Here is a 57,671-nt window from a genome sequence, read left to right as displayed (position 1 = left end):
ATCTGCGACTCACGTGTAAGCACATGCCCCACCTGACGCCAGTTCACAAGGTCGCGGCTGTGATACAAAGGCACACCCGGCACATACGTAAAACTCGAGGTAGCTATAAAATAATCCCCTTCACCGTTAGTGCATATTGACGGGTCCGAATTCCACCCCGGAAGTATGGGATTATAAAACGAACACTCATCAGGCAGAGGATTCTCGACATAGAAATCATCCATCCCCCTATAGGAGAAAAACTCAAATATCGCCGCATCCTCCTGAGCCGACACCTCGGCTTGCGTCGGCCGGCATGCCGTCAGCGAAGACATGACACCCAGAGCCATTGCGGACAAATACAGACACTGCTTCATTTCTGATAGATTTATGGTAAGATTCGTGTTGGCGGTGTTAACAAATTCTAACATCGCAAAAGTAACCTTAATTAATCTATCCCGCCCGTTTTATAATCTTAATGACTTATCTCAATGTCACATCGCCCCCCAATCCACGTCTCAACTTCATATCTCATCGTAACCCCACCACTGACCCTCAACCACTTACATCCACCATCATCCATCTCTCATGCATGTCGGCGAAAAAAGATACAGTCTCTGTATCTGCATCTTTTAATAGCAGATATAGAGACTGTATCTTTTATATTATTTATGACAGAAACCTTTGTATGCTTTAAGGCATGGCATCAGTCAAGTTTAAGCACGGCGAGGAAAGCCTTCTGCGGCACTTCTACAGAGCCGATCTGCTTCATGCGCTTCTTGCCTTTCTTCTGCTTCTCGAGAAGTTTACGCTTACGCGAGATATCGCCGCCATAACATTTTGCGGTCACATCCTTGCGCACAGCCTTGATGGTCTCGCGGGCTATGATTTTGGCACCGATAGCTGCCTGGATGGCGATATCAAACTGCTGACGAGGTATCAGCTCCTTGAGTTTCTCACACATGCGGCGGCCGAAAGTCACGGCATTATCCACATGGGTGAGCGTAGAGAGCGCGTCGACACTCTCGCCGTTGAGCAGGATGTCAAGTTTCACGAGCTTGCTCACACGGAAATCATGCAGATGATAGTCAAACGACGCATACCCCTTTGAGATACTCTTGAGCTTATCATAGAAATCTATCACAATCTCGCCCAAAGGCATGTCGAAAATCATCTCCATACGGTTGCCCGAGATATATTCCTGCTTCACGAGTTCGCCGCGCTTGCCCAGACAGAGCGTCATGATAGGACCGATATAATCGGCGGCGGTGATGATGGAGGCGCGGATATAAGGCTCCTCGATATGGTCGATAAGAGTCGGCTCGGGAAGTCCCGAAGGATTGTGCACCTCGGTCATGGTGCCGTGCTTGTCATACACCCGATAGCTTACGTTGGGCACAGTGGTGATGACATCCATGTCAAACTCGCGTCCCAGACGCTCCTGTATGATCTCCATATGGAGCAGACCGAGAAATCCGCAGCGGAATCCAAATCCGAGAGCCATCGACGACTCGGGCTGGAACGTTAGCGACGCATCATTGAGCTGGAGCTTCTCGAGCGACGAACGCAGATTCTCGAAATCCTCCGTCTCGATGGGATACACTCCGGCAAACACCATGGGCTTGACTTCCTCAAATCCGTCAATGGCATTTTCACACGGACGCTGCACATGCGTGATGGTATCGCCCACCTTCACCTCCTTCGAAGTCTTGATGCCCGATATTATATATCCCACATTTCCGGCCGACAGACTGTCACACGGCTGCATGTCGAGCTTGAGCACACCTATCTCGTCGGCGTTATACTCCTTGCCGGTCGCGACAAACTTCACGAAATCATTCTTACGTATGGAGCCGTTTTCAATCTTGAAATACGCGATGATGCCTCTGAACGGATTGAACACCGAGTCAAATATCAGAGCCTGCAGCGGAGCCTCCGGGTCACCCACAGGCGCGGGGACTCGCTCAACGATAGCCTGCAATATCTCGGGCACACCGACACCTGTCTTGCCGCTGGCGCGTATCACCTCCGACGGGTCACATCCGAGCAGGTCCACTATCTGGTCCTCCACCTCATCAGGCTTGGCACTGTCGAGATCCACCTTATTAATAATAGGTATTATCTCGAGGTCATTGTCAATGGCCATATAGAGATTGGAGATTGTCTGGGCCTGGATACCCTGCGAAGCATCGACTATAAGCAGCGCGCCCTCGCATGCAGCGATGGAGCGCGATACCTCATAGGAAAAGTCGACATGCCCCGGAGTGTCGATAAGATTCAGCACATAATCCTCGCCGTTGAGACGATAGTTCATCTGTATGGCGTGACTCTTGATAGTAATGCCGCGCTCTCGCTCCAGATCCATATCGTCAAGCACCTGGGCCTGGAGATCCTTGCCGGCCACGGTGTTGGTAAACTCGAGCAGACGGTCGGCAAGCGTGCTCTTGCCGTGGTCAATGTGCGCTATGATGCAGAAATTGCGGATATTCTTCATACGTATTTATTCTACTGCAAAAGTACAATTTTTTTTTGACTTGAAAAAATTATGCCAAAATGTTTGGTAGTTTCAAAAATCCTTCTTAACTTTGCACCGCAAAACCAAGAGATGGTGAGCATAGCTCAGTTGGTTAGAGCGTCGGATTGTGGTTCCGAAGGTCGTGGGTTCGACCCCCACTGTTCACCCCAAGTTATAAGAAACAATAGTTTGACAAGCTCAGCGACAATTCGCTGAGCTTGTCGTTTTTTATAACAATTTTACTGCCTCTCAATCCGTTATCATATTGATTATAATTATCGGGTCAAGCCGAAATGGCGGTGCATATGTTAAATTTGGCAGTTAGAAGGGCCCAAGCCGATTTCCCAGTGCATATGTTAAATTGAGTAGAACGAAGTGTTAAATATTCAAGCGTACAGTTTGACCAGGCGGAAGATGAAGAAATCGCGGTCTCGGACACCGCGCATTTGCGAGCGGAAGATCTTGACTTTAGAGTTGAAAGCCTCGGCGGAGGCATTGGTCGCACGTCGCCGGAAGTAGTTCAGGATGGTCGGTGCGTGGTTCTTGAATGTCTTGATGACAGAGCGGAAGTTATTGTTGCCCAATGCCATTACCTTTTCATACCACTTGTTCATCCGCCCCATGGCTTTTGTTGGTGAGATTTTAGCATTGAAAATCCTGCGCAGCTCCATCGCAAGAGTATAGGCACTTTTTAGAATCGGATGGTACTTGAACAGGATATTGACGCGATGACGCTGAATGTCTGTCCATTTGTTCTGCGACATCATCAGGGTGTGCTTACTGCGGGCGAGTATCTGCCGCATGGTCTCACCGTTGGAGTATGTTACCGGCGTAGTGGACTTGTCGCGAATATTTTCCTCGGCAATGAGCTGACGGCGTATGTCGATACGGATTTCGTCAACGGCCTCATTATAGACCTGTTGTACATGAAAACGGTCATTGACCACATGGGCGTTATAGAATACTTCACCTGCTATCAGCATCATTGACGGCGACAGATTGCAGGTAACCTCTTTTACTTTGCGCCTGACTGACTTACTCATGGCTGCTATGAGTATGGATATAATCTCGTCGCTCTTCGTGCCGGGGATGGCCGCAGCCAGCGTGCCCTTGCCGCCGTGGCCGTCCTTGTTGGTCAGGACGGTCCATACCTCGCCGTTGCTCAGGCATGTCTCGTCAAGGCTCATGTACGGACCAATATTGGCGGCATTGAAATAGAAGCCACAGCAAAGCTCCCGGTCACACCAGTCGGCATAACCGCTTATCCTGTTGCGGTATAAATCCGCGAAATACTTGCCGTTGACGCAGTACATCTGCGCTATGTGCTTAATCGACAGTGCCGTCGTCTCCACCTTCATCTTTTAAAAAAGACACGAACTCTGCGCTGAGTCGTGTGCCTTCCTCGTTGGGGAGTTCGAGGTTGTATGAGAATATCTCATTGGTCCGCTTGTCCCACCACTTATTCTTGCGCATGTGAAGATATACGGGGCGACCTCGAAGCGGATAGTCCTGTATTGTAACGTATTCCGTATAACCTCGCGCGACTATGTTCGGATTACGGTAGTCCTCGTCAGAGAGTTTCTTTTTCTCATCAAGCCATATGTCATATGCCTGTTCTGTACGTTCGAAGCGCACCATCTCAAACAGTTCGTCCAGCCCCTGGGGCAAGAACATCCAGAATGCTTCCGATGTTTTCATACCGCAAATTTAACAATTTTCTGAAAATTACATGCACCGGAATTTCGGCTTGAGCCCCTATAACCGGAAAGAAAATCATGGGTATTGCTGCCGGTGCTACCGGAGCAGTGCTTCTTATTCTTGGAGGGAGCTCAGGGACCGGAGCAGTATCATCGTCGATATGGGGCGATTTAATAGTTTTGACAGCACAATTGAGCTATGCTCTCTATATAGTGCTTTTCAAGGATTTTGTATCCCGCTATTCAATTTTCACCGTAATGAAGTGGATGTTCACATTTGCATTTATATGTATGGTGCCGTTTTCTTCACAACAGCTTTCGGAGACAAGATGGGACGCTGTCACACCTATGGAGTGGGGAGCATTGTCACTGGTTGTGGCAGGAGCGACTTTTGTGTGTTACATACTGGTTGTGATCGGTCAGCGACGCCTTCGACCGACTGTGGCAGGAATGTATAATTACATCCAGCCTCTTGTGGCTTGCATAGTTGCGATATTATGGGGAATGGATACATTTGGCATAACAAAAGCGTTTGCAATACTATTGATATTTACCGGAGTATTCCTTGTAACCATGAGCAAAAGCCGTAAAGACATGGAGTCGGAAGGGAAAACGCTTACCGAAATTGCAGGCTGAAATTCTTAGAGGGTTTACACAATCCTCGCGCTGTATTTATCTGACTTGAAATTCAACGTATGCCGTGTCGCTCTTATGGATAGGATATGGCGGATAACTGAATGTCTTGACGAGACGGTATGTGGCGGATTTATTGCTCAGATCATAAATCCAGGGCTTCACTGTAATCCGGAATGAACCATCCGGTCTCAGTGAATACCCGATACCGTTGAAGCAGACTTCTATATCCCTTGCCAGAAAGTCCAGATACTTTTTTGAGTAAGGGGCCTTAATCCAATCCCCACCTTCAGACATCATATCTATTCTGTACCATTCTCCGGTAGTCATATTGACATCACGATTGTTTGTAAATTCCACCACAAGAGAATCCACTGGGCTACTGATTGGATCAGGGCTGACAATCCTCATTGTCAGCCCCTCAGCCGTCGCATAACTTTTATGTGTCATTACGTCGGGAATCTCGATTTTTTCACCGAGAAAATGAGGATGTTTGCCAAACCATATGTCGAGCATCATCCTATCACGTGCAAGCCATTCGCGCAGTGCAAGCCGGGTTCTCACCCATCTTCCCGCCCGTAATGGAGCGGAGATTGCAACAGCCTCCATTCCGTTGGCCTCGGCAAGATACAAAGCTCTTGCATTATGATCGGCCTGCGATATGATTGTCAATGAATCGCATCCAAACACCTCCTTTGCCCTGACCACAGAGTCAAGGGTCCTGAATCCGGCAAAGTCAAGTATGATTCTGTTCTCCGGCACACCGTGAGCGATCAGTGAATCACGCATAGCGGTTGGCTCATCATATAGCTTTGTGTGATTGTCACCGCTCGCTATGATAAAATCGACCTTACCGGCATGATATAGCTCGGCTGCCGTATTAATGCGGTTGGTAAAGTATGAATTGGGTCGTCCCCACCTATTAAGCGGATTTGTTCCGAGCAGAAGGGCCACCTTGTTGTGAGGCACAGAATCGACCGTTGCATACAGTCTCTTTTCGGCGGCATTTTCCACCCTGACATTAGCATAGATTGTAAAAGCTACGACCAACAGCAGAAACGCGCTGAGGCTCAGAACTACTCGTTTTATAAGTGTTTTCGTTTTCATATTCTCTTATTAAAAGTATGTAAAGATAGCCATCTAAGTGCAAATACACAAATTATTTACATCATATAGTCAAATACCCTTATACCCCAGGGAGAAGACACCGCGTCGGAAGATGCCGTAATAATCAATTTCAATTATTTACGTTAGAAATTTCACTATTTTTGAGTATTGTCGGCTGATTGACACATGAGTAATTTTGCACTGCAAATAATAGCAGTTTATTAATTTCTCTCTGCGGCAACGGTCTATTGCCGTCGAATGTCACTCATCAATGAATAAATATTTTTGTCGTAAATTCGCGAGTGCGATTATAGCGATACTCTGCACACTTAACCTGTCGGCCGCTCCCCGTATGCTCAGCGGAGTGGTCATTTCATCCGACAATGACGAACCCGTAGCGGCGGCTATTGTCAGGCTAAACACACAGGATTGGGCGGCGACAGATGCCGACGGCCGATTTACGTTTACCAAACTCAATCCGGGCAAATATGAATATGAGGTCTCCTATCTCGGATATGAGACTGCCAGGGGAGAGTTTAGCCTCAACGACTCCATCCGACAGGATATAATCATACGGCTCAATCCATCCAATCTCGCGCTCAAAGAGGTGGTGGTCACCGCCGAAGAGGGCAAGATGGGCTCGTCGTCGCTCATCGGTCAGTCGGCCATACGGCATCTCCAGGCCAAAAGTGTGGAGGATATGCTCCAACTGTTGCCGGGTGCCGTCACCAGGAATCCCGATCTTACCAATGCCGGCCAGGCTTCAATACGTGAGATTGACGCCGGCGAGGATGCCAACAACGCTATCGGCACAGCCATCGTGGTCGACGGCACGCCAATATCCAACGACGCCAACATGCAGGTGTTCTCCACAGCCCGCTCGGGTAGCAGCTCGTCGGTACAGCAGGTGAGCATGAACGACCAGACTACATCGGGGCGCGGTGTGGACCTGCGTCAGATCTCTCCCGACAATATTGAGTCAATCGAGGTGATAAGAGGCATCCCTTCGGTCGAATATGGCAACCTTACATCAGGCGCGGTCATCATCAACACCAAGGCCGGTGTCACACCTTGGACGGCACAGGTAAAGGTCGACCCCAACTCCAAACTACTTTCGGTAGGCAAAGGTCTGAGACTGCGCGGCAATGGCGGCTCACTCAACTTCGGGCTGGACTACACCAAGTCAAACGCCGACCGCCGCAAGACCTATCTGGGCTATGACCGCATCACGGCCAATGCAGCCTACTCCAAGATATTCCTTCAGACATCCACTCCGCTCTCATTCAACGTCAAGGCCACATATTACCGCAATCTCAGCGACACCAAGAGCGACGAAGCCATGCTCAAGGATGAGTATTTCAAAAATCTTGAGCAAAGTTTCCGCCTGGCCGTCAACGGCATGTGGCGGCTCAACCGCAAGGCCATCTCCAATCTCTCTTACTCGGCTTCATTCCAGTATACCCATCAGGAAGACATATACAACCGCTATATAGGCTCGGGAGTGGTGCCCTACTCCCACTCATATGTGCCGGGCGAGATGCAGGTGGGATTTCTGCCGGCCACCTATCTGTGCAACTACAAACTTGACGGCAAACCGCTCAACGTCTTTGCACAGCTCAAGGCCAACCGCACGTTTCTGCTGCCTCGCGGCACAGTCAATGTCAAACTCGGTGTCGACTACAACCTCAACGCCAATCACGGCGGAGGCATGATGTATGACCCCTCGCTTCCCCCGGTGCAAGGTGAAGGCCAGTCGGTGCGTCCCCGCTCCTACAGTGAACTCCCCTCGCTATCCACACTCTCGGTCTTTGCCGAAGGCATGACCGAATATCATCTTGGATCGACCATACTCACACTCCAGCCCGGAGTGCGTGCCAGCCGCATGTTTATCGACAGCCGGCAGGCTCTGCGCGGCGACATCACCACTGTCGACCCGCGCGTCAACGCCACCTACCGGTTTCTCACCCCCGACAACAACCGGCTGTTTCACCACCTGTCGCTCACCGGCGGTTACGGCATAGCCTCCAAGATGCCCACCATGGCGTCGCTCTATCCCACCCCGGCCTACTTTGATTTTGTCAACTACAACAGCTATGCCGGCATCGACGATCCGCGCAACATTGCCGTCATGACCACATGTGTGGTAGACAATACAGCCAATCCGGACCTCAAACCGGCTCGCGCTACAAAATTTGAAATCGGGCTCAACGGACGTATCCGCGACATCACAGGCTCGGTGACATTTTTCAGCGAACATGTCCGCAACGAATTTGGCTTCGTCTCATGCCCGCTGAGCCTTGACTACAACCGTTACGTAATCCCCACGGCCGATCAGGCTTCATCGACAATCCCCCACTACACTGACGGCAAGCTATATTACACCACAGCCGACGGCTCCGTCAAAGAAGCTCCGTCAAGCCGTCTGCGCGAAGTACGCTCCTACTCCATGCCGGCCAATACCATCGACACACGCAAACACGGCATAGAATACACATTCAACTTCGGCAAAATAAAACCCCTGTCGACCAATCTTATAGTCGACGGCGCGTGGTTCTGGATCAAACGCCGCAACACCGCCACCTCGTTCAGCTCGAGCCGTGTCGTCGACAGTGTGGACGACAACGGAGTCACCACCTTCAACACCTATCTCGGCGTGATGCCGGCCGGAGCAGGCACCATACTCTCGCGTGTCAACACCAACTTCCGATTCGTCACCCACATCCCGGCCATCAGGCTCATCTTCTCCACCACAGTCCAGGTGGTGTGGCACGACAGCTATCGCAACATCTATGAGGATGCCGACGGCAAGCCGCTCTACCATCTTGTCACCTCATCGCTTGACCGCCCTATGCTCAGCATCGACCCCATAGGATATTACGACAAAAATCTCACCTATCATCCCTGGGACCCCTCGGCTGTCGAAAGGCCGCAGGAACTGATAACGAGCTATTACAACACCGAGTTTTACAACACTCAGACCTATCCCATGACATGCATGCTCAACTTCAAGGTCACTAAAGAGATAGGCAATTATGTAGAGCTCTCGGTCATAGCCAACAACTTTCTGAAGTTCAACAGAGTCTACACTCAGAATGTAATCGGAGGCTATCGCGAAATGTACTCGCCGATGTATTTCGGAGCCGAAATCAAAGCCAAATTCTGACAATCAGATATAAACCAAAATAATATAATCAAAAAACACAGTCTGAAATGAAAAAATTTATCCACGCTCTCTGCATGCTCGTCATGCTCACAGGACTCGCAGCCTGCTCAAGCGACGATGACAACGTTACAGCCTACTATCCTCTCACCGTAAATATCGAACTGCCCGAAGGCATATCGGCCGCCGATCTCACTACCGCATCGGTCACCGTGACCAATGTGCAGACCGGTCGCGCCTACTCGTCGCAGGAAGCCATGGACACCTATACTTTCCAACTCGATGGCGGCACCTACAATGTCCAGGCCTCAATGCGCATCAATGACGGCGGCACCATCACATCCTACAACGCCTCCCGCGAAGTCTCTGTGTATGACGCCACCACTCTTCAGCTCCAGCTCCAGGAAGCACTCTCGGGCGGACTCATATTCAAGGAAGTGTATTACAGCATGGTCAAGCCCAACGGCAAAATGCCCTATATGCGCGACCAGTTCTTTGAAATCTACAACAATTCCGACGAGGTGCTCTATCTCGACAACTGCGTGCTCGGACTCCTCGAGGGCACCCAGGGCATCCTTCCCACCGCATGGATGGAAAACGGTGAAATCATGGACAAATATGCCATGGGCTACTACACCGTGGCATTCGTAGGCACAGGCAAGCAATATCCCGTAGAGCCGGGCAAGAGCGTGGTTATCGCCAGCCAGGCACTCGACCACATCGCCGAGACCCAGAAGATGTATGACTCATCTGTAGCAGGCGCGAAGCTCTCGCCCGTCAATCTTGTCAACGCCGACTATGAGGTGTGTCTCATCGACTACAAACCCGCTATGGCCATCGACAATCCCGACGTGCCCAACATGACCATAATCCACGCTGCCGGGACCGGCAACTACTTCTCTCTCCCCTTCTCCGGCAACGCTATCATTCTCGCAAAGCTCCCCGAGGGTATCGACCCCATCGCTTATGCCAAGGATGAAAGCAACTTCATGGAACGTCCCGACGGCAACTATGCCGGCACAAAATTTCTGATGATACCGCAGGAATATGTGCTCGACGGCATAAACATCGTCAACAGCGACGCCTCCAAGCGCACCATACGTCTGCGCGCCGAGGTTGACGCCGGCTCGGTAAGCATGACCGAAAACTACTCGGGCCTCAGCATCCGCCGCAAGGTCGAGAGCATCACCGATGACGGCCGCGCTATCCTCAAGGACACCAACAACTCTTCAGCCGACTTCCTCACCGACCAGATACCCACTCCGGGCATCATCCCCTCGACTGTCGACTAAACACCCCTCAACAATAATATATGCACAAGCCTTTATGCATGCTTGCATCATATGCAGTCTTATCCCCGGTCCTCGCCTTTGCCGGCGGGGACGGGGATAACTCTCTTACGGCTCAGATGCAGTATGCCGACTACAACTACATCCACAATGTGGCCGACGGCAGCCTCAATCCCGTGTCTGTCAGCGATATGCCTGTCTCATCACTGGCAACGATAAACGCTGGTTATTACCTGACCCACGGCGACTATCACAACATTGACGCATCGCGTTACAGGGCCGGATTTGACGTCGACGCTTATGGCATAAGCCGTATGGAACGTATCGCCTTCGAAGGCGGTGTCAGATATTTCAACTACACCGACAAGGGCCGATGCTGGAACACCACTTTGTTTCAGAACCCGCTCAACCCCTTCATCCTTGCCGACTCCGAGCCGAGCAATTATGACACTGAGCGGTTTCACGTCTACGGACGTGTATCCTACAAACTCACTCCGGCACTCAGGCTCGGCATCAACGCCGACTATAACGTGGGGGTGATGTCTGACGAAAAAGACCCCCGTGCCGAGACCAAAGGCATGCGTTTCATCATCAATCCCGGCGTGGCATGGGACATCAGCGGGTGTCTGACTCTCGGAGCCACAGCCGGTCTCGACCTATTCAGCGAATCGGCCCGCTACACATGCCTCTCCACAGCCGTCACATATCCATTCTACCTTATGAGCGGCCTCGGCACATATTACCCGCAGAGCGGCACATCCTATTCGCGCGATGCCGACGGCACATCATGGTTTGCCTCGCTCGACGCCACATTGCGTTTCTCGCCCTCGGCCATCGACCGCCTCACCATCTATTACGGCAACGAATCCGAACAAGCCACCGACGGTGGCAGCTCCTATCAGTTCAAGGGGGGCGATTATGCCAACACCATGCTGCGCATCACCGACCGCCTGTCGCTGACCGGCTCGCGCTATGCCCACAACATCGAGCTGACGGCCGAAACCAACGATGTGAAGGGCAAATGGTATGACCAGAAGAGTTTCAGCCAGAACGGCACCACAGGCTACGAAGTGATGAACTCATCGGTTAAACATAAGGATACCTACACCCTCGTGCGTGGCTCATATCGCTTTGACATCCTCGACAGTGCGGGAGTGTCTTCACTCACCGCCGGAGCGGGAGCCTCCTATATATCATCAGACACGCACAACTACCCCGAACGCTATTTCCGCAAATACACACGCCTCGACCTCTCGGCCGAAGTAATGAAACACTTCTCGCTCCGCGACGTTCGCCTCGGCATAGGGGTGGAGGGCGGCTACATCATGTCGCCCACATCGTCGTGCGACTTTGCCGGACTTGAACTCGAGCATGTCTACACGATGCCAATGTATTCCTATCTCACATCATCGGCCCTGTCGGCCGGCGCGCGTATACAGGCCAAAATACCTGTGGGCAAATTTATACTCGGAGCTTACCTCTCTGGTAGCTTCACAAAATGTACCGATGCCAAGACCCGCTATGACGGCACATCATCCTCGTCAGTCAACGCCGGTCTGTCAATGGCTTTCTAACAAATGACACCATAATCATGACAAAACCTTATATTTCACTCCTCGTGGCATGCATGGCACTATGCGGCTCTCTGACTGCCGACGCAGCCCGACACGGATTTGCCATCTTTGTCGACAGCATCAGCCACTCCAGAGTCTCGGCCGAACTTGACGCCTATGCCCGTAGCGTCGACCGTCAGGGACTCGTATCGGAAATCGTAGTGGTGACACCTCAGGTCACCCCCGACTCGCTCCGCTCGGTCATCCGCACCATGGCCTCGCGCAAGCAGTCGCCCATCGAGGGCATGGTCTTTGTGGGCGATATACCCATACCGATGCTGCTCGACACCCAGCATTTCACATCGGCATTCAAAGTGGTGCAGAACATGAAGAGACCCGAACGCTCGGCATGTCCGTCCGACCGATTCTATGACGATCTTTCGCTCAAGTTTGACTTCGTAAGCCGCGATGATAAAAAACCGCTCCTCTACTATTATTCGCTTCGCCCCGACTCTCCCCAGCAGTGCGCGCCTACACTTTACTCGGGGCGCATCAAGAGCATGGACTTCTATGGCAAAGACCGCTATGAAAACCTCCGCGACTATCTCCGTAAGGTGGTGCGCGTCAAGGAGCGTGCCGAACGCCTCGACCGTATGTTTCTGTTCTCCGGCTCGGGCTACAACTCCGAGTCGCCCATAGCCCGTCAGGACGAGAAGATGAGCTTCATGGAACAGTTTCCATGGATGCGCCGCCAGGCATCGTCGCTCGACTATCTCGACCACAAGCACACGACGTTTGCCAAATACACTCTCATGTCCTACATGCAGCAGCCCGACCTATCGCTCGCCCTGCTCCATCATCACGGCTCGCCCGTCAAAGAATATATCAACCGATATCCCGACACACGCAGCACCCGCGACCAGCTCGAGGGAGCAAAATCGTTTTTCCGCTCCAAGATACGCAACGCCGTCGAGTCGGGCACACCTCTCGACTCGGCATGCGCCTACTATGTGCGCGAATATGATGTGCCGCGCCACTGGTTTGACACCGTGATGGACTCGGCGTCCATTGCCGCCGACTCGGTCTACAACGAGCGTCTCGACCTGCATCTTCACGACTTTGACCGTTACAGGCCCAATGCACGGGTGGTGATGCTCGATGCATGCTTCAACGGCTCGTTCAACAACGATGTGTATCTCGCCGGTGCTTATGTGTTTGGCGAAGGCGACTGCGTGAGTGTCATAGCCAACAGTGTCAACTCGCTCCAGGACAAATGGTGTGATAAATCAATCGGCATGCTCGGCCTCGGCATGCGTGTCGGCAATATGGTCAAATATAATCCTTATCTTGAGTCACACATTCTCGGCGACCCGACCTTTGCTTTTGCTCCGGCCGACGACCGTCTCGGCTTTGACATCAACACGGCTCTGGTCGAGGCTCCGGCTTCATTCTGGAAAAAACAGCTCCGCTCTCCCTATCCCGCCATGCAGGCAATGTCCATGGAAAAACTCGCTGACATGCATGCCATCACTCCCGGACAACTGCTTGACATCTTCACCTCCTCGCCCTACGGTGTCACCCGTTTTGCCGCACTGATGAACCTCTCCGAATCGCCGGGCTCGCCCGAATTTGTCGAGTCACTGCGTCTCGGGCTCAATGACAGCTATGAACTCGTCCGCCGTTTCTCGGCCATACTCGCAGGAAAGAACGGCAGCCCGCAACTCATCCCCGCAGTCATAGCCGCCTATGCCAACTCACTCAAAGGCGAACGCGTCAACTTTCAGCTTCAGAACGCCATGCAGCTATTTGACTATCGGTCGCTCATCGACGAGCTGGAGTCGCAGCGTCCCTATCGCCACTCTTACGACGAAGCCGAAATGATGACACAGGCGCGCAACAACATCGCCGACCGCTTCTCTTCAAAGCGTTACGATGCCGACATCGAGCGGCTCGCGTCAGACAACCCCGACATGCGCGAGATAAAATCGTTTGTGCGACAGCTTCGCAACAATCCGCTCCACCCGTCAGCCGACAAATTGCTTGACTATCTGGACAAATGTCCTGACGAAACTCTCAGTGTCTCTCTCGCCGAAGCTCTCGGATGGTTTGACTACTCCTACCGTGCTCCCGAGATAGCCCGGCGTCTGGCCGAAGTGGCGGCCGACCCTGCCCGTCCACAACGTCTGCGCGACGAGGCCGCCAAATCGGTGGCCCGACTGAAGAAGTAAATACGGAGATATCTAAAAAAACGACAGATGTTGTATCCAAACTTTTTGAGGATACAACATCTGTCATTTTATAGATATCTCCGGTCTCCGCCTACTTTTCCTCCGGGTCGGTATACCAGCGGGAATACATGAGATAATTGCGGGCAATCTTGGTGTTGAGTTCACGCGATGTTTCGGGGTCGACCATCTTGATGAATTTGGCCGGCGCGCCACCCCACAGTTCGTTGGGACCTATCTTGGTGCGCGAGAGCACGACCGAACCGGCCGCCACAAGCGCGCCTTCGCCCACTTCGGCGTCATCCATGACCACGGCACCCATGCCGATGAGGGCAAAGTCGTGGATTTTCGCGCCATGAATGGTGACGTTGTGACCTATCGATACATCATCGCCTATTTCTATGGTCGACTTCTGATAGAGAGTATGCAGCACCGAGCCATCCTGTATGTTCACGCGGTTGCCTATACGTATGGAGTTGACATCACCGCGCAACACTGTGTTGAACCACACGCTGCACTCGTCGCCCATCTCCACATCTCCTATGATGGTACAATTTTCGGCCAGGAATGTATCGCGGCCAATCTTGGGGGTAAATCCCCTTACGGGTATAATAAGTGACACCTTTTTAATTCGTATTTATTAATCCTTATTTTTAATTAGCAATTAGTAATTAGTAATTAGTAATTAGCAACTCCGTTTAATTAATATACATACAGGCAATTAATTACTAATTACTAATTGCTAATTAAGAAAGCGGTTTGCAGGCATCGGCCAGCCACTCGCGCTCGTCGGGAGTGAGCGACGGTGCGAGGCGGTCATAGACGGTGCGGTGATAATTGTTGACCCACTCGATCTCAGCCTCCGACATGATGGAAGTGTCGAAGAGTTCACGGTCAAACGGACACATGGTCACAGTCTCAAACGCATAGAACCGGCCAAACTCTGTTGTCTCGTAAGGAATGGTGAGCACAAGATTCTCGCATCGCACACCATAACGGCCTTCGAGATATACACCGGGCTCGTTGGATGTGAGCATACCCGGGAGCAACGGAGTCATAGTGTCGTTGAGACGGATGCTCTGCGGACCTTCATGCACGTTAAGGAAGTGGCCCACACCGTGACCTGTGCCGTGGAGATAGCTCTTGCCCTCCTTCCAGAGCGGCATGCGGGCCATGGCATCGAGCTGATGGCCGCGTGTGCCTTCGGGATATATGGCGGTGGCTATGGCTATGTGGCCCTTCATCACGAGAGTGAAGTCATGACGCATCTCGGCCGAGGGAGTGCCTAAGGCTATGGTGCGGGTGATGTCGGTGGTAGCGTCGAGATAGTTGGCACCCGAGTCGATGAGCAGCAGATTGTTCATGGCCAGAGGGGTGTCGGTCTCAGGTGTGGCCGAGTAGTGCACAATGGCTCCATTGGGACCGAAACCGCAGATGCTGTCAAAGCTGAGGTCGAAGAACAAGGGGTCGGTGCGACGGTTACGCTCGAGTATCTCGGCCACGCCCATCTCGGTGAGCGGACGTCCGGCAGCCACGGTCTCCTTGACCTCGCGTATGGAGCGCACCATATACACGCCGTCACGCACATGAGCCTCGCGTATGCCCTGCATCTGCACCTCGTTTTTGACGGCCTTGGGGAGTGCCAGCGGAGAATTGCCAAGCAGATAATGACCCTCGAGAGCCGAAGCTACAGCTCCGGAAGCCTTAGAGCCGCTGAGCAATACGGTCACCGAAGCAGGCACCGAGCTCAGATAGTCGAGGGCCGAGCCATAAGGAGCAGTCTCCACTCCGGCGTCCTTGAGATAGGCCTCAACCTCGGGGGTGAGTTTCGCACTGTCGATAAAGAGACACGCGCTGTCGGCCGAAACGTAGAGAAACGATGTGGCCACGGGGTTGCAAGGCACGTCGGTCGAACGTATGTTGAGCACCCAGGCAATCTCGTCGAGAGCCGAGGTGAAATATGCGTCAGCTCCACATTCGGCCGTGTCGCGACGCAGCTCGGCGAGCTTGTCGGAGGCCGACTTGCCGGCATACTTGACATCGTGGACAAACACCGGGCCGTCGGGCAGTGCGGGACGGTCGGCCCACACCCGGTCGATGGGGTCGAAGTTAACATCAAGACCTATGCCATGGCGGCCAAGCTGCGAACGGAGCACTGCGGTGTCATCGGCCGACATCAGCATGCCGTTGATGCCTACGGTGTCACCCTTGGCAAGTGTGTCGCAGAGAAAACGGCTCACGGTAGGCACTCCGGGGATACCTTCCTTCATCAGTTCGATACTTGCTCCCCTGGTCTGGGTCTCACCCTGGAGAAAGTAGCGGCTGTCGACCCACAGATAGGCTCCGCAGTCGGTGACAACAAGTGTGCCGGCCGAGCCCGTAAAACCAGTGAGATAGCGCACCGTGTGCCAGTGGTCTGATATATATTCGCTCAGATGAGGGTCGGTGCGGGGCACTATTGCGGCTTTGACTCCGGCCTTGGCCATCTCGTCGCGAAACGCCTGAAGGCGTTTGATACTTGTGTCTGCTGTTGACATAATCGTTATGGGATTAGATATTAGTGTTACCGCAAAAGTAATACATCTTGACGTCAATATCAAATGTGAGACAAAGGAAAAAGCGAAGTAAAAAACACTTTATGCCTTTAACGCGTTATAACGGAGTATAACCTCACCAACATTGCTATTTATGAGACGAAGGAAATTTACAACTCTCCTGCTGGCGATATGCGCGGTCTTCGCGATGTCCGTCTCGCTCCTCTCGTGTGGCACCATCCACAGCCATTGGGGCGTGGAACATGAATATTATTTTCCCGACGGTGACCATCATCATCATCGCCCGAAACCTAAAAAGCATAAAAAACATAAGAAATACAAGCCCAAAAAACACCACAAGCACCATCACCATGATGATGATGATGACGATTGATTGAAAAATATTACTGTCCGCTAAACCATAAAAAGTCTAGCCCAACTTCTATATTTCAAGAAGTTGGACTCGACTTTTTATGGTTTAGCGGACAGTAATAATTGGAAAAAAGCGAAATGGTCGTGGAATCAATGATGCGAAGCTGTTTTATCCATTCTTCCGTGCCATTGCGTCGGCTGTCCGATGAAAGGATTCCTTTATTGACATCATACAGATAGCGGTATACCTCTTCAAAGAAGCTCTCCGGGCGTCTGGCATTTGCGTCAGACAGAGTGCTGCGCCTGGGAACAGTTTTAATTCCGACATGATGCAGTTTACGTACCTCCGCCGTCATGGCGGTCTCTATCTCACGCAATGAGTCGAACCGCTGTATCACGGCATAGAGCATCGTCAACAGGTGAGTGAAGCCGTCAAAACTCTTTATATACTTCTCTCCGCCGTGTTTTCGGCTGATTTCAACAATTTTTTCGCGGTCGAGCGATTTTATCAACTGCCCATATATCGGCTGTCCGAAGAAATTACTACTTTTGCTCATGGTTATTCATGGTTTGTTTGACGACACCAAAAATAACTAATTAGGGCTGACTCCTGCAAATGGTAATCGACTTTTGTCGCTTGCCTTAGCAAGAATCAGCCCTAATTTTTCAATCGCTCAAAAAAAGTTTAGCGGACAGTAATAATTGAAAAATGGGAATCGGCCTCACCAAGCCGGTTACCCATTTTTTCAATTCTCAAATTATTTCCTAACTTTGTGGACAAATTAACCCAAAAATCCTCCATGAAAAAACTTCTGACAAGCCTCGCCTTAGGCGTGGCCTGCTGCGCACCCGCAAGCGCGCAATGGACAGCCGACCTCGGCGACGGCACATATCGCAACCCCATCATACACGCCGACTATTCCGACCCCGATGTCATACGCGTCGGAGATGACTACTGGATGGTGGCCTCGAGTTTCACTCACTTCCCGGGCATACCCATACTCCATTCGCGCGACCTCGTCAACTGGCAGATAGCCGGACATGTCTACGACCGCCTCCCCCTTGACAAATATGACCGACCCGTGCACGGCGAAGGCTCATGGGCTCCCGCCCTGCGCTATCACGACGGCATGTATTACATATATTTCTGCACACCCTATGACGGACTCTTTGTAGCCCGTGCCACCGACCCTCGCGGCCCCTGGGAGCTTACCCAGATGCTCGAGGTGGCCAAATGGGAAGACCCTTGCCCCTTCTGGGACGACAACGGCGACGCCTATCTCGTGCACAGCATCCACCGCGGAGGCCCGGCGGTGATACACCGCATGTCGGACGACGGACTGCGTCTGCTCGACAACGGCACAGTCGTATACAACGACCAGAAGACCAACCCGATACTCGAGGGTATGAAGATGCACAAACGCGACGGATGGTATTATATCTTCGCTCCGGCCGGAGGTGTCTCCACCGGCTGGCAGACAGTGTTGCGCTCTCGCTCCATCTATGGTCCCTATGAGGCGCGCCGGGTCATGGAGCAAGGCTCATCGTCCATTAACGGCCCTCATCAGGGCGGACTCATCGACACTCCCGACGGCAACGAATGGTGGTTCATACACTTTCAGGGCAAAGGTGCCTACGGACGCGTAATCCATCTCCAGCCCGCACGCTGGACATCCGACGGATGGATAGTAATCGGTGACGACCCCGATGGCGACGGCATAGGTAACCCGGTGCTCACCCATGCCAAACCACACATTCCCTCGGCCTCAGGCGTCACTCCCTCTGGTCCGCAGACCTCCGACGAGTTCTCCTCGACGCGCCAATCGCTTCAATGGCAGTGGCAGGCTCATCCGCGTGACCGATGGTACAGCCTCACCGCCCGCCCCGGCTACATGCGCCTCTATGCAGAGACATGCCCCTCGGAGCACGGCAACCTCTACTTTGCCGGCAACCTCTATCTACAAAAACTCCCCGCCCCCTCATTCACTGCGACCACCTGTGTGGAGACCGCCTTCACCACTCCGGGCGAAAGGGCCGGCCTGATAGTCATGGGTAATGAATACTCCTATATAGCCGTCATCAATGACACCTCGGGCCGACGCATATCAGTCGTCACAGGCAAAAACGACAAATATGCGGTAAAACCCAAAGAACGCGCCTCTGCGGCCATTCCCGCCGACGTCTCACAGCAGGCCCCGGTGTGGCTCCGCGTGCAACTCATCGACGACCACACATGCCGATATGCCTACAGCCTCGACGGCAATAATTTCACACCGCTCGGCCCCGACTGTCCCGTAGTGGCCGGCACATGGGTAGGAGCCAAGACGGGTATCTTCTGCTCCAGCCCCAACGTAGTCCCCTCCGACGGCTATGCCGACTTTGACTACTTCCATATAGAATAACGAGGCTGCAATTACATAATCCAACCCCCCAAAACCGACAAGGGCAAAATGTCTCTTCTGAGATATTTGCCCTTGTCGGTTTTTATGTCCACATAACGATAAAGCCTCAGGCCCGGCAATGGACCATATTACGATTTTATCACATAAGTATTTCATTTTTATTACAATGCATATCACCTGTTTTATTAATGTATTAGCCAAATTTTAACTAAATACGTGTCAACCGTCCCCGTCTCGAAGTGTTATTAAAGTAAGAAATTATTAAGGATGTAACACTATGGAACCGACGATTTACTCACGCTTCAAAGAGCTCGTCACTGCTCAGCCGGATCATCCTGCGATTATCGACGAGCGTTCATGCGCCAATTATTCAGGACTCGATCAGATGGTCGACACGCTCATTTCACGCTTCCCCTCTTTCATACCCGCCCGCGTAGGCGTGGTGATGGACCACAGCGTGGAAATGATAGCCGCCATCCTTGCCGTAATCAAGGCCGGCGCGGCCATCGTGCCCGTCGAGCCCGACTTCCCGCCCGAACGTATGACACGGTTTCTCACCGAGTGTGGTGTGGATTTTGTAGTCACACAGGAAAAATACAGCGCGATGCTGCGCGAATTTACCCTCTTTATCATAGGGCCGGAAATTAATGTCGACCCCGCGCTCCATCCCCTGCCCGACCGATGCCGCGCCGACCGGCCCGCCTATATCATCTACAGCTCGAGCATTTCGGGCTATCCCATCGGCGTTATGGTAGGCAACCGCCAGGTGGTGGACATGGCTCGCAGATTTGGCGACACATTCAATATCACTCCCGATGACGTGCTGCTACAATACTCGGCATGTATCGTCAACATTTTTATCGAGGAAATATTCGGCACACTGCTCAACGGTGCCACTCTCGCCATACCCTCGGCCTCCACACGCAACAATCCTCAGGCTCTGCTAAAATTTGCCGATGACCAATACGTGTCAATCATCAGCGGATTTCCCTATCTGCTCCAGGAACTCAACCATTTCGACTCGCTCCCTATGACTCTGCGCATGCTCATCAGCGGCGGCGACCAGCTCAACCCAGCCTCCATCAATCATCTGCTCGAGCAAATTACGGTCTACAATACCTACGGACCGGCCGAGGGCACTGCTCTCACCACAAGCTATTGCTGCAACAACGGCTATTCGCTTGCCTCGGGCCACTATCCCATAGGCAAGACTCTCGAAGGCACCGAGATTATGCTCCTCGACAATGAGCTTCGTCCCGTGGCCGACGGTCAGGAGGGTGAGATATGCATCGCCGGCACAGGAGTGGCCGACTCGTTTACAGGCGACCACAGGGCCGAGCAGCTTGCCTCGCTCACCACTCTCTCTGACGGGACGCGCATAGCCCGCACCGGCGACGTGGGTGTAAGACTGCCCGACGGCAACATATGTTTCATACGGCGCAAGGAGAGTGAGGTCAATATCCTCGGCAAGCGCGTGGTCACCGGCGAGGTGGAACGTGCCCTGCTTGCCACCGGCGAAGTGAGCGACTGTGCGGTAGTGCACTATCAGGATGAGAAGGGCTTGGCCTATCTCGTGGGATACGTTGTGCCCACCACACGCTCGTTTAGCCTCTCGTGGGTCAAAAACCGACTGGCGCAATATCTACCCGCCTACATGATACCCGAATTTTTCGTACTTCTCAAGCAGCTTCCCGTCACAGCCTCAGGCCAGGTCAACACCCTCGCTCTGCCCGTTGTGCTCAAAGACTCCGTAGCCGGATAAACTGAAAGACACACAAGAACAAAAGTCTCAAAAGCAACACCCTCTTAGAGTTTGTTTCTTTTGAGACTTTTGTCCTGTTATATCTCTCAGCTACGAGATCTATCTGAAATGTGACGGGGAGAGGATAAACGGCATAGGCGACTTGAGTACAAGATTTTTATCGCCCGTGACCTTGCGCCACTCCTGAAGTATCTCTTCGGGAGTAGAAGCAGTAGCGGTCACCACATAATAGAGAGGCTCGCGCGTATGCACTATCATGGCACTGTCATATCCGCCCGAGATGAGACGCTCGCGCATCTGCTTGGCGTTGAACACCTGGCGAAACTGACCGACCACGACGTTGTAACGCTTCACATTCTCACGTGACGAACCGCCACCTTCGGTGTAACCGATATATTCCCTGCGCACAGGCAGCGAATCGCCGTTCACTACGAGCCACGTGTTGACGGCACTCTTGCGCACACGTCCATAGATGGTCGAGTCGAGCCCCGTGGCCTCACGACGCTGCTCGGCCGCCACTTCATAGGCCTGACGATAATTGGCCTCGGTGGTCTTGCACGACACTACGGTGACGGCTATGACAAAAGCTATGACAGGAAGGAGAAATTTCATTTACTTTTTATAGGGTTTTATTTTACTACATGGTGTCCGGCAGCCATGAGAGCCTCCTTAAGCTGGGCTATATGGGCATGGTTGCGGGTCTCCACCTCGATGCGGAGTATACATCCGTTGATTGATGTGGCGTCAGAGTTGCGCTCGTGGGTCACCGAGATGATGTTGGCACCGTTCTCACCAAGTATGCTGCATATGCCCGAGAGCTGTCCGGGCTTGTCGCCCACGTCGAGTTTGAGTGTGAAGTTGCGTCCGCTCTTCACAAGACCGCGGGTGATGACACGGTTGAGACTGGTCACGTCGATATTGCCGCCCGACACCACACACACGGTCTTCTTGCCCTTGATGGGCACCTTGTCAAACATGGCTGCTGCGACGGCAACGGCTCCGGCTCCCTCGGCTACGAGTTTCTGCTGCTCGATGAGCGCGAGTATGGCGGCTGCAATCTCGTCCTCGCTCACAGTGACAATCTCGTCGACATAACGCGAGCAGAAATCAAAGGTGTTGACACCCGGCTCCTTGACAGCGATACCGTCGGCGATCGTAGCCACCGAACTGAGATGTTCACGTTTGCCCTCCTTGACCGACTTGTACATCGAGGGCGCGCCTTCGGCCTGCACGCCATAGACCTTCACATCGGGCTTGAGCTGCTTGAGTGTGAATGCCATGCCGGCTATAAGACCGCCACCGCCGATGGGCACTATCACGGCCTCGACATCAGGCATCTCCTCGAGTATCTCAAGGGCGATGGTGCCCTGTCCGGCTATCACTTTGGGGTCATCAAAAGGATGTATGAAAGTATAGCCGTGCTCCTGCTGGAGCTCCACGGCCTTCTGATAGGCATCGTCATAGACACCCGGCACGAGACACACCTCGGCTCCGAGACGCTTGGTGGCCTCAATCTTGGAGATAGGCGCGCCGGCCGGAAGACAGATGAGCGACTTGATGCCGTTGCGGGTGGCTGCGAGAGCCACACCCTGGGCATGATTGCCGGCCGAGCAGGCTATCACACCCTTCTCGCGTTCCTCGGGAGTAAGCTGCGATATTTTGTAGTAGGCACCGCGGAGCTTAAAGGCTCCGGTGTGCTGGAGATTCTCGGGTTTGAGATAGATGTGTGACTCGGGATTGAGTCGGGTCTCGCCTACGAGGCGTGGATGACGGGCTACATCGCGGAGCACCTGGGCGGCGCGGTATACTTCAGAAATTTCGAGCTGTTCGGCCATGATGATTGAAAATTAACTACGCAAAAATAGAAATTCCACGCGTAATATCCAAAATAATATTACAATCACATGGTCATCGGACAAAAACGTCACGAGACAAAGACGGACAAAAGACTCTATGCCGGCAGGCCGGTTGATGAATCTTTTGTCCGTCTTTATCCGCCGTCCCCTGTCTGGGGACGGGTCTATGCGTTATTTTCCGGGTTGCATCTGGATGCGGAGCTTGTCCTCGAGGACTTCGAGCTGTTGCAGACCTGATGCACGCCACTGTGGCTCACCGTTTTTGAAGATGATAAGTGTCGGCACGCTGCGTATCTGATATTCGGCAGATAGGTCGGGAGCGCGGTCCACATCAATTTTTATGATATTGGCCTCGTCGCCGATTTTCTGCTTGAGTTGCTCGAGTATAGGACCCTGCATCTTGCATGGTCCGCACCAGGTGGCAAAGAAGTCGACAAGCGTGGGCTTGTCGCTGCTGATCATATCCTTAAATTCGCTCATAATTGTGGGGTTAGTTAATTTTCAACTGTGAAATAATAACACACCCCACTGCGAAAAGGTTTTAGATAGTGAACCGGATATGCCGTTGATCAAAGCAGTATTCCCTGCGCCACCGCCTGTGCGGCTTCGGGCCCGCGGAGGGCTGCGACGAGAGCCAGAGCGAAGGGCATGGCCGAAGAAGGACCGTTGGCGGTGATGATGTTGCCGTCCTCAACCACGCGTTCGGCCACGTGTGTGGCACCGGCCTCGACAAGCTGCTGCTCAAAACCGGGATAACATGTGGACTTCTTGCCATCGAGTATTCCGAGCGGGGCGAGAGTCACAGCCGGAGCCGCACAGATGGCGGCCACATAACGGCCCTGTTCATACTGCTCACGGAGCATTGCGGCGAGCACTTTGTTGGCTGCGAGATTGCTTGCGCCCGGCATGCCTCCGGGACATACGAGCATGTCGGCTTCGGGCAGACAGCCGCTACAAAGCATGACATCGGCATGAACAGTGACTCCGTGCGCACCCTTGACCTCGAGGCGGTCGCCGGTGGCGACGGTGACTACATGTATGTCGGCCCGACGCATAAGGTCGATGGGGGTGAGGGCTTCGATTTCTTCAAAACCGTCAGCGAGAAATACGTATACTACCATAATAATTGTAATGCGTTATGTGATTATTGTCATTCATCCGCTATAACACTTCAGTCGGGATGATTTTTACAAATATACGATACTTTTACGGGATTTTTGTAATTTTGCGGGGCATTTTTAATTTGTTATGAAAACGAGACTTTTATTACACCTTATTATATATATAAGCTGCGTGGCCGTCATGAGCGGGCTGATGTCATGTGACGGACGCCGCAGCTACCGCTCAGCCGAGGGCGTGATGTGGAACACTGTCTATCACGTCACCTATGAGGCCGATCGCGACCTCCACGACTCGATTGTGGCCGAGATGAAACGCGTCGAGCGGTCACTGAGTCCGTTTGACAAGGAGTCGCTCATCTCACGCATCAACCGTGGCGACAGCGTGGCGGCCGACACTCTGCTGCGACGCATATTCGAAGCCTCGCAGCAGGTGAACCGACTAAGCGACGGAGCGTTTGACCCTACTGTGGCCCCGCTTGTCAATCTATGGGGTTACGGCTACCGCACCACGGGCGTCGAGCCAACAGCCGAGGCTATCGACTCGCTGCTGCGGCTTGTCGGTATAGAAGAATGTTCGCTCGACGAGGCCGGATATATACGGAAAAAGCATCCGTCCACCGAATTTAACTTCTCGGCCATCACTAAGGGATATGGCTGCGACATGGTGGGCGAAATGCTCCGCCGCAATGGATGCGAGAACTATATGGTGGAAATCGGTGGCGAGATTGCAGCCGCCGGAGTGTCGTCACGCGGACGCGCATGGCGCATTATGGTCGACGCGCCGATTGACTGCGATACGGCCGTGGTGCATGAGCGCATGGCGGTTGTCGAGGTGTCGGACTGCGGAGTGGCCACCTCGGGCAATTACCGTAACTATCGCGAGACGGCCGAAGGACGCACCTGGCACACCATAAGCCCGCGCACAGGCCGGCCGGCCGTGACCGACCTGTTGTCGGCCACGGTGATTGCTCCGTCATGCATGATTGCCGACGCCTATGCCACGGCCTGCATGGCCCGCACAGCCGACAGCGCGCTCGTAATGATAGCCTCTGTGCCGGGCGTTGAGGCCCTGCTCGTGACTCGCGATACGGTGATGATGAGTGAAAATTTCCCGGAAATACAGTAGAAAAATTATCCCAAAAGTCACAATATGCTATAAAAACATGTTATAAAACATATTTTATAAGCAGTATTTCAAAACTTTTTACTACTTTTGTGCGTTCTAATTACGAATCACATAAGTATTCAACTATTAAAAACTACTGCTTATGAAAGTTGTATTTAAATCATTTCGAGCTGATGTGAGGAACATATTTCACCACATTGCCGAATCGGATGCATTTCGTGTGACAGGCGATTGCAGTGTACACAACTCAAAGTTTAAAGACTGAGACTTCAGTCCGCCCTCATCCTCAACCAATGTCTAACAATTAACAATTAAAAAAGTCGTAACACACTATGAAGATTTCAAATGTTTATCGCCGTGTTCGCGACGCTTATCGCGAGTCGGCAGCTCTTATCTATCGTTACAACACTCGCATGTAATCGATAACAGAGCGTCTATGACAACCGCGGGCCTGTCAAAATAAGCACCTTGGCCTTACAAAAAAACAGGGCAGAAAGATAGTTTTTTTGACACAACCGCATTTTTTTTCGGATATTCCACAATTTTGTTTTACTGATATATCGTGGCCCGCGGGTCGCGATTGTTTTTTTATATAGCGGCACAAAATTAGCGGGATGCACCTGTGGGCCGGTGCATCCCGCTGAGGGAGGGGGAGATTAATGGAGAATGATAACGTGATCAGAAAGGATATACGCCGGCCGAGGCTCCGCGCATGAGTCCGTCGATGGCATAAGGATTGATTACCTCGCCAGTGGTGCGGTTGATGTCAGTGCCGGTCTCCCAATAGAACGGCACACAGCCGTTGTTTTTGGCCGAGCGGGTCATGGCCTCGTTCCAGTCGGCACGCGACTTCTGATGCTTCTCGACATCCATGCCCGGGAAGTCGGATGCATTGCGCACAGCCGAGGAATATTCTCCAACTATAACGGGAATACCGTTGGCCACAAACGTGTCATGCATCTTTTTATACTGTCCGTTTATGTAGGCTGCATCGGCCCATGTGCAGTTGCGGTCAGAGCCTGGAAGCATATTGTCGGCACCCCAGTAGAGCTTGACCGTCGACGCCCACTGTCCATCCTTCTCCATGATGGTGAAGTCAGAAGGGTCATAGTTGTGTACCTCGACAAACATTCGGTCGGCGATAATATCCACCGGGAGTTTGTAACGCCCTTTGACGGTCTCGTCGATATTGGTCTGCGGACCCTGGGCTACAAGACAACGTGAAGCATTGTTGCCGCCGGTGGCACGCACAGCATCAACAAATGTCTGCTGATAACGGACAATGGCATCGACAGCGGCATCGGTAATCGTGCCGTCCATGCCGGGCTCGTTCATGCCGGCAAAGAGCAGGTGCTCATCAAAATGATTGAGCTTCTTGGCTATCTGAGTCCAGAAGTCACGCTGTTTCTTGTCAATGTCTTCATCATATCCGTCGGCGAGATTATTTTCAAGCCATCCGCCGTCCCAGTGGATATTAACGATGGCATACATACCCTCGCCGATGACCCATTCCACTACCTGGTCGACACGTTCGAGCCATTCGGCCTTGATGATATTTTTAGCCTTCTCTTTTTTGGTATTGCCGTCGATGTGGCTGTTCCATGCACATGGGATGCGCACGGCATTGAATCCGGCGGCCTTGAGACCACGGACATATTCGATTGTCACCGGGCGGGTCCACGAGCCTTCACCGTCAGGAGCCTCAAGAGTATTGCCGATGTTGACGCCGGCATACATGCGTGAGGCAAGTTCACGAGCTGTGACGTCGGCGATTGGCGTCTCGGCTGCCACTGTGGGAGCGTTGGTAGGCTGGGTGAGAATGACTCCTCGGGCCACATTGCCGGCATACACTGCCACGCGGGCCATACGCGGGCCGCGTGTCTCATTGGCGGCGGTCTTGACTGTTATCGGATAGCCGTTGTCAGTGCGGTCACCGACAGATACTTCGATCCAGTCGATGGCGTCGTTATCGCCGACCTTCTCGACATGGGCTGATACGGTGCCGGGAGAGCTGACATAAAAGGTCTGTGATTCACCTGCCGGAGCTGCTGTAATGCCGTTGGCAAATATATCCTCTGGCACCTGGATGGTCTGATATACGACTTCATTCCGGTCTTCGTCACATGCTGTAAACGAGTATCCGACCGAAAGACACAGGGCGAAACAAAGTGATTTGGTTATATTCATAGTTGTATTTTCTCGTAAGTTAGCAGGGAAAGGTGGGGAACCATGCGGGAGAATATTCTCTAAGGCTCTCCCCTCTCCCTGATGAGATTGTTGGATTATTACCAGGTGACTGGAGTGAAGAGTGAATTGATGGTAAACCTAAGACGCATAGAGTCGTTGAAACCGAGCTCCTTGATGACATCTCCTTCCGGAGTACCGAATGCACACCCATAACTCTTGGTGTTACCATAACAGTTCCAGAGTTCGAGACGATGGCTGCTATTGTCATTGGTGTTGATGACCTTATTCGCATCCCAACCGGTAAGAGCCTTGCCGTCAAGTTCAATGGCGTCGAGAGTCATGACTGTGCCGGGAAACATGTCCATGAGGCCATTGGTGTTGATGAATGTCATGATGGAGCCGTCAGAATAATCGAAATCGGAAGTCTTGACTGTGGTGATGTCAAACGAGGTTTTGTCGGGAACAAGCTTGAAATTGTCATCAACAATCACACGGAACGAACCGTCATTGATACCATCCCAATAACCGCCCCAATTGGGGTTGATGGTCACAAGCTCGGGAGTATAGGCCAAATTTTCCGAGACATAGCAGTCAATCTCGATAGAGCTTGTAAAGCTGAGGGCCGGGTCATTGTTGACATTTGTAGCGGAACTGAAGGGACTCTCATACACGTTGCTTCCGTCGGAGCCCTTGCCCCAGATATTGAAAAACTCGATGCGATAGTTACCATTGTCCTCGATGTCGCCATAGAAGAACTTGGACGGGTCATACTTGACCGACTTACCGTCACAGCGGATGTCGGCGACGGTAATGACTACCTCGGGATGCTCGACAAGTATCCCGTTGAAGTCCATGAGGAATACCATAGCTCCGTTGCACGGCTCGCCGGAATAGGTGAATGTGACTTTACCGCCAAACTGCGAGGGAGAGAGCGAACCCACTTGTGTGCCCCAGTTGCCGGCCCAGTCACCTCCAACACTCATCATGGTCACGGCATAACCATATTTAGTGGTCTGAGGTATCATATTGACACTGAGTGTCGCAGGCTCAGAGTCGCGGAAATATCCGAGCTGGAGAGTCGCGTCAGTGAGTGCGAGCACCTTGATGGCAGTCTTGCGGTTTTCAACCGTCGGGCTGACAAAGTTGTCGGGAGCGAGCAGGTCGATGGTCGATGTGATAGTATAATTGTCGTTGTCGATGGTGTATGTACCCTCAAGCGTATTGCCGTTACAGTCGACCACTGTGACCTTGCCGTCTTCTGTAAAGGTCATTGAGCCCGAGCAATTGCCAAATGCCCATGTGTTGGACGCATCAGCATCCCATAGCCAACTGTCTTTTCCAAGCATCAGCTCATTGTTGGTGACATTCTTCCATGAGTCGTCAGTACCATAGAACCATACCGGACCATTGAACACCTTGGACGCACCATCGAGGAAGTCTATCTCCCATGTGCGGCAGAGTTTGGAGGTCTCGATTCTGAGGTTACGGGCGGTAGAGACAGGACGTATCGACATGGCCCGGTAGACGGGAGCGACCGTACGGGCCTTGTTGGCCGAGGAGAACTGATAGCCGTAATAATAGCGGGTGTCATTGGGATTTACCGAACCGGTGGCATAATAGCCGTCGGTACCCTGCGAGCTGACAGTGTTGACAGTGCGCGAGCCGGCTGCGGGAAGGAAAATGGAATTGCCGTTGGGGCCTGTAAGCCTGTAACCGTTCACTCCGTCCTCTGTGGTCCACTCGGCCGAACAGAGCGAAAAGAGTTCCTCAAAATCCTCATAGGATGGAAGTGTGGCCTTGCCGTCGGTAATCTGATAGACAAGGTCGCCGGTGGTAGCATAGAGGTCTTCGGACGCATAATCTTCGGGAAGATAAGAGTTCATGACACCAGTGCGGTCGCCAAACCCGAAGTGACCGCCCATATCGGTATCGCTCTTAGAGCCGAGATTGCTCTTGGCCCATTTGACCGAGAGACCAAGGTCGACAAACTCCTCGTCGACATCATAGGAGTGGGGTGCGGTTGTGAATGACTCCACCTCACCGTAGATTGTGCCGGCCCCGAGATCAAGATAAGCGGCATAATAATAGGTGGTAGAAGGAAGGAGTCCCGACTTGTCAATCGTGAATGTCGATGACATGGCAGAGGCAGGCACTGCCAGACCGGCGCGTACCTTCTCGACGTCGGCCTCGGAGGCGATAACCACACCTACGGTAGCATCGGCCGGCATCTCGGTGGCATTACCGCCAAGTAGAGCCGAATTGAAGTCGATAGTCTCAGCGGCCAAAGTGGTTATGGTAGCATTGGTGGTCACAAACGATTTCACTTCGCCGAGAAACGTCACCTGTCCCTTGAGCGAGACATACGTCTGATAATAATATGTATGACCGGTGGTGAGTCCGCCTATCGAGGCCGACACGACAGTGCCGTCGAGCAGACCGTCCACTTTGCCGGCAAGATTATCCTGCGAATCACCATAGTAGAATCCTACGGTGTAAAGGGCGGCCGACTTGCCGTCAAGACCTTTGACTGTGCCGTAAAGTGTGGCACTGTTGGCGGTGACATCGGATGACCCGGTGGCAACTGATGACTCGTCGATGACAGGCTCGGTCGAGATGAAGTAGTTGTCATCGTCGTTACAGGATGCCAGGGACAACCCGAGCAGGAACGACGCGTATAGAAATATCTTGGTTTTCATTGTAGTGTATTATCCTATTCAGGTTATTCAATGGTTACAGACACAATTTCGGGAAGAGCAACATATGGATTGAGGTTGCCGCTGTCGTCAAGCGGAGAGTCAACGAGTCCCTGCTGGCTCACACATATGGCAAGACAACTGAGTTCGAAAAATGTAAACGAGCTGCCCGTATTGGTTATCGACACGGTGGTATCACCGTTCTTATTCACGTCAACAGCATTCGGACCGGTATAGACCGACTCGGTATTGGGCCACTGACCGTCACCTATATTGTGACAGAGTACAGCCCTGGGATTTGCATCAGCCTTCCATGACACGCCGTTGATGCGAAATGTCACCTTGATGGTCTTGTTTTTCTTCAGCACAAGTTTGGTTATATCAATGGGCCATGTCTTGTCTCCGCCCCATGGATTATAGAGCTCTATGCGATAAGAGCTGAGGTTGGCATTATCGATATAGGCCTCGAGTCCGGTGTTGTTTACCTCAAAGATAGTGGGACCCGTCGGCTCTGCACTGATGGGTTTCACCTTCATGTTGGCACAGAGATAGCGGTTGACTGTGCCGGTCTCATCCTTGCCGGCCGGGATACCGATTACAAGCTCTCCATCCTCGGGAGCACATACAAGCACGGTGTATTCGCTGCCTGAGAGCACATTCTGACCGGCCGACAGGAGCGGCAGTGGCTGCTTGCTTCCGAAAACGAGCTTGTTTTCCTCAATGGTAAACTCGCCGGTATAGTCATCGGTCTCGGCACGATAGGCCGCATAAGGAGCATTATTGTTATCCTCGTCATAAGCTGTGAAACGTGTGAGATTGAGCATGAAGTCTTCACTGTTGTCAAGCTCGGGACATGCAGGCGAACCATAGTTTTCCACCCATTCCCATGCTCCGGCAGTCCCATCGGTATTGCTTCTGGTGCCGTTCCATTCCATGAATCCGTAAGGACGGTCATCATCAAGCAGGAAGTTGATGGAGTTGGCCAGATAAGTGGCATCACTTGTCACCAGAGTGAAGATGTCGGCAGCGAGATCATCATATTTGGGCAGACTCACCGGCTGCGAACCGAGAGCCGGACCAGTGACAGGCCACTGGCCGTCCCAGCCCTTCTCGACATAGCAGAACACTATGCGCTGGTCACCGTTACCTCCCATGCCGTCATTACGTATCACCTTGATTCCGAGCACATGCTCGTTGAGTTTTACAAGCTCGACGTTTACGCGGTCCACGAGATTGATGTCATCGATAAGCCACTGCACTCCGGCCGGCATTGTTAGAGTCTTGCGGTCGGGATCCATTACGAATGGAGCCTTGACTCCGTTGACCGAGAGATTGGCTCCGTCGATGAGGTCAAAAGTCAGTTCGGGGATGGCCGCCCACCGGTCAAGAGGAAGCATCCAGTCAGGCTCACCGGCCTGCCATGACCAGTTGGGGCTGTCAACACCGTCATCCTTGTAAGTAGGATAATCGGCCTCGGTGTATTCCTTGCCGTCGGTAAACTTGTCCCAACCCATCGGAGCGCAGCAGAATGTGGCCGAACCAAGATCATAGCTGTTATGGTCGAGTACCCATGTCTTCGACTGACCTGTTCCGCCGGTTAGATAAGTCCAGAGGGGATCGGTGAGCAGGTCGCCGTTGGTGGTTTCGAGCGAGAAGCGGTAAGGCTCGCCATAGACCATGCCGCCGCGGGTCATAACGCCAAACTTGATTTCGTAATCACCGGCAAAAGGTATATTGGCTTCAGTCGACAACTTGCGTTCGATGCCCTGAGGGTGTACCCAGCTTGTGATATAACCGTTGCCCAGGAGGCTGGTCATGACCACCTTGTTGGTAGCCTGGTCGACAGTGACTCTGTAAGCCTTACCTTCCACAAGGTCGGCCGAAGTGAGATCGGGCACCGGAAGGACTTCATTCTCGGGCGTACAGGCCGATACCGACATCATCAGTGCCACCCCTGCGAGAAATGAATATAAATACTTGGATTTCATGTTTTCAGGAAATAATGATAATTAGATTTAGGTTAGTTTTTCCAACCGTCATTTTGCTTAAGCACACCGTTTGACAGTACAATCTGGTCATTGGGTATCTGCGAGAGCCCCTTGGTGGCTATAATCTTGCTTCGGTCATATGTGACACTTCCGGGAGTGCCGCCATTGTAGACTTGACCGGCACCGGCCACAACCGCGTCGGCCATCACTTCGACACCCTGACGCAGAAGGTCCCAGTAACGTATACCCTCGAAAGCGAGCTCACGAGCACGCTCGGCCATGATATTTTCCTGTGTCACGGGGATGTCGGAGAGTCCGGCACGCGAGCGGATGCTATGCATATAAGTCGCAGCCTGGCCCGAGCCAAGCTCGGCTGCCATGAGGAGCACATCAGCATAACGCACGATGTTATAGGGCTGGCAGTTGTTGATCTGCATGTCTCCTGCACCTGTCGACATATTGGCGTTCTTGATGACGAGCGACCCGTTTTCGTCCTGATAAAAGGCGAGCGGAGAGTATTTTTTCACACTATAGCCTGTATATTCGCGCCAGTCATTGTAAGAAGGCTTGTAGTTGACGTCGCCTGTGATGCCTTCACCGGCAATATCAATAACACCGGCAGTGCGACGGGGGTCACCCGAATCATAGATGGAGTTGATAAACGAGGGAATAACCGTACAGGCACCCCAGCCACAATAGTAGGGCACCACGCTGAGAGGGCTGCGCATACCCATCATCACTTGCCAGCGGTTGCCGTCGGCAGAGCCGTCGGTGGCATACGAGGCCATTGGAGTGAAGTTCATGCTTAGCACAACTTCCTTGTTGGCGTCACCGGCATAAGTCGACTCGGCCTCATTCCATCCGGCTGACGTGGTGTTGGCCACAAGTGATGACGCGGGCCAGAAGTTCTTGTAGCTTCCGAGCAGTTCAAAACGATCGCTCTGTATCACATCCTCTACAGCCGCGAGTGCCTCGGCCTTGGTCACGTTGCCAAGCACCGCACCGTCGGCGGTGGTAAATCCGGGCTCCTTCTGATAGTAACCTGTATAATAGAGGTATGCACGGGCGAGGATTGCTTCAGCCGCATATTTGGTGATTCGGCCGAAATCAGAGGTCTCGAGATTGGCGTTGTCGGGAATGTTGGCAATGGCATAACGCAGGTCTTCAAATATAGCTGCATAAACCTCAGCGGGGTCGGCCTGGGCACGGTTTTCGTTAACCGGCTCGAGAAAGAGGGGTATATTGCCCCACAGGCGTACCATATCAAAGTAGAGCAGTGCGCGCAGAGCGTGACACTCGCCCATGTAGAGTGAGCGTTTGGAGTCTGTGGCTTTCCACTCTATCTGGCCTTCGCGGCTTATCAGCTCGTTGCAGCGATATACGCCCTGATAATACATCTTCCAGTCTTGTGAATACATCTGCAAGTCGGCCGGTGACTCACTCTGATCAAAACGGTCAATCACCTGGTAATTACGACCATCGGAGTTGCCGGTACCGCCATAACACTCATCTCCCATGACGGTCGAGGCTACATAAAACCCGATGCCTGGAGCTGTGGATGTCTGACGCCACCCATTGTAGCAACCTATAAGCGCGCGCCACGCGTCAGCCTCGGTCTTGTAGAAATTCTGGGTATTGGAGTTGATTTTTGAATCAACATCCAGGAAGCTGTCGGCACACGACACAGCGAGAAGCGACGCTGAGGCCAGACCGACGGCAAGTATGTTATATTTGAGTTTTTTCATGTTGTCAATCAACGGTTTTGAGATTGATTATTTCTATGCCAATCGTCAATCATTTAGAACGAGAGGTTTACACCAAAGAGGAATGTGCGGGGACGCGGATAGTATCCGAGATCTACGCCCGACACCCAATCCTGCGTGCCGTAACCGATTTCGGGATCCATACCGTCATATTTTGTAAATGTGGCAAGATTCTGGACCTGGAAATAGAGACGGGCCTGCGAGCACCATGACTGATTCATAAGCGGTGCGAAGTTGTAGCCGAAAGTGAGATTGCTCAGACGCAGATAGTCACCGTCCTGAACGAAGAGGTCAGAGAACTGCCAGTTGATATTCTGGTTTGTCACGCGAGGTATGGTGTTGGATGTGCCCTCGCCAGTCCAGCGGCCGAGTATGCGGGTAGTGTAGTTGGCCTGCTGGCTGTCCCAACTGCGATAGCTCTGCACGATTTTCTGCCCTGCCGCACCTGTGGCCACGAGACCGAGGTCAAAGTTCTTGTAGTAAAGGTTGATGTTGAAACCGTAGGTAAACTTGGGCATGCCGTTACCAAGGTTGACCTTGTCAGCATCGTTGATAACACCGTCACGATTTACGTCGACAAACTTCACGTCGCCGGGCTGAACATTGTCCTGAAGCACTCCGTTACCTGCCTGGAGCCACTGATTGATTTCGGCCTGGTTCTGGAAAATACCGGCGGTCTTGAAGCCCCAGAAGTAACCGATAGGCTGACCATTCTCGGCACGGTAAAACTCGGGAGTGTTGTTGTAGAGCTCGTTGGTGTTTCCATGAATGATACCGTCCTGATTGGGTATTGAGCCGACTTTATTTTTGTTCCATGCTCCATTGACACCTACGCTGTAGGAGAAGTCTCGACCAATGACATCATTCCATGTGAGGCTGAACTCTACGCCTGTATTCTTGACATTACCGCCATTAATGAAAGGTGCGCCGGTGCCTGCTGTAGAAAGAATCGGAGCCACAACAAGCCAGTCCTTGGTGTTTTTGAGATAGAAGTCAAAGTTGACCGCCAAACGGCTGTTGAATAGACGTGCGTCAAAGCCGAAGTCAGTCTGCTCGGAAGTCTCCCATGTCAGATCTTCGTTGCCGAGACGCTCGGGATACGCTCCCCAGTTGTTTGACCATATGGTATTGTACTCACCGTTGTAAGAGCCGTTGGGGCCCATATACTGTCCGAAGAAATAGTTGGCATACTGATTCTTGATGGGAGAGAGATACTGATAATTGTCGATATTCTGGTTGCCGACACGGCCCCAGCTTGCACGGATTTTGAGGAAGTCGAGCCATGAGCGTGTCGACTCCATGAAGTTTTCATTGGAGATGTTCCATCCGGCCGATACTGAGGGGAATGTGCCGAAGCGATGACCTTTGGCAAACTTCGACGAACCGTCACGGCGCACTGTAAGGTTAATCATGTATTTCTCCTTCCAGTCCCAGCCGAGACGGGCAAAGTAGCTGACCGAGCGGCTTACATCGTGGGGCCAGCCTGCGGCATTGAGTCCGTCGGCTGTCGAGGCTGCGGTACCGTTGCTTATCCATGCATATGACCAGTCGTCAAAACCCTCCTTGAGATGCCCCTGCTTGGCTTCGAGGTATGAGCCGGTGTAACGGTAGCTTTCCATACCTATAAGAGCATTGAAATGATGCTCCTTGATATTCCAATCATAGGTGGCAGTGTTGGTCCAAGTGAGACCGAGACTATGTGTGGAGTTCTGGCTGACCTTTGTATAGCTGTGGGATGTGTCGGTGGATGTGAACTGGAACACAGGCTCGAAACCACGGTTTTCTTCCGAACCGTATACCGCACCGAACACAGTGCGTATCTTAAGATTTTTGATTGGTTCCACCTGGGCATACACATTACCCGAGAATGTGCCGATCTTTTTGGCATTCTTCAACAGCATCATGTTACCGTAAGGGTTGCCGTCACCCTTGTTCCAGTCAGAGTTGACCGTTGAGTTATAACCGCCCTCTGAGTTATAGACGGGGGCGAGGGGCGAGGTATAGAAAGCACCGCGCAGAGTATTGTTGTACTGGTTGCCAACTCCGATGCCGGTCGATTTGGTATAGACAAAACTGGCCTGCTCGCCTACTATTATGATGCCGTCAAAGAACTTGTGGTCAGAGTTAATACGGAAATTATAACGCGAATAGTCCGAAGCGTCCTTTCCTCCGACAATACCCTCCTGGTTGAGATAACCGAGCGACATAGCGTATGTGCTGTTGGCCGAGCCGCCGGTGACACCTATGGTGTAGCTTTGGGTAGCGGCATTATCGACAAACATGGTGTCCATCCAGTCGGTATCATACACACTCACAGGATTGCCATCAGCGTCACGACGATAGATGCTGGAGATTGATGACCAATCGTAGGGTGAGAGACCACTATTGATCTGCTGTTCATCCATAATTGTCATATATTCCTGAGCGTTGAGCATATGGGCTTTGCGTGGAGCCGACTGCCAGCCAAAATATCCGTCAAAGGAAATTTTGGCCTTGCCCTCACGGCCCTGGCGTGTAGTGATGAGCACCACACCGTTGGCTGCCTGCGCACCATAGATGGCTGCCGAGGCTGCGTCCTTGAGCACATCGATGCTCTCGATGTCGGCGGGATTGAGCGTCGAGATGTCTCCGCCTATACCGTCAATCAGATAGAGAGGTGAAGCTTTGCCCGTTGTGCCGAGACCGCGGATGGTCACCTTCATCCCCGCACCGGGCTGACCTGACTCGGAGGCGATGTTCACACCGGGGAGCTGGCCCTGCATGGCCTGCAGAGGCGAGGTGGTGTTCATCTTGGCGATGTCGTCGCCCTTGATCTGGGCGGTGGCTCCGGTGACGAGCTTCTTCTTCTGAGTGCCGTAGCCTACCACCACAACTTCGTCAAGCACCTCGGCATTGTCGAGGAGTGCAACGTCGAGATGTTCGGAGTCAACGACGATTTCGCGAGTCTGGCATCCCACGTAGGAGAATACGAGAGTCGCACCCTTCTCCACTTTTATCACATAGTTGCCGTCGATGTCGGTAGCCGTGCCCTGCGAGGTGCCCTTCACAAGCACGCTTACGCCTATGAGCGGTTCGCCGTCGGAGGCTTGGGTTACCGTACCTGATACGGTGACAGGAGAGGCCGAGGCCACACTGATGCCGGCAAGGAGCAACAGGGCGATCATAGCCACTCGGAATAGGTGTAAAGGCTTACACCGTTCCATGCTTTTGTTTCCCATTGATTTGATAGTTTAGATTTAAAAATTTTGAATTATTCTGATTTTTCATGTAAGGTCTGCAAGCAGGTTTGAGGCCAATATAATATCGAGGCTTATCGTCAGATTCTTAATGTTTAATTAAGGTAAGTTTGACTTGATTCACGTAGGCAAATGTAAAGATACGTTTCGTATTGACAAAATATATTTATTAATATGAGTAGTGCGTTTGGTTATTTATAGATGTATGATTTGTTATATTTTATTGTTTCGTTTGTTATACACATCACAGCCAAAACACTAAATCTCAACACTATACACAAATGTTAAAATTATTCATGTCATACTCTGTGTGTTAACATTTGGAAAAACCGATGTTTTTAGCTTACTTTGCAGATAACAAACCGACACGATTTGCCTCAACCTGAACTACCTTAAACATATTGTCTTATCACAATCCATGAAAAAGTTGATAATCTATATACTTGCTGTATTCTCAGCAGGTGTGTCATACGCATTGCCACTCGAGCAGCTCTCATCTGTGGCGGGCATGACCAACAATAAAATCAACGCCATACACCGCGACAGCGACGGGTTCATGTGGTTTGCCACCGTGGCAGGCCTGTGTCGTTATGACGGGTATGACCATGACCTGTACTTCATACACCGCTCGCCCGACGGCATGCCCGAGGGCGAAAACGACATTGACAACATCACCGAAGCGGCCGACGGAAGACTCTGGCTCAGGTCACACACTATGTATTATGTCTACAATCCGCTCACGGAATGCATCGAACATAATGCCGACTCGCTATTCCACGCCTATGGAGGCCAAGGCTATGTGCGCATGGTCAAAGCCGACAAAAACAAGGCTCTGTGGATATATGCCGAGTCGCCATCAGGCATATATTACGTAGAGCCGGAGCACAACCGCGCACGCAAAATCTCCACTCTCGGCTATCGTGAGTTGGAGCGTGACGCGGTGACCGACTTTGCCGGCACCCCTCACGGCATGGCTGTCGTGACCCGCCGCGGCAGCATCTATCTCGTCAGCCCCTCGGCCTGCGAGGTGACCGAACGTATCAACGATATCTGCGTCGAAAACCAGGCCATCCCCGACATGGTATACACCATGATGTATGACCGCGACGGGCTGCTGTGGGTCTACAACACCGAGCGGCTGTGGGTGCTCGACATCCCACGCCGCCGCTGGCTCAGCCACCGTCTCCCGCAGGAGGGCAGGGGCATGATTGTCAAATCGGTGGCACAGGACAATGACGGACGCGTATGGCTCGGACGTGACCATCATGGGCTCGAGATCGTCAGCAAACATTCCGATAGGATTGACTTTCACGAGATGCTCGACAGTGCCAATCTAAGCGAGAGCAGCTCGGTCACAGCCGTGTGTGACGACGGCAGCGGCACACTATGGCTCGGCACATACAAGCGGGGAGTGTTTTACCACAACGACACAATGCATAAATTCTCGCTTGCCAAGGGCAGCGATGTCAACTGTCTCGTGCCCCGCAGCGACGGCAAGGTGTGGGTGGGCAGCGACAGCCGCAACGTAGGAGTGTTTGACCCCTCCGACGCTTCAGTGACATACTTTCAGAGTGTCGGCAGCAGCGCGGCCGTCACCTCGATGCTCCCGGCCCGTGACGGCACACTCTATGTCGGCACTTTCTCACGCGGCCTTCAGAGGATGCGCGGACGTGACACCGAGCGCATAGTCACACACACGCCCGTCGACTCGGTCTACACATGGGCCTTGGCCAACGGTCCCGACGGCGACATATGGATAGGCTCGCTCGAGTCGGGCCTGTTTCGCTACAATCCCACTCGCGGCCTCGTGGCTGAATACAATACCCTCAACGGCCTCCCCTCCGACTGCATCCTCGCCCTCGCCACAGCTCCCGACAGCACCCTCTATGTGGCCACGGCCTATGGTGTCGGCATGATACACAACGGTGCCGCCCGTGCCGAGATACTCGAAGGCTTTGACCCGGGCACCATGATTGACATCACGGTCGACTCACGCGGACTCGTGTGGGTGGCTTCTCACAGAGGCATAAAGGTCTACGACCCGCACTTCAGACGCATCCACGACATTGAGGTCAAAGGTCGCAAAGGTGCGTCATACGTTATCGGACTTCAGGAGGACAAAGAGGGAGGCATATGGGCGGCCGAAGGCGGACGGCTGATACACATTCAGGTGAAATACGACTCCGACTCCGGCCTTATCACCACTACCGACCGCAGTTACGACTCCCGCGACGGCCTGCAGGACAGCGACTTCAACCAGCGGTCTCTCGCCCTCCTGCCTTCGGGCGAGATGCTCGTGGGCGGTCTCTACGGCATCAACTATTTCGACCCTGCCAAAATCAGGCTCAACAACCGGGCTCCAAGGGTAATGTTCACCTCACTGCGTGTCGACGGCAGCCAAGTCTCACCCGGACAGAAATCTCGCGGACGCGTGGTGACCGACCGTGCCATCAACCGTTCGCGCAAGATAGATCTCAGCCACGACTTCAGAGACATTACCGTCAATTTTGCCACCGACAATTATGTGCTCCCCGAAAAAACGGTCTACAGCTACAAGCTCGACGGATTCAACGACGACTGGCAGTCCACCGAACCGGGTGTCAACCATGTCACCTACACCAATCTCTCGCCCGGACGTTACACTCTGCTTGTCAAGGCCAGAAACAACGACGGATTTGAGAGCGAAGACACCGCCGCTCTCGAAATAGTGGTACACGAGCCGTTCTACTGGACCGTATGGGCCCGTCTGGCCTATATGGTTATGTTGCTCGGAGCTATCTATGGCGTCTATGTGATTATCAGACAGAGAGAACGCCGGCGTTTCAACGAAAAGCGTAGAGCCGACGCCCTCAAGAAAGAAGAGGAAGTCAATCAGATGAAACTCCGATTTATCACCAATATAAGCCACGACCTGCGCACTCCTCTGACCCTCATCATGTCGCCGCTCGACACCATGATTAAGGAAGGGGGTGACGAACGGCATATGAAGCGGCTCGCACTCATGCGCAAGAATGCCGACCAGTTGCTCGCGATGGTCAACCAACTGCTTGATTTCCGCAAAAGCGAGATGTCGGGCCTTACGCTCAAAGCGTCCGATGGCGAACTGGTAGCTTTTCTCGAAAATGTATGCAGCTCATTTAACGGACTTTCAATATCGGGAGGGATAAAACTGCGATTTACCTCCGACATCCCCGCGCTCTACATGCGATATGACGAGCAGAAGATTTACAAGGTGATGACCAATGTTATAGGCAATGCTCTCAAATTCACACCCTCGGGCGGAAGCGTGACCATCGGCATCCGCCTCAAGGACGAGGGCAACGTGATAATATCCGTATCCGACACAGGCCCGGGCGTGAGCGACGAGGACAAACGCCACATATTCGAGCGTTTCTATCAGTCCAAGGAAGCAGCGTCCGACCCCGCCACGACAGGCTACGGCATCGGTCTGAGCCTTGTGCACGACTATGTTGAGCTGCATGGCGGACACGTCGAGGTGTCCGACAACACTCCGACGGGTGCGGTGTTTGAAATCACTCTCCCGGTTGTCGAATGTGAGAAACCGCCCGTCACACTCCCCGAGCCGGCTCCGGCGTCCGCCCAGGCCTCGGCCGCCATAGCCCAGATGCTTGACGAGCCGTGTCGCACACGGCCGGCCGAACCGATAGCCAAACCTCAGGCAAGACCGACAGCTCTTGTGGTCGATGACAACGCCGACATGCTCGAGTTTCTCAAAGACGGCCTGGGACGCGATTTCCATGTGGTCACAGTGGGCAGCGGCAGCGAGGCTCTAAGACTGCTCGGCTCTCTAAAACCATCAATCATAATCACCGATCTCATGATGCCCGGAGTCGACGGAGTAGAGCTCACACGCCGCATCAAGGCCGACAAGGAGCTTGGCAACATACCGGTAATCGTGCTTTCGGCCAAAAGCGGCGAGGATGCCAAGGTCGAGATGCTCACGCTCGGCGTGGAAGACTACATCACCAAGCCGTTCAATATCGAACTGCTCATCCTGCGCATGAAACGCCTCGTGGCCCTCACATCCGGCACACGCGGCAGCCGCCTCATCGACCCCGAGCCCGAAAGCATTCCCATTACCCCGCTCGACGAGAAGATGGTCGAGAAAGCCGTGAAATATGTTGTGTCCAACATGAAGCGGTCCGAACTCTCGGTCGAGGAGCTGAGCAGCCATCTCGGCATGAGCCGCGTGCATCTCTACAAAAAACTCAAGACCACAACGGGCAAGACTCCCATCGAGTTCATACGCCTCATACGCCTCAAACGCGCCGCCCAACTGCTGCGCGAGAGTCAGCTCAATGTCTCGGAAGTGGCCTATCAGGTAGGATTCAACAGTCCGCGCAATTTCAGCAAATATTTCCGCGACGAGTTTGGCATGTTGCCATCCGCCTACCAGGAAACAAAGGAACAGGCAACAATCCGACCACTTTAAGTTAACATTTGATACATATGACAAATCATTTGAATCAGAGAGTGTCAACATATGTCAACATCGTTCTCTGATTAATTTCGTAACTTTGTGAATGAAAACATTTGCGGACTGTCCTCCAGGGCATCCGCGTCATAAAAACTAACTCCATGAAATTTCGACATTTCTCGGCTTCCCTGTTGAGCGCGGCTCTGGCCATGGTCATGACCGGCTGCTCCGAAGGCAAGTACAGTAAGAACGACAACGGGATTACTGTCAATCTCACCCCGGCGACGGAGAATGGTGTCCGCAAAGTGCGTCTGCAAGTGCTTGGCGACAAAATCATCCGCGTATCGGCCACTCCCGACAAGAAATTTGCCAACGACGGCAGCCTTGTGGTAGTGCCGCAGGAGAATAAAACACAATTTACCGTCGAGGAGGCCGACTCGGCTATCTCGGTCATCACCTCCGAAGTGCGGGCCACCGTCAGCCTCGCCTCGGGCGACGTCAAATTTTACGACAAGGATGGCCGGCTGATAGTGTCGGAAGCCGACGGCGGACGCGAATTTTCGCCCATAGAGGTCGAGGACACCAAAGGCTACACCGTGCGCCAGGTATTCGAATCTCTGAGCGACGAGGAGGGCATCTACGGACTCGGTCAGCATCAGAGCGACGAATTCAACTACAAGGGACGCAACGAAGAACTTTTCCAATATAATACCAAGGTGTCGGTGCCCTTCGTGGTGTCGACCGACAACTACGGCATCCTCTGGGACAGCTATTCGCTGTGCCGCTTCGGCAACCCCGAGCCCTACCGCCAGCTCGGCCAGGTGTTCAAGATTTATGACAAGGATGGCAAGGAAGGCGCGCTGACAGGCACCTACACTCCCAAGGGGGCCGACACTCCTCAGATAGTGCAGCGCGAGGACTCCATCTACTTCGAGCATCTCATACGCAAGGAGCTCAAGCATGTGGTCAATCTCCCGCAGGATTTCAACTACTCTGGCAGCCATGTGGAATATGAAGGCGACATCGAAGCCACCGAGTCGGGCGAATACAAGTTCATACTCTACTACTCGGGCTACATCACCGTAACCATCGACGGCAAGGAAGTAGTCCCCCAACGCTGGCGCACTGCCTGGAACCCCAATTCCTACAAATTCAGCGTCAATCTCGAGGCCGGACAGCGTGTGCCCGTCAAGATCGAGTGGCAGCCCAACGGCTCCGTAGCCTACTGCGGTCTGCGCGCCTACTCGCCACGCAGCGACAAGGAGCAGATGCAGATGAGCTGGTGGGGCGAAATGCAGTCGCAGATCGACTATTACTTTATATATGGCGACGACATGGACGATGTCATCAAGGGTTACCGCACTCTCACCGGCAAAGCCCCCATCATGGCCAAATGGGTGATGGGCTACTGGCAGAGCCGCGAAAAGTACAACACCCAGGAAGAGGTGCTCTCGACTCTCGCCGAATTTCGCCGTCGCAACATCCCCATCGACAACATCGTCATCGACTGGCTCCACTGGAAGGAAGATTCTTGGGGTAGCCACGAGTTTGACCGCGACCGTTTCCCCGACCCCAAAGGCATGGTCGACTCGATTCACGCCATGAACGGACGCGTGATGATTTCGGTATGGCCCAAATTCTACGTCACCACCGACCACTACAAGGAGTTTGACAAGAACGGCTGGATGTATAAGCTCCCCGTTCAGGACAGCATACGCGACTGGGTAGGCCCCGGCTATCTCAGCTCATTCTATGACGCCTACGACCCCGATGCCCGCAAACTCTTCTGGCACCAGATGGAGGAACACTACTATCCCCTCGGCATAGACGCCTGGTGGATGGACGCCTCCGAGCCCAACATTCGCGACTGCACCGACTTACAGTATCGCAAAGACCTTATCACACCAACTGCACTCGGCCCATCTACCAAATATTTCAATGCTTACGGTCTCATGAATGCTGAGGCCATCTATGACGGACAGCGCGGAGTCGACCCCGACAAGCGCGTCTTCCTGCTGACCCGCTCGGGATTTGCCGGCCAGCAGCGTTACTCCACCGCCACATGGAGCGGTGACATTGCCACCCGCTGGGAAGACATGAAAGCCCAGATTTCAGCCGGCCTAAACTTTGCGGCCTCAGGCATCCCCTACTGGACCCAGGACATAGGCGGATTCTGCGTCGAAGACCGTTATGTAGCCGCCGCTGCCGAAGCCGCCAAGACCGGTCGAGAGACTCCCGACATGAAAGAGTGGCGCGAACTCAACACTCGCTGGTATCAGTTTGGCGCATTCTCGCCCCTCTTCCGTGCCCACGGCCAGTGGCCCTATCGCGAAATCTTCAACATCGCTCCCGAGTCACATCCCGCCTACAAGTCGGTGGTCTACTACACCAAACTGCGTTACGACCTCATGCCCTATATCTACTCGCTTGCCGGCATGACCCACTTCAAGGACTACACCATCATGCGTCCGCTCGTCATGGACTTCACGGCCGACAAGGCCACACGCAACATCGGCGACGAATACATGTTTGGTCCCGCCCTGCTCGTAGCTCCCGTCTACACCTACGGTGCCACATCGCGCGAGGTATACTTCCCCGCCGGTGCCACATGGTATGATTTCTACACCGGCAAAGCCGTCGACGGAGGACAGACTCTCAATGTTCCCGCTCCCTATGAGCGCATACCTCTCTACGCCCGCTCCGGCTCCATCATTCCCTTCGGTCCCTCCATGCAGTGGAGTGCCGAAAAGTCAGCCGACATCATCGACCTATACGTCTATGCCGGCGAGAACGGTGAGTTCCTGCTCTATGAGGACGAAGGTCTGAACTACAACTACGAGAAAGGCCAGTACACCATCATTCCCATGCGTTGGGACGATGCCAAGTCGACACTTGTCATCGGAGAGCGTCAGGGACGATTCCCCGGCATGCTCACCACACGTAAATTCAACATCGTGAAGGTGTCGAAAGACAAGCCCCGCGGCTTTGACCGCGCCAACAAGGGCGTGACAGTAGCCTACAACGGCTCAGCCAAGAGCGTTAAATTATAATTAGCAATCTTTTGTTTAATTATTAATTGTCAGAAGATTACTAATTGAACAAAAGATTACTAATTGCTAATTACTAATTGCTAATTACTAATTAAAAAAGGTGCTTTCTAAGGTAAATTATTTAAAAGTGGCATGTCTCGCCCTCATGGGCGTGGCTGCCACTTTTTTCACATACGCGCGCGACCCGCGCTCAGAGTCGTTTAACGACGGATGGAAGTTCATGCTTGCCGACTCGGCTCACTATAAGGACTCCTCCTATGACGACTCTCACTGGCGCAGCCTCTCACTCCCCCACGACTGGGCTATTGAGGGCGATTTTTCCGAGTCAAACCCCTCAGGCACAGGCGGCGGAGCTCTTCCGGGCGGAGTGGGATGGTATCGCAAGACGTTCTCTCTTAACGATATCCAGAAACGTAGCAATCTGATGATTGATTTTGACGGTGCCTACATGAACTCGACCGTCTACATCAATGGACATGAACTCGGCACACGCCCCTACGGCTATGCTCCGTTCAGCTATGACCTTACCCCGTGGCTCGACCGTGACGGCGACAACGTCATAGCCGTGCGCGTCGACAATGCCGAGCAGCCCAACTCCCGCTGGTATTCCGGCTGCGGCATTTATCGCAACGTGTGGCTCCGCTCTCACGGCGACATCCACATCCCTCTGTGGGGACAACACGTCATGACAGCCGTCACCGACTCTCTGGCCACCATCGACATCGCCACCCAACTGGTGAGCCACACACGCGACACTCGCAAAGTGCAGCTCTACTCAGCTCTTCTTGGCAGCGGTAAAATGCTGGCCAAGACCGAGCCGCTGACTGTCACTCTCACCCGCAAAAAGCCTGAAGTGACTCTCAACTCCACCCTCGACATCGCCAATCCTCATCTATGGAGCACCGACGACCCATATCTCTATAAACTCGTCACATTTGTCCAGGACGCCAAGACCGGACAGATGATTGACTTCTACGAGATCAACACCGGACTCCGCTACTTTAATTTCGACGCAAAAAAAGGGTTTTCACTCAACGGCCGCCCGATGAAAATCAACGGCGTGTGCATGCACCACGACCTCGGCGCGCTCGGCGCGGCTGTCAACACCCGCGCACTCGAACGTCAGCTCGAAATACTCAAGGAGATGGGTGCCAACGCCTATCGTGCCTCCCACAATCCACCCGCTCCCGAAGTGCTCGACCTGTGTGACCGCATGGGCATACTCGTCATGGACGAGACCTTCGACATGTGGCGCAAGAAGAAAACCTCTCACGACTACTCGCGCTATTTCGACGAATGGCACGAGCGCGACCTCTCCGACCTCATACGCCGCGACCGCAACCATCCCTCGGTAATCATCAACAGCATCGGCAACGAAGTACTCGAGCAGTGGAACGATGCCAGTGCCGACACTCTCTCGCTCGAGGAGGCCAACCTGATACTCAACTTCGGCCACGGCAAGGACAAACTTGCGGCCGAAGGCGACGAAATGAGCGTCAACTCAATGCTCACACGCAAGCTGGCCGACATGACCCGCAGCCTCGACCCTACCCGCCCCATCACTGCCGGATGCAACGAGCCCGATCCGGGCAATCACCTCTTTCGCTCGGGCGCGCTCGACCTCATCGGCTACAATTATCACGACGACTGGTTTGACTCGGTGCCGAAATGGTTTCCCGGCAAACCGTTCATCATCACCGAGAGTGTCTCCGGTCTGATGACCCGCGGCTATTACCGCATGCCCTCCGACTCGATGTACATATGGCCCGTGCGCTGGGACATACCCTTCTATGACGAGTCATTCTCATGCTCCTCCTACGATAACTGCCACGTGCCCTGGGGCAACACCCACGAGGGCACCATGCGCCACGTACAGGAGAAAGATTTCATCTCGGGCCAGTTTGTATGGACAGGTTTCGACTATCTCGGTGAACCCACTCCCTTCGGATGGCCCGCGCGCAGTTCCTATTTCGGCATCGTCGACCTGGCCGGTATCCCCAAGGACATATATTATATGTATAAGTCGCAATGGCGTCCCGACACCCCGGTGCTACACCTCTTCCCTCACTGGAACTGGGAGCCCGGACAGACCGTAGACATGTGGGCCTACTACAACAATGCCGATGAAGTAGAGCTCTTCCTCAACGGCGAGTCGCAGGGCATCCGTTCACTCGAGCCGGGCAAATATCATGTGTCGTGGCGTCTACCCTTCGAGCCCGGCACACTCCGCGCCGTGAGCCGGAAGGACGGACGCATGGTGGCTGAAAAAATCATACGCACAGCCGGCGAGCCTTACGCCATACGCCTCACCCCCGACCGCTCCATGATTACAGCTGATGGCAAAGACCTCAGCTATGTGCTTGTGGAAATCATTGACCGCTCCGGCAACCTCTGTCCGCTGGCCGACAATCTGGTGACATTTGACGTCACCGGCGCAGGCTTCAACGCCGGTGTCGACAACGGCTCGCCCACATCGCTCGAACGGTTCAAGGACAACAAGCGCAAAGCCTTCTATGGTAAAGCCATGCTCATCGTGCAGAGCGACGGCACAGAAGGCCCTGTCACCATAACGGCCACATCGCCATCACTGCGTCCCACCACAACGGTGGTCAACGCCAACTATAACAACAGTATAAGGATTTTATAGTACCTTTGGAAAAATTTTTGTTGATATGAAACACTATACACTGCCAATACTGGCTTTTATGATGTCGTTCTCGTCTGTATCACAGGCCGAAGTGCCGGTCTATCAGGACGAGTCGCGCCCCATTGAAGAGCGTGTCGAGGACGCGCTCAAGCGTATGACCCTCCGCGAGAAGGTGGCCATGTGTCACGCCGAGGGCAAATTTGCCTCGGCCGGTGTGCCGCGTCTCGGCATCCCCGACCTCTGGATGAGCGACGGCCCCCACGGCGTGCGTGCCGAAATCAACTGGAACGACTGGGGCTACTCACGTCGCACCAACGACTCAATTACCGCCTTCCCGGCCCTCACGGCACTGGCCGCCACATGGAATCCCTCTCTCTCGGGGCTCTATGGCAACGCCCTGGCCGAAGAAGCTCTCTATCGCGAGAAAGACGTGATGCTCGGCCCGGGCGTCAACATCTACCGCACTCCGCTCAACGGCCGCAACTTCGAGTATATGGGCGAAGACCCCTATCTGGCCGGCGTACTCGTCGTGCCTTATATCCGCGAGATGCAGAAAAACGGTGTCGCAGCCTGTGTCAAGCACTACGCGCTCAACAACCAGGAGCAGTGGCGCGGCCACATCGATGTCAATCTCAGCGACCGCGCGCTCTACGAGATATATCTCCCTGCTTTCAAAAAAGCTGTCGAGGAGGGCAAGGCATGGAGCATAATGGGAGCCTACAACAAGGTGCGCGGCCAGCATGCCTGTCACAACGAACTTATCCTCAACAAGATTCTCAAGGACGACTGGCAGTTTGACGGAGTGGTCATCACCGACTGGGGCGGCGCGCACGACACACGCGAGGCCGCACTCTACGGTCTTGACCTCGAGATGGGCTCCTACACCAACGGCCTGACCTCGGAAAGCGAGTTTACCACCGACGACTATTACCTTGCCAACCCTTATCTCGCCATGCTCGAGAAGGGCGAAGTGCCCGTGTCGGGACTCGACGACAAGGTGCGCCGTCTGCTGCGCCTTAATTTCCGCACGGCCGCCAATCGTCAGAAGCCCTATGGCTCCGTAGCCACTCCCGAACACTATGCCGTGGCCGAGGAGATTGGCAACGAGGGTATCGTACTGCTCAAAAACGCTCCCGTAGCCAAAAAGCAGCCCGCCCTGCTCCCCATCGACGCCGACCGCTATGGCAAGATTCTTGTGGTGGGCGAGAACGCCACCCGCAACCTCATGGCCGGAGGCGGCTCGTCGGAACTCAAACCTAAGGATATCGTAACTCCGCTCGACGGACTCAGAAACCTCTACGGCGACAAAATCGAGTACACCCAAGGCTACATGTCGGGCCGCCCGATGTATGGCCACGCCGATGTAATCTCCCCCGAGGTTACCGACTCGCTCCGCGCCAAGGCCGTAGAGATGGCCCGCGAAGCCGGACTCGTGATATTTGTCGGCGGACTCAACAAAAACCATTTCCAGGACTGCGAGGGCGGCGACCGTCAGGAATACGGACTCCCCTTCGGACAGCCCACCCTTATCGATGAACTTGCGGCCGTCAATCCCAATCTCGTGGTTGTGCTCCTGAGCGGCAATGCCGTCGAGATGCCGTGGGAGAAAAAAGTGCCTGCCATTGTCCAGGGCTGGTATCTCGGCTCAATGGCCGGCAAGTCGATTGCCAACGTGCTCTCGGGCAAGGTAAACCCCTCGGGCAAGCTCCCCTTCTCCTTCCCTGCCCGTCTCGAGGACAACGGCGCGCATCATTTCGGTGCCATTTCCTATCCCGGCGACTCCATCAGGCAGGAATATCTTGAGGATGTGCTCGTGGGCTACCGCTGGCACGACACCAAGAAAATCCCGGCCCTCTATCCGTTTGGCCACGGCCTGAGCTACACCTCCTTCATCTACGGCAAGCCTGTCGCTTCGGCCAAGACCATCGGCGAGGGCGAGACTCTCACCATCACAATCCCCGTTAAAAACACCGGCAGCCGCGAGGGCAAGGAGACTGTCCAGCTCTACATCGGCGATGACGAAGCCTCGGTGCTTCGCCCCGTCAAGGAACTCAAGGGTTTTGACAAAATCACCCTCGCCCCCGGAGCCGAGCAGACAGTGACCTTTACCGTAACAGGCGATGATCTCAAGTTTTACGACCCCGCCTCATCGTCATGGATTGCCGAGCCGGGCCGGTTCAAAGCCTACATAGGCTCATCCTCGACCGACATCCGCGCCACCATACCGTTTGAACTGAAAAAGTAGACATAAACGCGTCTCACACGCGCTGACGACAAAAGTCCCAAGAGAGACATAAAGTTTTAACAGGTTGCATAAATACCTGATTAGCAACCGATGAGCATAAAACTTTTGTCTCTTTCGGGGCTTTTGTCTTTTAGTATCACAAAATTTTCATCCCTTTTATACAAAAATATGTGAAATTTGCCATATCTTTGCCTTACCTTAAATTATACCAATCATCATGAGAAAAATATTCCTTGCCCTATGTGCGGCCACCGCAGTGTATGCACATGCCGACGAGCCGGCCACCGACACCCTTCTGAAATTTCAGGCCGAGGCTCGCCTCGACTATCAGCGCGACTGGAATGACGGAAAGACAGTCAAAGACAACTCCGGATTTGAAGGCAAATACATCAACATCCAAGCCGACGGCAACATCACCGACGCTCTGAGCTACTCATGGAGACAACGGCTCAACAAGCCCCACAAGGACGCTTCGTTTTTTGACGCCACCGACTGGATATACCTCAACTATGATTTCGGCCGCTGGTCGGTGGCCGGAGGCAAGCAGGTAGTGGCCATCGGCGGATGGGAATATGACCGCGCGCCGATTGACCTCTACGGATGCTCGGTGTTCTGGAACAACATCCCCTGCTACGAAATCGGAGCGTCAGTCAGCTTCCGGCCGTCGGCATCCGACCGTCTCACGTTCCAGTTTTGCGAAAGCCCCTTCTTCACCCCATCCGACCGCGACATGTATGCCTACAACCTCATGTGGAACGGCTCCCACGGCATATACAGCTCCATATGGTCAGCCAACCTCATCGAATATGCTCCCGGACATTACATCAGTTATCTCGCTCTCGGCAATAAATTCTCATTCGGACGCCTCTCGCTTGAGCTCGACCTCATGAACCGCGCCTCGTCGGGCCAGACATTCCTGCTGCGCGACATGTCGGTGATGGGCGAGATTGCCTACACTCCCTCTCAGCGATGGAAAGTATTCGGCAAGATGACCTATGACGTCAACAACACCCGCTCGGACGCCGACCTCTGCGTAGCTCCGGGCACCGAACTGAAGATGGCCGGTGCCGGTGTCGAATATTTCCCCCTGGCCGACAAGCGCAGCACCCTGCGAGTGCACGCCAACGTGTTTTACTCATGGGGTAAAAACGCCAACTCGGCCGACGTGATGCAAAACAAGACCACACTCGTGGACGTCGGCGTGAAGTGGAACATGAACCTCCTCTCGTTCAAACGATAATCCTCCCCCCCATCTGAATCCTTACCTCCATACCATCCAATCACAATGCAACAGCTTGAAAACACCCCGGCCGCATCGCGTCCATTCTCCCTCACCCGCCTCATCCCGACTGGAGTGCCGTGTCTGGCCATCGTAATCGGTCTATTCTGGTACATCGGCTCGATTATGGGCATCCCCAACATGCTCAACACCATCATGCACACAGCCCACGACCTGCTGCTCAACACTGTGTTTTACCTCATGGGCATATGTGTGGTCACCGGAGCCATCGGACGACTTTTTGTAGAATTTGGCGTGGTCAAACTCCTCGAAAACATCCTGCGCCCCCTCATGCGCCCCCTCTTCAACCTCCCCGGCGTGGCCGCACTCGGAGCGACCATGACATTTCTCAGCGACAATCCCGCCATCATCTCGCTCTCGCAGGGCCGACGCTTCTGCCGCTACTTCAAGAAATATCAATACATCTCTCTCACCAACTTCGGCACAGCTTTCGGCATGGGCCTTCTGGTCATGGTCTTCATGGTCGGACAAGGCTACTATATCGAACCGCTTATAGGCCTCTTCGGCGCGTTCTGCGGATGCATCGTCTCGACACGTCTCATGCAGTATTTCGTCATAAAGGCCTACCCCTCGTTTGCCAACGAGGACGCCATCGCAGCCGACACCGACCATCCCGAAGAGAAGGAGGCGACCGTGGAGTCGAAATCAACATTCATCCGCGTGCTCAACTCGCTGCTTGACGGCGGACGCACAGGTGTCGACGTCGGCATAGCCATCATTCCCGGCGTGCTCATCATCTCGACGCTTGTGATGATACTCACCTTCGGAGCATCGGCCGAAGGTTACACGGGAGCCGCCTATGAAGGTATCGAACTGCTCCCCTGGCTCGCCTCAAAGATTGACGTAGTGTTTCAGTGGCTCTTCGGGTTCAACGACCCCCATCTCGTAGCCTTCCCCATCACAGCCCTCGGAGCCGTAGGCGCGGCCCTGAGCCTCGTGCCCAACTTCGCCGCACAAGGATGGATCGACGGCAACGCCATAGCCGTATTCACAGCCATAGGCATGTGCTGGAGCGGTTATCTCAGCACCCACACAGCCATGCTCGACTCACTCGGCTATCGCGAACTAACCCCCAAAGCCATTCTTTCCCACACCATCGGAGGTCTCATCGCCGCCATCGTAGCCCACATGGTCTATACTCTTATAGTTTAGAAAGTTTATAAACTCTATAAACTCTAAACTCTATAAACTATCAGAGAACAGACCTCATTGCATCCTCAAATACCGACAGGGCAGCTTTGGCACCTTCGCCCATAGCAACGATTATCTGCTTGTAAGGCACATTGGTGACATCACCGGCGGCATAGACACCGGTCACCGACGTGCGGCAACGCTCGTCGACTATGATTTCGCCACCCTTGGTCATCGGCAACATACCGGCAAACAGCGAACTGTTGGGCACAAGACCCACCTGTACAAACACTCCCGAGACCGGATAGACTGTCTCTGCGCCCGACACACGGTCCTTGACCTTGATGCCCGACACACCCCTGCCGTCACCTACGATTTCCATCACCTGCGACGACAGATGTATATCCACATTAGGGAGCGACGCAACTTTGGACTGCAACACACCGTCGGCCTTGAGCGAATCCATATATTCAAACACATCGACATGCGGACACATTCCCGCCATATCTATGGCAGCCTCGATGCCCGAATTGCCGCCGCCGACCACAGCCACACGCATACCGGCATAGAACGGACCGTCGCAATGCGTACAGAATGCCACGCCGTGACCTATATGCTCGGCCTCGCCGTCCACCGACAGGCGTCGCCATCCGGCTCCTGTGGCAATTATCAGAGCCTTGCTCTTGAAAGTCTCGTTGCCACAGGTCAGCACTTTTGACTGACCGTCCACCTGAGCCGAGTCGACCGTACGGTTCTCAAATACATCTATCGCATATTCGCCCAGATGCTCCTTGAGGTCGGCCGCAAATTTTGAGCCCGTGGTCTTGGGCACCGAAATCATGTTCTCTATACCCAACGTCTCACGCACCTGACCGCCGATAGCCTTGGCCACCACAGCCGTGTTGAAACCCTTGCGGGCACAATAGATGGCAGCCGACGCGCCGGCCGGACCTCCGCCCATCACCACGACGTCATACTCGCGCGTCACGGGCGACACCTGCGCGTTCTCGTCAGCCCCGTAGAGCGTCTCAAGTTTCTCGAGCAGATCGCCGAGCGACGAACGGCCCACACTCAGACACGTCCCGTCGGCATAGACCGTCGGCACCGACTGAATGTTAAGCTCCTCGACCAACGCGGGCACCACGGCACCGTCGGTCACAGTGTTTTCCACGCCCGGATTGAGCAACGCTATCACATTAAGAGCCTGAGCCACATCCGGACAATTGGTACAGGTCAGCGACACAAACGTGCGTAGCTTCACCGGACCTTTCAGAGCCTTGATGCGCGCACACAAGGCCTCGTCGGGCAGATTCTTACCCTGTCCGTCGGCATTGAGCACAGCCAGCAGCAGCGTGGTAAACTCATGGCCGTTGGGTATGCCGCAAAACCTCACTCCGGTCGGAGTGCCGTCACGCACTATCTCGAAAGTCGGAGCCTCGACATCGGCCTCCGCCTTGTGCACGTCAAACTTATCCGACGTCGAAGCCACATCGTCAAGAAAGGATGCCATCTCGGCCGAAGCCTCCGACTCACCCTTCGACTGCATGCTGAACGTTATCCGCGACTTTATTTTAGCAAAGATTCCCTTAAGTTGCTGAAGTATTTCCTGATCAAGCATAATTGTATGTTTTGTTGATTAAATAAATAAGGAGAGAGACACAGCCGACCGACCCGCTAACGGATTGATGTCCCTATGTCTCCCCCCGGTTAAGTTTTCTGACAAATATCAGACCCGAGGTCAGATTTTGCCTACAAGATCAATGCTGGGCTTGAGAGTCGACTGACCCTGCTTCCACTTTGCCGGGCAAACCTCGCCGTCGTGAGTGGCCACAAACTGTGCGGCCTCCACCCTGCGGAGAAGCTCCTCGGCATTACGGCCGATGCTGTTGTCCTGAATCTCGACGAGCTTGATAAGACCCTCGGGATTGCTGACAAATGTGCCTCGGTAGGCCATGCCGTCCTCCTCGATCATCACTCCGAACGCACGGCTTAACACACCGGTCGGGTCGGCAAGCATAGGATACTGTATCTTCTTGATGCTGTCCGACGCGTCATGCCATGCCTTGTGCACGAAATGCGAATCGGTGCTCACCGAATAGACCTCCACTCCGAGACGCTTGAATTCCTCATACTTCTCGGCCATGTCCTCCAGCTCGGTAGGGCATACAAAGGTAAAGTCGGCGGGATAGAAGAAAAATACAGCCCACTTGCCAAGCACATCCTTATCGGTCACGGTCTTGAACTCGCCGTTGTGATAAGCCTGTACTTTAAATTCGGGGATGTGAGTGTTGATAATTGATTCCATTTTCTGTTTCTTGTTTGTTGTTTTTTGATTGTTATTTTTTAATGTTGTCGTTCACGTTTTTTGTTTCTTATTCTATAATGCTGTCATCATATAATTCTAACACAATATGGTATTGTCCACAGCCTCTCCGTGAAGCTGTTTTCGCCAATTACAACATGCCCGGTCGCCCCATGGTTCACCCCCCTCTCCCATGATTTAAGAATATATAGCATTGCCTGTTAAATAATACATACACGACAGTTTTCCCGACACATCACCTCGATGCAATACATCAGATTGTCGAGAAACACACATCTTGTAAACTCTTTAAACATAAAAGTTGCGAGTTTTTTAGAAAAACTGTAACTTTGTGGCGAATTATTACCATGAAGCAGGATTACGTCACACACTCCGGCACTATCACACACGTCACTGACTCAACACTGACACTTCGCACCGACGGCTCATGCAGTTGCGACGGATGCGCGGTGGCTTCGCTGTGCAATAAGGACAGCTCCGACGGTGGTGGCGAGTCGATTACCATTGACACCCCCATAGCCTCGCGTTACAGCGTAGGACAGCGCGTGGAAGTGATAGCCTCGTCAGGCTCGACCCTGCGGGCCACATGGTGGGCACTCCTGCTGCCGACCATACTTTTTGTAGGCGTCATACTCGGTGTGCGCCTGATATGGCCGCAAAGCGGAGCCGTTTCGCTCGTGGCCGGATTTGCTACACTCGCCGTCTATGACCTGGGGCTTTATCTCTGTCGCAAGAAGCTTGCACAGAAGATTATATGGACAGTGCGCCCCGTCTGAACCTTATCCCCTTATAATTCTAAAACTCAAAAACATACCATGAACGTTATTATCCTATCAATCATCGTCCTCGGAATCATAGGAATCGTCGGTGCCGCCGTGCTCTTTGTAGTGGCCCGCCGTTTTCATGTACAGGAGGATCCTCGCATCGACGAGGTTGAGGCTCTGCTGCCCGGAGCCAACTGCGGCGGATGCGGACGTAGCGGATGTCGCGACTTTGCCGCGGCCTGCGTGTGTGCCGACACTCTCGACGGCCTCAACTGTCCCTCGTCAAGCACTGAAACAATGAAGAAAATCGGCGAGATAGTCGGACTGGCTGCTGTAGCCGCCAAGCCCAAAATCGCTGTCATAAAATGTAACGGCACATGCGATCTGCGCCCCTCTCTGGCTCGCTTCGAGGGCGCGCCCACTTGCTCCGTGCTCGCTTCGCTCGGCACCGGCGAGTCAGCCTGTCCCAGCGGATGTCTGGGTTGCGGCGACTGTGTGACAGCATGCCCCTGGGGTGCTATGCGCATGAATCCCGAGACAGGTCTCCCCGAAGTTATCGAAGACAAATGTGTGGGCTGCGGTGCATGCGTCAAAGCTTGTCCGCGCGCCATCATCGAGCTGCGCAACAAAGGTCCGCGCGGCATGCGTGTCTACGTAGCCTGCTCCAACCGCGAGAAGGGTGCCGTGGCCATGAAGGAATGTAAGGCGGCATGTATCGGCTGCGCCAAGTGTGCCAAGTCGTGCACCCACGAGGCCATCACTGTGGCTTCCAACCTCGCCTACATTGACTTTGAGAAATGCAAGCTCTGCAAGAAGTGTGTCGACCAGTGTCCGACCCACGCCATCCACGCTGTCAACTTTCCCGTGAAGAAAGCCGAGCCCGCTCAGCCTCAGGCCGACAAGCAGCCCCAGGCCGCAACAGTCTAACCACCCCCTTCAGCCCCTAACACTAATGAAACTGCATACATTCAAAATCGGCGGTGTACATCCCGCTGAAAACAAGATAGCTGCCGGCAAACCCATCGTCAACATGCCGCTTCCCGCCGAGGTAGTGCTCCCGGTGGCACAGCACATCGGCGCGCCCGCCAAACCCATCGTAGCCAAAGGCGACCACGTGAAGCGCGGCGACCGTGTGGCCGAGGCCGGAGGTTTCGTGTCGGCCCACGTCCACACCCCCATCTCGGGCACCGTAGTCAAGATTGACACCGCCCGCACTCCTCAGGGCATGCCCGTCGAGGCCATCTACATCAAGAGCGACGAGGCCGACCGCGAGGCCGATGCCGCCGCCATGGCCGACACCAAGCCCAAACGCTCCGACGCTGAGATTGCCGCTCTTGACTCAAAGGCCATTATCGAGCTCATCAAGGACGCCGGCATCGTAGGTCTGGGCGGAGCGACATTCCCGGCCCACGTAAAACTAATGCCCCCTCCCGGCTCCAAGGCCGAAGTGGTCATTATCAACGCTGCCGAGTGTGAGCCGTGCCTGTCGTGTGACGACATGCTCATGCGCGAGAACGCCCGCGAAATCGTCAAGGGCGTGCAACTGCTGGTGCGTGCCGCCGGTGTCAACCGCGCAGTCATAGCCATCGAAAACAACAAACCCGAGGCAATAGTCGCCATGACCGAAGCCTGTGCCTCTGCTCCCGGCATCGAGGTCATGACCATGCAGGTAAAATATCCCCAGGGCGGTGAAAAACAGCTCATCGCAGCCGTCACCGGCCGCGAAGTGCCCTCGGGCGCACTCCCCATCGCCACAGGCTGCATCGTCCAGAACGTAGCCACAGCCTATGCCGTCTATCGCGCCGTCTATCACAACGAGCCCATCCTTGACCGAGTGCTCACTCTCCACGACGGCAACGAGGGCAAGAACCTCCGCGTTCCCCTGGGCACCATGCTGTCCACTCTTGTGGAGCCGGGCATGGAATATGAGAAAATTATCCTCGGAGGCCCAATGATGGGACGCACCGCATCGACCCTCAACACCCCGATGATCAAAGGCACCTCGGGCATACTTCTCGACCCGCGTTACGCCCACCGTCGCGAACCGGAACCCTGCATACGCTGCGCCGCATGTGTCAACGTCTGCCCCATGGGTCTCGAGCCGTTCCTGCTCAGCACACTCTCGCGTCTGAAGCAGTATGACGAAGCCGAGCAGGAAAAGATAGCCAACTGCATCGAGTGCGGCTCTTGCAGCTACATTTGCCCCTCTTCACGACCGATACTCGACTTCATCCGCGTAGGCAAAGGCAAAGTAATGGCCGCCATGCGCGCCCGCGCCGCCGCTGCCAAGTAATTCTTATAGTCTATAAAGTTAAGAAAGTCAAGAAAGTTAATAGACAGGAGTACAGCAATATTTCCTACATGCTGTACTCCTGTTTTTTGTTGTTTTTCCCTCAACACTTAACTCTTTTAACCCTCTTAACTTATTTAACTATTTTATCTCTTTTAACACTTTGAGCAACCATAGTAACTATTCAGCCAAAGTAAAGACATGATGATTTGGCTCGCCTTTATTAGACGAGGGCAAGGATAGCGTCAAGCGGCGATTGTCCGCTTTTCCAGGCCGTATCGGCAA

Annotated in this window: 37 protein-coding genes and 1 tRNA gene (1 of these 38 running past the window's edge); 19 read left to right on the top strand and 19 right to left on the bottom strand. The window is 53.5% G+C overall.

What is annotated here, in order from left to right; all coding sequences use genetic code 11:
* Both QGT73_RS04230 and lepA read right to left on the bottom strand, forming a co-directional pair.
* A protein-coding gene (locus tag QGT73_RS04230; protein WP_425278381.1) for a glycoside hydrolase family 43 protein crosses the window boundary here: on the bottom strand, positions 1-356 show its beginning. The gene continues 1,360 nt to the left of window position 1, outside the view; 356 of the gene's 1,716 nt are visible here — the first part of the coding sequence; the start codon lies at positions 354-356; the stop codon falls past the left edge of the window.
* 329 nt (positions 357-685) lie between these two features.
* The gene (gene lepA / locus QGT73_RS04225) at positions 686-2,473 is read right to left on the bottom strand and encodes a translation elongation factor 4 (RefSeq protein ID WP_280121556.1); all 1,788 of its coding nucleotides are present in this window, start codon (positions 2,471-2,473) and stop codon (positions 686-688) included.
* A 114-nt stretch (positions 2,474-2,587) separates the two neighbouring features.
* On the opposite strand from lepA, the gene QGT73_RS04220 reads away from it, so the two are divergent.
* Positions 2,588-2,664 (top strand) — tRNA-His (locus QGT73_RS04220).
* 216 nt (positions 2,665-2,880) lie between these two features.
* Here QGT73_RS04220 and QGT73_RS04215 read toward each other — a convergent pair.
* The gene (locus QGT73_RS04215) at positions 2,881-3,852 is read right to left on the bottom strand and encodes an ISAon1 family transposase (protein WP_232321436.1); all 972 of its coding nucleotides are present in this window, start codon (positions 3,850-3,852) and stop codon (positions 2,881-2,883) included.
* Entirely contained in the window at positions 3,821-4,192 is a 372-nt protein-coding gene (locus tag QGT73_RS04210; RefSeq protein ID WP_280121555.1) for an ISAon1 family transposase N-terminal region protein, read from the bottom strand. Before QGT73_RS04210 ends, QGT73_RS04215 begins: the two co-directional genes overlap by 32 nt.
* Positions 4,193-4,269: 77 nt before the next feature.
* Here QGT73_RS04210 and QGT73_RS04205 point away from each other — a divergent pair, with 77 nt between their 5' ends.
* Positions 4,270-4,827 carry a DMT family transporter gene (locus tag QGT73_RS04205; RefSeq protein WP_341874105.1) on the top strand — a complete coding sequence of 186 codons (558 nt, stop codon included), beginning with the start codon at positions 4,270-4,272 and terminating at the stop codon, positions 4,825-4,827.
* A gap of 36 nt (positions 4,828-4,863) precedes the next feature.
* Here QGT73_RS04205 and QGT73_RS04200 read toward each other — a convergent pair whose 3' ends face one another.
* Positions 4,864-5,931: an ElyC/SanA/YdcF family protein gene (locus QGT73_RS04200; RefSeq protein WP_280121554.1), complete on the bottom strand. Its 1,068-nt coding sequence runs from the start codon at positions 5,929-5,931 to the stop codon at positions 4,864-4,866.
* A 271-nt stretch (positions 5,932-6,202) separates the two neighbouring features.
* Between QGT73_RS04200 and QGT73_RS04195 the strand changes: the two genes are divergently transcribed.
* The 4 genes from QGT73_RS04195 to QGT73_RS04180 are packed head-to-tail and all read left to right on the top strand — an operon-like array spanning position 6,203 to position 14,161.
* On the top strand, positions 6,203-9,094 hold the full coding sequence (locus QGT73_RS04195) for a TonB-dependent receptor (protein WP_280121553.1): 2,892 nt from the start codon (positions 6,203-6,205) through the stop codon (positions 9,092-9,094).
* Between the two features lie 47 nt (positions 9,095-9,141).
* Complete coding sequence (locus QGT73_RS04190) at positions 9,142-10,383, top strand: DUF4876 domain-containing protein (protein WP_280121552.1); 1,242 nt, start codon at positions 9,142-9,144, stop codon at positions 10,381-10,383.
* 38 nt (positions 10,384-10,421) lie between these two features.
* Complete coding sequence (locus QGT73_RS04185; RefSeq protein ID WP_280121551.1) at positions 10,422-11,954, top strand: DUF6850 family outer membrane beta-barrel protein; 1,533 nt, start codon at positions 10,422-10,424, stop codon at positions 11,952-11,954.
* 17 nt (positions 11,955-11,971) lie between these two features.
* Positions 11,972-14,161, top strand: a complete 2,190-nt coding sequence (locus QGT73_RS04180) for a HEAT repeat domain-containing protein (protein WP_280121550.1) — start codon at positions 11,972-11,974, stop codon at positions 14,159-14,161.
* A 91-nt stretch (positions 14,162-14,252) separates the two neighbouring features.
* On the opposite strand, the gene QGT73_RS04175 is transcribed toward QGT73_RS04180, so the two are convergent.
* Together QGT73_RS04175 and QGT73_RS04170 are read right to left on the bottom strand one after the other, a co-directional pair.
* The gene (locus QGT73_RS04175; protein ID WP_280121549.1) at positions 14,253-14,780 is read right to left on the bottom strand and encodes a gamma carbonic anhydrase family protein; all 528 of its coding nucleotides are present in this window, start codon (positions 14,778-14,780) and stop codon (positions 14,253-14,255) included.
* A gap of 124 nt (positions 14,781-14,904) precedes the next feature.
* Entirely contained in the window at positions 14,905-16,695 is a 1,791-nt protein-coding gene (locus QGT73_RS04170; RefSeq protein ID WP_280121548.1) for an aminopeptidase P family protein, read from the bottom strand.
* 151 nt (positions 16,696-16,846) lie between these two features.
* Between QGT73_RS04170 and QGT73_RS04165 the strand changes: the two genes are divergently transcribed.
* Positions 16,847-17,086 (top strand): hypothetical protein, encoded by a 240-nt coding sequence (locus QGT73_RS04165; RefSeq protein ID WP_280121547.1) that lies wholly within the window; start codon positions 16,847-16,849, stop codon positions 17,084-17,086.
* 55 nt (positions 17,087-17,141) lie between these two features.
* Here the strand turns inward: QGT73_RS04165 and QGT73_RS04160 are convergent, their stop codons facing one another.
* Entirely contained in the window at positions 17,142-17,621 is a 480-nt protein-coding gene (locus QGT73_RS04160; protein ID WP_280121546.1) for a DUF4372 domain-containing protein, read from the bottom strand.
* A gap of 243 nt (positions 17,622-17,864) precedes the next feature.
* Between QGT73_RS04160 and QGT73_RS04155 the strand changes: the two genes are divergently transcribed.
* Together QGT73_RS04155 and QGT73_RS04150 are read left to right on the top strand one after the other, a co-directional pair.
* Positions 17,865-19,466: a glycoside hydrolase family 43 protein gene (locus QGT73_RS04155; RefSeq protein ID WP_280121545.1), complete on the top strand. Its 1,602-nt coding sequence runs from the start codon at positions 17,865-17,867 to the stop codon at positions 19,464-19,466.
* Between the two features lie 277 nt (positions 19,467-19,743).
* Complete coding sequence (locus tag QGT73_RS04150) at positions 19,744-21,228, top strand: AMP-binding protein (RefSeq protein WP_280121544.1); 1,485 nt, start codon at positions 19,744-19,746, stop codon at positions 21,226-21,228.
* A gap of 99 nt (positions 21,229-21,327) precedes the next feature.
* On the opposite strand, the gene QGT73_RS04145 is transcribed toward QGT73_RS04150, so the two are convergent.
* The 4 genes from QGT73_RS04145 to QGT73_RS04130 all read right to left on the bottom strand — a co-directional run bounded on the left by QGT73_RS04145 (position 21,328) and on the right by QGT73_RS04130 (position 24,205).
* Positions 21,328-21,840 (bottom strand): hypothetical protein, encoded by a 513-nt coding sequence (locus tag QGT73_RS04145; protein WP_280121543.1) that lies wholly within the window; start codon positions 21,838-21,840, stop codon positions 21,328-21,330.
* 17 nt (positions 21,841-21,857) lie between these two features.
* Positions 21,858-23,063, bottom strand: coding sequence for a threonine ammonia-lyase (gene ilvA / locus QGT73_RS04140; RefSeq protein ID WP_280121542.1), 1,206 nt, complete (start codon positions 23,061-23,063; stop codon positions 21,858-21,860).
* 192 nt (positions 23,064-23,255) lie between these two features.
* Complete coding sequence (trxA, locus tag QGT73_RS04135) at positions 23,256-23,564, bottom strand: thioredoxin (RefSeq protein ID WP_280121541.1); 309 nt, start codon at positions 23,562-23,564, stop codon at positions 23,256-23,258.
* A gap of 89 nt (positions 23,565-23,653) precedes the next feature.
* Positions 23,654-24,205, bottom strand: a complete 552-nt coding sequence (locus tag QGT73_RS04130; protein ID WP_280121540.1) for a DJ-1 family glyoxalase III — start codon at positions 24,203-24,205, stop codon at positions 23,654-23,656.
* Between the two features lie 127 nt (positions 24,206-24,332).
* On the opposite strand from QGT73_RS04130, the gene QGT73_RS04125 reads away from it, so the two are divergent.
* Complete coding sequence (locus QGT73_RS04125) at positions 24,333-25,331, top strand: FAD:protein FMN transferase (RefSeq protein ID WP_280121539.1); 999 nt, start codon at positions 24,333-24,335, stop codon at positions 25,329-25,331.
* Positions 25,332-26,009: 678 nt separating this feature from the next.
* Here the strand turns inward: QGT73_RS04125 and QGT73_RS04120 are convergent.
* From QGT73_RS04120 to QGT73_RS04100, 5 genes are all read right to left on the bottom strand, one after another.
* The gene (locus QGT73_RS04120) at positions 26,010-27,518 is read right to left on the bottom strand and encodes a cellulase family glycosylhydrolase (RefSeq protein WP_280121538.1); all 1,509 of its coding nucleotides are present in this window, start codon (positions 27,516-27,518) and stop codon (positions 26,010-26,012) included.
* A gap of 98 nt (positions 27,519-27,616) precedes the next feature.
* Entirely contained in the window at positions 27,617-30,214 is a 2,598-nt protein-coding gene (locus QGT73_RS04115; RefSeq protein WP_280121537.1) for a hypothetical protein, read from the bottom strand.
* A 23-nt stretch (positions 30,215-30,237) separates the two neighbouring features.
* Entirely contained in the window at positions 30,238-32,199 is a 1,962-nt protein-coding gene (locus QGT73_RS04110; protein WP_280121536.1) for a hypothetical protein, read from the bottom strand.
* A gap of 32 nt (positions 32,200-32,231) precedes the next feature.
* On the bottom strand, positions 32,232-33,944 hold the full coding sequence (locus tag QGT73_RS04105) for a RagB/SusD family nutrient uptake outer membrane protein (RefSeq protein WP_280121535.1): 1,713 nt from the start codon (positions 33,942-33,944) through the stop codon (positions 32,232-32,234).
* Positions 33,945-33,997: 53 nt separating this feature from the next.
* Positions 33,998-37,165, bottom strand: coding sequence for a SusC/RagA family TonB-linked outer membrane protein (locus QGT73_RS04100; RefSeq protein WP_280121534.1), 3,168 nt, complete (start codon positions 37,163-37,165; stop codon positions 33,998-34,000).
* 451 nt (positions 37,166-37,616) lie between these two features.
* On the opposite strand from QGT73_RS04100, the gene QGT73_RS04095 reads away from it, so the two are divergent.
* The 6 genes from QGT73_RS04095 to QGT73_RS04070 all read left to right on the top strand — a co-directional run bounded on the left by QGT73_RS04095 (position 37,617) and on the right by QGT73_RS04070 (position 52,030).
* Positions 37,617-41,651: a hybrid sensor histidine kinase/response regulator transcription factor gene (locus QGT73_RS04095; protein ID WP_280121533.1), complete on the top strand. Its 4,035-nt coding sequence runs from the start codon at positions 37,617-37,619 to the stop codon at positions 41,649-41,651.
* A 146-nt stretch (positions 41,652-41,797) separates the two neighbouring features.
* Positions 41,798-44,686, top strand: a complete 2,889-nt coding sequence (locus tag QGT73_RS04090) for a TIM-barrel domain-containing protein (protein ID WP_280121532.1) — start codon at positions 41,798-41,800, stop codon at positions 44,684-44,686.
* A gap of 145 nt (positions 44,687-44,831) precedes the next feature.
* Positions 44,832-47,333, top strand: a complete 2,502-nt coding sequence (locus QGT73_RS04085) for a glycoside hydrolase family 2 TIM barrel-domain containing protein (RefSeq protein WP_280121558.1) — start codon at positions 44,832-44,834, stop codon at positions 47,331-47,333.
* A 25-nt stretch (positions 47,334-47,358) separates the two neighbouring features.
* Positions 47,359-49,578 (top strand): glycoside hydrolase family 3 C-terminal domain-containing protein, encoded by a 2,220-nt coding sequence (locus QGT73_RS04080; protein ID WP_280121531.1) that lies wholly within the window; start codon positions 47,359-47,361, stop codon positions 49,576-49,578.
* Positions 49,579-49,795: 217 nt separating this feature from the next.
* A complete protein-coding gene (locus QGT73_RS04075) occupies positions 49,796-50,818 on the top strand; it encodes a porin (RefSeq protein WP_280121530.1) in 1,023 nt (340 codons plus the stop codon).
* A gap of 45 nt (positions 50,819-50,863) precedes the next feature.
* On the top strand, positions 50,864-52,030 hold the full coding sequence (locus QGT73_RS04070) for a CD0519/CD1768 family membrane protein (protein WP_280121529.1): 1,167 nt from the start codon (positions 50,864-50,866) through the stop codon (positions 52,028-52,030).
* A 40-nt stretch (positions 52,031-52,070) separates the two neighbouring features.
* Here the strand turns inward: QGT73_RS04070 and ahpF are convergent, their stop codons facing one another.
* Positions 52,071-53,627: an alkyl hydroperoxide reductase subunit F gene (gene ahpF, locus QGT73_RS04065; protein ID WP_280121528.1), complete on the bottom strand. Its 1,557-nt coding sequence runs from the start codon at positions 53,625-53,627 to the stop codon at positions 52,071-52,073.
* Between the two features lie 120 nt (positions 53,628-53,747).
* Positions 53,748-54,314 (bottom strand): alkyl hydroperoxide reductase subunit C, encoded by a 567-nt coding sequence (gene ahpC, locus QGT73_RS04060; protein WP_280121527.1) that lies wholly within the window; start codon positions 54,312-54,314, stop codon positions 53,748-53,750.
* A gap of 365 nt (positions 54,315-54,679) precedes the next feature.
* Here ahpC and QGT73_RS04055 point away from each other — a divergent pair, with 365 nt between their 5' ends.
* Genes QGT73_RS04055 through rsxC form a run of 3 tightly spaced genes read left to right on the top strand, consistent with a single transcriptional unit; the run spans position 54,680 to position 57,389 of the window.
* Entirely contained in the window at positions 54,680-55,108 is a 429-nt protein-coding gene (locus tag QGT73_RS04055; RefSeq protein WP_280121526.1) for a SoxR reducing system RseC family protein, read from the top strand.
* 39 nt (positions 55,109-55,147) lie between these two features.
* The gene (locus QGT73_RS04050) at positions 55,148-56,023 is read left to right on the top strand and encodes an RnfABCDGE type electron transport complex subunit B (protein ID WP_280121525.1); all 876 of its coding nucleotides are present in this window, start codon (positions 55,148-55,150) and stop codon (positions 56,021-56,023) included.
* A 25-nt stretch (positions 56,024-56,048) separates the two neighbouring features.
* Positions 56,049-57,389, top strand: coding sequence for an electron transport complex subunit RsxC (rsxC, locus tag QGT73_RS04045; protein WP_280121524.1), 1,341 nt, complete (start codon positions 56,049-56,051; stop codon positions 57,387-57,389).
* The last annotated feature ends 282 nt before the right edge of the window (positions 57,390-57,671 follow it).

The sequence above is a fragment of the Duncaniella muricolitica genome, assembly GCF_910574735.1.
In the GTDB taxonomy this organism is placed as follows: Bacteria; Bacteroidota; Bacteroidia; order Bacteroidales; family Muribaculaceae; genus Duncaniella; species Duncaniella muricolitica.
Note: the sequence above shows the minus strand (reverse complement) of the source record. Positions and strands in the feature narration are given on the sequence as shown.

What these genes read in the sequence shown, in the direction of transcription:
- QGT73_RS04050 (WP_280121525.1), top strand. Translation starts at nt 55,148, where the DNA reads ATGAACGTTATTATCCTATCAATCATCGTCCTCGGAATCATAGGAATC.
- QGT73_RS04095 (WP_280121533.1), top strand. Translation starts at nt 37,617, where the DNA reads ATGAAAAAGTTGATAATCTATATACTTGCTGTATTCTCAGCAGGTGTG.
- QGT73_RS04085 (WP_280121558.1), top strand. Translation starts at nt 44,832, where the DNA reads ATGGGCGTGGCTGCCACTTTTTTCACATACGCGCGCGACCCGCGCTCA.
- ilvA (WP_280121542.1), bottom strand. Translation starts at nt 23,063, where the DNA reads ATGGCCGAACAGCTCGAAATTTCTGAAGTATACCGCGCCGCCCAGGTG.
- QGT73_RS04090 (WP_280121532.1), top strand. Translation starts at nt 41,798, where the DNA reads ATGAAATTTCGACATTTCTCGGCTTCCCTGTTGAGCGCGGCTCTGGCC.
- QGT73_RS04105 (WP_280121535.1), bottom strand. Translation starts at nt 33,944, where the DNA reads ATGAAAAAACTCAAATATAACATACTTGCCGTCGGTCTGGCCTCAGCG.
- QGT73_RS04145 (WP_280121543.1), bottom strand. Translation starts at nt 21,840, where the DNA reads ATGAAATTTCTCCTTCCTGTCATAGCTTTTGTCATAGCCGTCACCGTA.
- QGT73_RS04110 (WP_280121536.1), bottom strand. Translation starts at nt 32,199, where the DNA reads ATGAAATCCAAGTATTTATATTCATTTCTCGCAGGGGTGGCACTGATG.
- QGT73_RS04180 (WP_280121550.1), top strand. Translation starts at nt 11,972, where the DNA reads ATGACAAAACCTTATATTTCACTCCTCGTGGCATGCATGGCACTATGC.
- QGT73_RS04115 (WP_280121537.1), bottom strand. Translation starts at nt 30,214, where the DNA reads ATGAAAACCAAGATATTTCTATACGCGTCGTTCCTGCTCGGGTTGTCC.
- QGT73_RS04125 (WP_280121539.1), top strand. Translation starts at nt 24,333, where the DNA reads ATGAAAACGAGACTTTTATTACACCTTATTATATATATAAGCTGCGTG.
- QGT73_RS04165 (WP_280121547.1), top strand. Translation starts at nt 16,847, where the DNA reads ATGAGACGAAGGAAATTTACAACTCTCCTGCTGGCGATATGCGCGGTC.
- QGT73_RS04155 (WP_280121545.1), top strand. Translation starts at nt 17,865, where the DNA reads ATGAAAAAACTTCTGACAAGCCTCGCCTTAGGCGTGGCCTGCTGCGCA.
- QGT73_RS04215 (WP_232321436.1), bottom strand. Translation starts at nt 3,852, where the DNA reads ATGAAGGTGGAGACGACGGCACTGTCGATTAAGCACATAGCGCAGATG.
- QGT73_RS04150 (WP_280121544.1), top strand. Translation starts at nt 19,744, where the DNA reads ATGGAACCGACGATTTACTCACGCTTCAAAGAGCTCGTCACTGCTCAG.
- QGT73_RS04200 (WP_280121554.1), bottom strand. Translation starts at nt 5,931, where the DNA reads ATGAAAACGAAAACACTTATAAAACGAGTAGTTCTGAGCCTCAGCGCG.
- QGT73_RS04055 (WP_280121526.1), top strand. Translation starts at nt 54,680, where the DNA reads ATGAAGCAGGATTACGTCACACACTCCGGCACTATCACACACGTCACT.
- trxA (WP_280121541.1), bottom strand. Translation starts at nt 23,564, where the DNA reads ATGAGCGAATTTAAGGATATGATCAGCAGCGACAAGCCCACGCTTGTC.
- ahpC (WP_280121527.1), bottom strand. Translation starts at nt 54,314, where the DNA reads ATGGAATCAATTATCAACACTCACATCCCCGAATTTAAAGTACAGGCT.
- ahpF (WP_280121528.1), bottom strand. Translation starts at nt 53,627, where the DNA reads ATGCTTGATCAGGAAATACTTCAGCAACTTAAGGGAATCTTTGCTAAA.
- rsxC (WP_280121524.1), top strand. Translation starts at nt 56,049, where the DNA reads ATGAAACTGCATACATTCAAAATCGGCGGTGTACATCCCGCTGAAAAC.
- QGT73_RS04070 (WP_280121529.1), top strand. Translation starts at nt 50,864, where the DNA reads ATGCAACAGCTTGAAAACACCCCGGCCGCATCGCGTCCATTCTCCCTC.
- QGT73_RS04185 (WP_280121551.1), top strand. Translation starts at nt 10,422, where the DNA reads ATGCTTGCATCATATGCAGTCTTATCCCCGGTCCTCGCCTTTGCCGGC.
- QGT73_RS04170 (WP_280121548.1), bottom strand. Translation starts at nt 16,695, where the DNA reads ATGTCAACAGCAGACACAAGTATCAAACGCCTTCAGGCGTTTCGCGAC.
- QGT73_RS04210 (WP_280121555.1), bottom strand. Translation starts at nt 4,192, where the DNA reads ATGAAAACATCGGAAGCATTCTGGATGTTCTTGCCCCAGGGGCTGGAC.
- QGT73_RS04160 (WP_280121546.1), bottom strand. Translation starts at nt 17,621, where the DNA reads ATGAGCAAAAGTAGTAATTTCTTCGGACAGCCGATATATGGGCAGTTG.
- QGT73_RS04120 (WP_280121538.1), bottom strand. Translation starts at nt 27,518, where the DNA reads ATGAATATAACCAAATCACTTTGTTTCGCCCTGTGTCTTTCGGTCGGA.
- QGT73_RS04190 (WP_280121552.1), top strand. Translation starts at nt 9,142, where the DNA reads ATGAAAAAATTTATCCACGCTCTCTGCATGCTCGTCATGCTCACAGGA.
- QGT73_RS04100 (WP_280121534.1), bottom strand. Translation starts at nt 37,165, where the DNA reads ATGGAACGGTGTAAGCCTTTACACCTATTCCGAGTGGCTATGATCGCC.
- QGT73_RS04130 (WP_280121540.1), bottom strand. Translation starts at nt 24,205, where the DNA reads ATGGTAGTATACGTATTTCTCGCTGACGGTTTTGAAGAAATCGAAGCC.
- QGT73_RS04205 (WP_341874105.1), top strand. Translation starts at nt 4,270, where the DNA reads ATGGGTATTGCTGCCGGTGCTACCGGAGCAGTGCTTCTTATTCTTGGA.
- QGT73_RS04080 (WP_280121531.1), top strand. Translation starts at nt 47,359, where the DNA reads ATGAAACACTATACACTGCCAATACTGGCTTTTATGATGTCGTTCTCG.
- QGT73_RS04195 (WP_280121553.1), top strand. Translation starts at nt 6,203, where the DNA reads ATGAATAAATATTTTTGTCGTAAATTCGCGAGTGCGATTATAGCGATA.
- lepA (WP_280121556.1), bottom strand. Translation starts at nt 2,473, where the DNA reads ATGAAGAATATCCGCAATTTCTGCATCATAGCGCACATTGACCACGGC.
- QGT73_RS04075 (WP_280121530.1), top strand. Translation starts at nt 49,796, where the DNA reads ATGAGAAAAATATTCCTTGCCCTATGTGCGGCCACCGCAGTGTATGCA.